This window comes from Chloroflexota bacterium (assembly GCA_009840355.1).
In the GTDB taxonomy this organism is placed as follows: domain Bacteria; phylum Chloroflexota; class Dehalococcoidia; order Lucifugimonadales; family JADFKI01; genus Bin90.
Window position 1 is genome coordinate 57,672 of the sequence record VXNZ01000039.1, and the last position, 41,919, is coordinate 99,590.

Annotated in this window: 41 protein-coding genes (1 of these 41 cut by a window edge); 30 read left to right on the plus strand and 11 right to left on the minus strand. The window is 58.6% G+C overall.

Going from position 1 to position 41,919, the window contains the following annotated elements:
* Positions 1–167, minus strand: partial view of a histidinol-phosphate aminotransferase family protein gene (locus F4X57_10930; protein MYC07663.1) — the 5' end (the start) only. 919 nt of this gene lie to the left of the window's left edge; only the first 167 of its 1,086 coding nucleotides appear in the window; its start codon is at positions 165–167; the stop codon falls past the left edge of the window.
* Between the two features lie 7 nt (positions 168–174).
* Positions 175–939, minus strand: coding sequence for a Uma2 family endonuclease (locus F4X57_10935; GenBank protein MYC07664.1), 765 nt, complete (start codon positions 937–939; stop codon positions 175–177).
* 328 nt (positions 940–1,267) lie between these two features.
* Between F4X57_10935 and sucC the strand changes: the two genes are divergently transcribed.
* From sucC to sucD, 8 genes are all read left to right on the plus strand, one after another.
* Complete coding sequence (sucC, locus tag F4X57_10940) at positions 1,268–2,431, plus strand: ADP-forming succinate--CoA ligase subunit beta (protein MYC07665.1); 1,164 nt, start codon at positions 1,268–1,270, stop codon at positions 2,429–2,431.
* Positions 2,432–2,720: 289 nt separating this feature from the next.
* Positions 2,721–2,915: a hypothetical protein gene (locus F4X57_10945; GenBank protein MYC07666.1), complete on the plus strand. Its 195-nt coding sequence runs from the start codon at positions 2,721–2,723 to the stop codon at positions 2,913–2,915.
* A gap of 39 nt (positions 2,916–2,954) precedes the next feature.
* On the plus strand, positions 2,955–3,242 hold the full coding sequence (locus F4X57_10950) for a hypothetical protein (GenBank protein MYC07667.1): 288 nt from the start codon (positions 2,955–2,957) through the stop codon (positions 3,240–3,242).
* Between the two features lie 18 nt (positions 3,243–3,260).
* Positions 3,261–4,595, plus strand: coding sequence for a hypothetical protein (locus tag F4X57_10955; GenBank protein ID MYC07668.1), 1,335 nt, complete (start codon positions 3,261–3,263; stop codon positions 4,593–4,595).
* Between the two features lie 155 nt (positions 4,596–4,750).
* A complete protein-coding gene (locus F4X57_10960; GenBank protein MYC07669.1) occupies positions 4,751–5,164 on the plus strand; it encodes a VOC family protein in 414 nt (137 codons plus the stop codon).
* A gap of 24 nt (positions 5,165–5,188) precedes the next feature.
* A complete protein-coding gene (locus tag F4X57_10965; protein ID MYC07670.1) occupies positions 5,189–5,464 on the plus strand; it encodes a hypothetical protein in 276 nt (91 codons plus the stop codon).
* A 106-nt stretch (positions 5,465–5,570) separates the two neighbouring features.
* Entirely contained in the window at positions 5,571–5,912 is a 342-nt protein-coding gene (locus tag F4X57_10970) for a hypothetical protein (GenBank protein MYC07671.1), read from the plus strand.
* Positions 5,913–5,916: 4 nt separating this feature from the next.
* Positions 5,917–6,795: a succinate--CoA ligase subunit alpha gene (sucD, locus tag F4X57_10975; protein ID MYC07672.1), complete on the plus strand. Its 879-nt coding sequence runs from the start codon at positions 5,917–5,919 to the stop codon at positions 6,793–6,795.
* A 221-nt stretch (positions 6,796–7,016) separates the two neighbouring features.
* Here sucD and F4X57_10980 read toward each other — a convergent pair whose 3' ends face one another.
* A complete protein-coding gene (locus F4X57_10980) occupies positions 7,017–8,396 on the minus strand; it encodes a pentapeptide repeat-containing protein (protein ID MYC07673.1) in 1,380 nt (459 codons plus the stop codon).
* A 491-nt stretch (positions 8,397–8,887) separates the two neighbouring features.
* On the opposite strand from F4X57_10980, the gene F4X57_10985 reads away from it, so the two are divergent.
* Complete coding sequence (locus F4X57_10985) at positions 8,888–10,108, plus strand: NAD(P)-binding protein (GenBank protein ID MYC07674.1); 1,221 nt, start codon at positions 8,888–8,890, stop codon at positions 10,106–10,108.
* A gap of 36 nt (positions 10,109–10,144) precedes the next feature.
* Here F4X57_10985 and F4X57_10990 read toward each other — a convergent pair whose 3' ends face one another.
* Together F4X57_10990 and F4X57_10995 are read right to left on the minus strand one after the other, a co-directional pair.
* Positions 10,145–10,831 (minus strand): hypothetical protein, encoded by a 687-nt coding sequence (locus F4X57_10990; GenBank protein MYC07675.1) that lies wholly within the window; start codon positions 10,829–10,831, stop codon positions 10,145–10,147.
* 38 nt (positions 10,832–10,869) lie between these two features.
* Positions 10,870–11,550 carry a nucleoside 2-deoxyribosyltransferase gene (locus F4X57_10995; protein MYC07676.1) on the minus strand — a complete coding sequence of 227 codons (681 nt, stop codon included), beginning with the start codon at positions 11,548–11,550 and terminating at the stop codon, positions 10,870–10,872.
* A 152-nt stretch (positions 11,551–11,702) separates the two neighbouring features.
* On the opposite strand from F4X57_10995, the gene F4X57_11000 reads away from it, so the two are divergent.
* The 6 genes from F4X57_11000 (at position 11,703) to F4X57_11025 (ending at position 15,896) form a co-directional block, all read left to right on the plus strand.
* The gene (locus F4X57_11000; GenBank protein ID MYC07677.1) at positions 11,703–12,446 is read left to right on the plus strand and encodes a glucose 1-dehydrogenase; all 744 of its coding nucleotides are present in this window, start codon (positions 11,703–11,705) and stop codon (positions 12,444–12,446) included.
* Positions 12,447–12,511: 65 nt separating this feature from the next.
* Positions 12,512–12,766: a DUF4258 domain-containing protein gene (locus F4X57_11005; GenBank protein MYC07678.1), complete on the plus strand. Its 255-nt coding sequence runs from the start codon at positions 12,512–12,514 to the stop codon at positions 12,764–12,766.
* Between the two features lie 2 nt (positions 12,767–12,768).
* Positions 12,769–12,987 (plus strand): DUF2283 domain-containing protein, encoded by a 219-nt coding sequence (locus tag F4X57_11010; protein ID MYC07679.1) that lies wholly within the window; start codon positions 12,769–12,771, stop codon positions 12,985–12,987.
* A gap of 53 nt (positions 12,988–13,040) precedes the next feature.
* Complete coding sequence (locus F4X57_11015; GenBank protein ID MYC07680.1) at positions 13,041–14,234, plus strand: thiolase family protein; 1,194 nt, start codon at positions 13,041–13,043, stop codon at positions 14,232–14,234.
* A gap of 7 nt (positions 14,235–14,241) precedes the next feature.
* Positions 14,242–15,156, plus strand: coding sequence for a hypothetical protein (locus tag F4X57_11020; protein ID MYC07681.1), 915 nt, complete (start codon positions 14,242–14,244; stop codon positions 15,154–15,156).
* Positions 15,153–15,896, plus strand: coding sequence for a DNA-binding protein (locus F4X57_11025; GenBank protein ID MYC07682.1), 744 nt, complete (start codon positions 15,153–15,155; stop codon positions 15,894–15,896). The genes F4X57_11020 and F4X57_11025 overlap by 4 nt, the downstream gene beginning before the upstream one ends.
* Positions 15,897–16,280: 384 nt before the next feature.
* On the opposite strand, the gene F4X57_11030 is transcribed toward F4X57_11025, so the two are convergent.
* A complete protein-coding gene (locus F4X57_11030; protein MYC07683.1) occupies positions 16,281–17,561 on the minus strand; it encodes a CoA transferase in 1,281 nt (426 codons plus the stop codon).
* Positions 17,562–17,854: 293 nt separating this feature from the next.
* Between F4X57_11030 and F4X57_11035 the strand changes: the two genes are divergently transcribed.
* The 5 genes from F4X57_11035 to F4X57_11055 all read left to right on the plus strand — a co-directional run bounded on the left by F4X57_11035 (position 17,855) and on the right by F4X57_11055 (position 22,646).
* Positions 17,855–18,739, plus strand: coding sequence for a 5,10-methylenetetrahydrofolate reductase (locus F4X57_11035; GenBank protein ID MYC07684.1), 885 nt, complete (start codon positions 17,855–17,857; stop codon positions 18,737–18,739).
* Positions 18,740–18,819: 80 nt separating this feature from the next.
* Positions 18,820–19,209: a holo-[acyl-carrier-protein] synthase gene (gene acpS / locus F4X57_11040; GenBank protein MYC07685.1), complete on the plus strand. Its 390-nt coding sequence runs from the start codon at positions 18,820–18,822 to the stop codon at positions 19,207–19,209.
* A 63-nt stretch (positions 19,210–19,272) separates the two neighbouring features.
* A complete protein-coding gene (locus F4X57_11045; protein MYC07686.1) occupies positions 19,273–20,202 on the plus strand; it encodes a TIGR03564 family F420-dependent LLM class oxidoreductase in 930 nt (309 codons plus the stop codon).
* Positions 20,203–21,924: an NAD(P)H-hydrate dehydratase gene (locus F4X57_11050; protein MYC07687.1), complete on the plus strand. Its 1,722-nt coding sequence runs from the start codon at positions 20,203–20,205 to the stop codon at positions 21,922–21,924.
* Positions 21,924–22,646, plus strand: coding sequence for a ubiquinone/menaquinone biosynthesis methyltransferase (locus tag F4X57_11055; GenBank protein MYC07688.1), 723 nt, complete (start codon positions 21,924–21,926; stop codon positions 22,644–22,646). The genes F4X57_11050 and F4X57_11055 overlap by 1 nt, the downstream gene beginning before the upstream one ends.
* Positions 22,647–23,455: 809 nt before the next feature.
* On the opposite strand, the gene F4X57_11060 is transcribed toward F4X57_11055, so the two are convergent.
* Entirely contained in the window at positions 23,456–24,799 is a 1,344-nt protein-coding gene (locus F4X57_11060) for a trypsin-like serine protease (protein MYC07689.1), read from the minus strand.
* Positions 24,800–24,980: 181 nt separating this feature from the next.
* Here F4X57_11060 and F4X57_11065 point away from each other — a divergent pair, with 181 nt between their 5' ends.
* Entirely contained in the window at positions 24,981–27,605 is a 2,625-nt protein-coding gene (locus F4X57_11065; GenBank protein ID MYC07690.1) for a ComEC/Rec2 family competence protein, read from the plus strand.
* A 52-nt stretch (positions 27,606–27,657) separates the two neighbouring features.
* Here the strand turns inward: F4X57_11065 and F4X57_11070 are convergent, their stop codons facing one another.
* Positions 27,658–28,353 (minus strand): hypothetical protein, encoded by a 696-nt coding sequence (locus F4X57_11070; protein MYC07691.1) that lies wholly within the window; start codon positions 28,351–28,353, stop codon positions 27,658–27,660.
* Positions 28,354–28,832: 479 nt separating this feature from the next.
* On the opposite strand from F4X57_11070, the gene F4X57_11075 reads away from it, so the two are divergent.
* From F4X57_11075 to F4X57_11115, 9 genes are all read left to right on the plus strand, one after another.
* Complete coding sequence (locus F4X57_11075) at positions 28,833–29,966, plus strand: aminotransferase class V-fold PLP-dependent enzyme (GenBank protein MYC07692.1); 1,134 nt, start codon at positions 28,833–28,835, stop codon at positions 29,964–29,966.
* 226 nt (positions 29,967–30,192) lie between these two features.
* Complete coding sequence (locus F4X57_11080; protein MYC07693.1) at positions 30,193–32,295, plus strand: hypothetical protein; 2,103 nt, start codon at positions 30,193–30,195, stop codon at positions 32,293–32,295.
* Positions 32,296–32,514: 219 nt separating this feature from the next.
* The gene (locus F4X57_11085; GenBank protein MYC07694.1) at positions 32,515–33,474 is read left to right on the plus strand and encodes an ABC transporter permease; all 960 of its coding nucleotides are present in this window, start codon (positions 32,515–32,517) and stop codon (positions 33,472–33,474) included.
* A 32-nt stretch (positions 33,475–33,506) separates the two neighbouring features.
* The gene (locus tag F4X57_11090; protein MYC07695.1) at positions 33,507–34,421 is read left to right on the plus strand and encodes an ABC transporter permease; all 915 of its coding nucleotides are present in this window, start codon (positions 33,507–33,509) and stop codon (positions 34,419–34,421) included.
* A gap of 209 nt (positions 34,422–34,630) precedes the next feature.
* On the plus strand, positions 34,631–35,770 hold the full coding sequence (locus F4X57_11095; protein ID MYC07696.1) for a DUF1501 domain-containing protein: 1,140 nt from the start codon (positions 34,631–34,633) through the stop codon (positions 35,768–35,770).
* A 135-nt stretch (positions 35,771–35,905) separates the two neighbouring features.
* Positions 35,906–36,262 carry a hypothetical protein gene (locus F4X57_11100; GenBank protein ID MYC07697.1) on the plus strand — a complete coding sequence of 119 codons (357 nt, stop codon included), beginning with the start codon at positions 35,906–35,908 and terminating at the stop codon, positions 36,260–36,262.
* Positions 36,263–36,272: 10 nt separating this feature from the next.
* Positions 36,273–36,647: a hypothetical protein gene (locus F4X57_11105; protein ID MYC07698.1), complete on the plus strand. Its 375-nt coding sequence runs from the start codon at positions 36,273–36,275 to the stop codon at positions 36,645–36,647.
* A gap of 35 nt (positions 36,648–36,682) precedes the next feature.
* Positions 36,683–38,125 carry a DUF1800 domain-containing protein gene (locus F4X57_11110; protein ID MYC07699.1) on the plus strand — a complete coding sequence of 481 codons (1,443 nt, stop codon included), beginning with the start codon at positions 36,683–36,685 and terminating at the stop codon, positions 38,123–38,125.
* 149 nt (positions 38,126–38,274) lie between these two features.
* Positions 38,275–39,321: a hypothetical protein gene (locus F4X57_11115; GenBank protein MYC07700.1), complete on the plus strand. Its 1,047-nt coding sequence runs from the start codon at positions 38,275–38,277 to the stop codon at positions 39,319–39,321.
* Between the two features lie 205 nt (positions 39,322–39,526).
* Here the strand turns inward: F4X57_11115 and F4X57_11120 are convergent, their stop codons facing one another.
* From F4X57_11120 to F4X57_11130, 3 genes are all read right to left on the minus strand, one after another.
* Complete coding sequence (locus tag F4X57_11120) at positions 39,527–39,742, minus strand: hypothetical protein (protein ID MYC07701.1); 216 nt, start codon at positions 39,740–39,742, stop codon at positions 39,527–39,529.
* Positions 39,743–39,826: 84 nt separating this feature from the next.
* Complete coding sequence (locus F4X57_11125; GenBank protein ID MYC07702.1) at positions 39,827–41,365, minus strand: hypothetical protein; 1,539 nt, start codon at positions 41,363–41,365, stop codon at positions 39,827–39,829.
* 60 nt (positions 41,366–41,425) lie between these two features.
* Positions 41,426–41,809: a hypothetical protein gene (locus tag F4X57_11130; GenBank protein MYC07703.1), complete on the minus strand. Its 384-nt coding sequence runs from the start codon at positions 41,807–41,809 to the stop codon at positions 41,426–41,428.
* Positions 41,810–41,919: the final 110 nt, after the last annotated feature.

The following is a 41,919-nucleotide window of genomic DNA, read 5'->3' on the forward strand; positions in this document are numbered from 1 at the left end:
TCGGTATCAGGATACGCCGCTAAGTTGACTGCGCCTATCGCCTGCGATATGCAAGATGGAGCGCCCAAAGGATTGATGCTGGCGCTGAAGTCGAGCACATCCTCGGGACGCAGTCCAAGAGAGCGCAGTTCGGCGATGTTCGCGCCGCCGTGTATCGGCAGAGTCATAAGCAGCCTATCCTTGCCGCCGCAGACGCTCAATCTCTTCGAGCAACGCACGCTCTCGCGCTTCTGACGCAAGCCGCGCCGTTCGTTCGGCGTCTGCGCGGTCTTCGGCACGGTCGGCTCGATTTTCTGCAAAGTCCGCGCGCTCCTCTGCTGCGACTCGTTTGTCTATCGTGATGCCGGCAATGGGGTCGAGCACGTCGAACTCACTGCCGTCCCAGTGGAAATCGACATTCAGCAACTCGCTGTACGCTGTAACCGAACCGTCAGCGCCGGCGCGAAGCTCGTATGCCTGATATGCGCCGTCCACAAGACGCTCCCCAATGAGCGGAAGCTCGTACAACTCGCCGCCGGTAGGGTCTAACCGCCAGTATTCGGATATTCCCAAGCTCTCGTAACGGCTGCGCTTGTCTCCCATATCGTTCGCCGCAGTGCTCGGAGACGCCACTTCCATCACGAATTCCGGAACTTTGCCGATCTCCCACAGCCAGAAATTGGGCAGCTTCTCGCGTATCTCCTCGGCAGGAACAGCGAACGCGATGAACAAATCCGGCTTGATGCGTCTGTTGCCGTCCGTCCTGTCGTACGAGATGAAAATATCGCCATGAATAAAGACATCCGGCGAGTCTTCGTACTTTTCGCGGAGCAGCTGCCCGATGCGCGCTATTGGGAAGTATTGCAGCATGCCGTCCTCCACCCGCTCCGGCTCTTCGTAGAAGATGTCAGGCAGCGTCCTGTGTTCCCATGCGTTGGTTATTGTTCCGGTAGTTGCCATCTCAACCCTCCGGCGTTGAATTCCACACTACGCATTATACAGCGATGCGAGGCTTTCGGTTTGCCGCATGTCCTATCTGTCAGCGGATTACTTAACACTTCCTGCCTAACACTTACAAGAATGACATAAGACACAACCGGCAATTGCCTGATGCAGGTTTCACGGTGCGGTGGGGCATGGTGATAAACGGCGGGTATATCCGTATAATTGTTAACAGCGAGAGTGGAGTTAGGCTGGAATGGCTTTGTAACCGAATGCGCGAATCCATTCCCTTCAATACCCAATCACCAACAACCGACCCCATGAATAACCGATGTGAGATTGCAATATGAAAATTCATGAGTATCAGGCGAAGCAGATATTGAGCAAGTATGGCGTGCCGGTGCCTGAAGGGAGCGTTGCGTCCACGCCGGAGGAAGCGGCGAATTTGGTCGAAGCGCTCGGCGGCAATGCGGTCGTCAAGGCGCAGGTGCATGCCGGCGGACGCGGTAAGGCGGGCGGCGTCAAGCTAGTCTCGTCGGCCGCTGAGGCGGCTGAGTTCGCGGCGTCCATCCTCGGCACGAATCTGGTTACATTCCAGACGGGACCGGAAGGCGTGCCGGTGCGTCAAGTGCTGGTCGAAGAGACGATAGATGTCGCGGACGAGCTTTATCTGGGCGTGGTAATAGACGGCGCGGCAGAGGGCATCGTCGTCATAGCGAGCGAGGCGGGCGGCATGGAGATAGAAGAGGTCGCAGACGCCACGCCGGAGAAGATCCTGCGTGCGACGATAGACCCCGTGCTTGGGTTTCAGCCATTCCAAGGCAGAAGTCTCGCCTACGGCTTGAATCTCGACGGCTCGCTGGTGCGCCCGGTCGGCACGCTCATCGAAAATCTGTGCCGCGCGTTTCAGGAGAACGACTGCTCGCTGGCGGAAATCAACCCGCTGGTCATTACGACGGACGGTCGCGCGCTCGCCGTTGACGCCAAGCTCAATTTCGACGACGACGCGATGTTCCGCCACAAGGACTTGGACGAGTTCTACGACGCGGAGCAAGAGGACGACGGCGAGGTCGAGGCGCGCAAGTACGACATCAATTATGTGAAGCTGGACGGTAGCGTGGGCTGTATCGTGAACGGCGCCGGTCTTGCGATGGCGACGATGGATGTGGTGCTGTCCGGCGGCGCGAAGCCGGCGAACTTCCTGGACATAGGCGGCGGCGCGGACGAGGACAAGGTCGCGCAGGCGCTCAACATCGTGCTGTCGGATAAATCTGTCGAGCTGGTGCTGGTGAACATATTCGGCGGCATACTGCGCTGCGATGTGGCGGCGCGGGGCTTCCTGCAAGCAGCCGAAGCCGCACCGGACGGCATCCGCCCCATGGTCGTGCGAATGCTAGGCACAAACGCCAACGAAGGCAGACGCATCCTAGCCGAATCCAGCCTAGACGTAACGCTAGTGGACGACCTAAGCGGCGCGGCAGGAGCAATTAGGGCGGCGGTCGGCGCGTAGCTGCGGGGCATGCTGAAAATCCGGAGGTGTTGTGGCACTTTACGAGAGACCCATCATAGGAGAACGCGAGGATTTGCTGAGTGTCTTGCGCGATCTTCGGCCATATTACTTCTCGCTTTTGGTGGTGCAGTTGGCGGTTTGGGGCGTTGTGGTATTCTTATCTGAAAGAAGCGTATGTATCAATGAAGACATTGCCGGCTGCACAGTAACGATAGGACTGAAGATGAGTGGGCTAGTCCCGCTATCGTTGATCACAAGCGTAATCTTAGTAGATGCAGGGAGGTACTTAATGGTACTGTTACGCAATTCCCGGGAAAGACTGATAACGCGAGCTAAAATCGAGGCGAACGCAGAAGGCAAAGCAGAAGGCGCGAACGAAATGCATGCCAAGTGGAGCGCTTGGAATGTGCGGCGCATTGAGCATGAGCGCAGGGGTGAACCCTTTGACGTGCCGCCGCCTTCGCCGGAAGATTGCGACCGATAATATGGTGCTAACAAGCAGTTGCCCAAAAGGAGGCATACCATGGACCTACTCGAAGTTCTTAATCCCATCGGGCAGCAGCGAGGTCTGATAAACTCGCTGACCATCAGCCCACGTCCGGACACGCTGGACAACAAGACCGTCGGGCTGCTCTGGTCCGGCACGCACGGAGGCGACCTCGCGCTCAATCGCGCCGGCGAGATGCTGCAAGAGCGCTTCAGCAATGTCAAGGTCAACTTCTACACGGGCGGCAACTATCCCGCGCCGCCGCCTATCGTGCAGCAAGCCGCCGCGGAGTGCGATGTCGTCATCGGCGCCACAGCCGATTGAGGGACGTGCGCGTCGTGGATGGTCCACGACATGATCGAGATTGAGAAGACGGGCAAACCCGCCATCCCAATCGTATCCGGGCGCTTTGAAGAAGACGCTATCGCAAGTTCGCGCGCGTTCGCAATGCCGGACCTGCAGTTTGTCATCGTGCCGCGCATCTATCGCAACCTCGCGCCAGAGCTGTGCGTCAGCCAGACCGAAGCGGTTATAGACGAAATCGTCGAAGTTCTCACCATCGACAAAGAGCACGGACGCCGCGAGCGCGACACCGCGACCGCCGTCGAACGATTCGAGGGCGAAGACCGCTGGGACGCCATCCTGAAGATGAACGAGCAGTGGCTGATGCGCGACTGGGGCGACGCGATGGTTTTGCATCCTCCCACTGAGGAAGCCGTCGCCGCGCTTGTCGAAGGCACGGGACTCGACCGCTACGACTTGGTGTGCGACATGCCGCCCGGATTCGGGCTGGCGACTGTGGAGAAGATCGCCATCAACGCGGCTATGGCAGGCGCGAAGCCTGAACATATGCCGGTCATCATCGCGGCGGTCAAGGCGCTGTCGGAAGTAGGCGAACACGGCGGCAAATCGCTGCTGATGTCCACCAGCCCGCACGCGCCAATGCTGGTGGTCAACGGGCCCATCGCCAAGGAACTGGGGATTAACCCGCGCTCCGGGCTTGGTCCGGGCCGCGACAACGAGGTGAACATCACCATCGGGCGCGCGTTCTCGCTGTGCCTGCGCAATCTGGGCTACTGGTATCCGGGTCAGATGGACATGGACACCATCGGCACCACGCGCAAGTTCGTGCACTGCATCGCGGAGAACGAAGAGATGAGCCCTTGGCAGCCGTTCCATGTCGATCAGGGCTTCCGCGCGGACGAAAGCGCGGTCAGCGTGTTCATCACGGACGGCGAGCTGGATGTGCAGGACCAGGGTAATACCGACGCCGACGATCTGCTCAAGACCATCGCCTACGGCAGCACATTCGGCACTCGCGGCATGGGCGCGCGCCACACCAACGAGCGCCTGATATTCATGCCGCCGGATGTCGCGCGACCGGTCGGCGGTGAAGGCTTTTCCAAGCAAGAGGCGAAGCAGTTCATTCACTACAACGCGAACATGAGCCTTGGCAAGATGATGCACTACATGCCGATCGACGACGCGCGCGTTGGTCAGCAGTGGCAATGGCTGAAAGACAAGACCGAGCAAGAGCGGCTGGACATCGAAGTGTCGCTGCTGGAGAGCGTTGACCGCTGGTTCATCGTAGTTGTCGGCGCGGACCGCGCCAAGACGCTAGTGATGCCCACCGGCGAAGGCGCATCCACGGTAGGCATTGACCAGTATATGCCGTAAGGAACAACACAGCCGCACATCATTGCCAATCCTTTAGGCGCCAATCCTAATTGTCCCTTCCCCAATCAAGGGGAAGGGACGCTAGCGTTAACGATCAACCACACTACCGGCACACTACCAACACACTACAGGCAATCAACACTATTGGAGGACGGATGCTCAATACTTATTTGAACTTTGACGGCAATTGCCGCGAGGCTTTTGACTTTTATCGCTCTGTGTTTGGCGGCGAGTTTATGATTTTGCAGACTTTTGGGGACGCGCCGGGCGAGTATCAGCCACCTGAGGGCGAGCAGGACAAGGTGATGCATGTCTCGTTTCCGATAGGCGATAATATCCTTATGGGCAGCGATATTCCGTCGAATATGGGAATGACGCTCGTATCGGGCAACAACTTCTCCATCAGCGTCAGCCCGGAGAGCCGCGAGCACGCGGAGTCGTTGTTCAACGCGCTGTCGGACGGCGGCACGGTTACGATGCCGATGCAGGATATGTTCTGGGGCTCGTACTTCGGCTCTTGCGCCGACAAATTCGGCATTAACTGGCAGGTTAATTACGAACAGGGGTAGGAATAATTCCGAAGGGAATGACGCATGTTGAGCAAGAATCTGAAAGAGCAGTCGGACGAAAGCCACTTCAACAGCGCGCGGGAAAGGATACCCTCAGGCGCGCCTATCGAGATAGGCATGAAGAAGTCTCTTGACATTCTCGCAACGGTTCCGCACGAAAGGAATAAACTCACTGATATTCAGAAAAGGGCAGTGCAAAAGTTCTTCAAAACCATTGACGCTGACGCTGAATCAGATAAAGAGCCTGTGGACGCTTCAGTAAATCACGACAAGTATATCTACGGACGCCCAAGAGCATAAAGAAAATGAAGACATGCCGGAAGAAGTCTTCATTGACGCAAGTTTTGGGATAGCACTATCATATTTGAGGGACCGATGGCACCAGAGTGCCAAGCTGCTATGGACTATGGCTGAGGAGAATGATTGGCGACTTGTAACCACCAACTGGACACTCTACGAAGCTTTGACCGCTTTAAGCGGCAGCTTTGGCAGGCATGACCTCGATGCTGCGCTTTATGAAATGGTCATTGACTCTGCTATCTTGGTCTTCGATGCTTCCAGCCTTGAAGAGGAGGCACTTTATGTATTCACGACACATTCCGATAAGCGCTGGAGCGTTGTAGATTGCGCGAATTTCGTTTGTATCAGAGACAGGCAAAGCAAGTACGCTTTCGCCTATGACCAAGACTTTAATCAAGCACAGAATGAGTTCGGTTTCACACGGTTGGGACCACAAATTAGAGGCTGAATCTATGGGAATCCTTGTTGACGAAAATACGCGCCTTCTCGTGCAGGGCATTACCGGCAGAGAGGGCAGTTTCCACGCGCTGCGCTGCCGCGAGTACGGCGCAAACCTTGTCGCCGGTGTAACGCCGGGACGCGGCGGGCAGGTCTTCGACGGCGATGTGCCAGTGTTCAACACCGTGCGGCAGGCGGTGGACGATACGCAGGCAAACTGCGCTCTGATATTCGTGCCGCCCCCGTTCGCAGCGGACGCCATCGTGGAATCGGTGGATGCGGGCATACCCACTATCGCCTGCATCACTGAGGGCATTCCCATTATGGACACCATCGCGGTCAAGCGCTACATCCGCGACAAGCCGGTTCGTCTCATCGGGCCCAACTGCCCGGGAATGATTACGCCCGGCGCGCGCGTGAAGGTCGGCATTATGCCCGGCGACATCCATGCGCCCGGCAGGATTGGCGTCGTATCGCGCAGCGGCACGCTGACCTACGAAGCCGTCAGCCAGCTCACCGCGCTCGGTATCGGGCAGTCGTCGTGTGTGGGCATCGGCGGCGATCCTGTGAACGGCTCGTCGTTTGTGGACATCCTGAAGATGTTCAACGCGGACGACGATACGGACGGCGTGGTGATGATTGGCGAAATCGGCGGCACGCGGGAGCAGGAAGCCGCCGAGTACATCAGCAGCGAGTTCAATAAGCCGATGGCGGCGTTCATCGCGGGACGCAGCGCACCGCCGGGCAAGCGAATGGGACACGCCGGCGCGGTCATAACCGGCAGAGCGGCCCGCGCCGAAGAAAAAGAAAAAGCGCTTGCCGCAGCGGGCGTCGCGATAGTGCCGGGGCCGGGCGAAATTGGGGATACTTTCGCGCAGGTGCTTGGGGCGTAATTCGGGGATAGCGCCGGGTAGAGCGGGCTTTCCCCATCCTACCTACCCTACCCGTCCTGTCTATCGATGTCAGTTTCCGTCTTTCGGATGGGAGGGGCTTTGAACGCCTAACGGCGGTTGAGGGATCGTTGATTGTAACGATGTCTCAACCGCCGTGTTTTTGGCTGTGGGAGCCGCCGCATTGCATATCTACGGCGGCTCGGTTTTGTCTCTATGCTTGGCTATTCAGCCGGCACTAGGCGCTGTTCTCTGTAGCAGTCGTCGTTATTCTCCGTGCCGTCGGGGCAGGTTACATCTTTCCAATCGACGTCGTGGATGCTTTTGGCATCGATCATATTCAGCGCACCTTCGAGATCGCAGTCATCAAATTCCACATCCTCCAGCTCTGCGTCATCGAAATCAGTGCCCTTGAAATCGACATTTACGAACTCTGCATCGGTCAGGTTTGCGCCCCTTAGGTCTGCATCCTCGATTCTTGCCCTTTCGATACTGACATCGGACAGGTCCGCGTCTCTAAAATCCACTTCCTCGAAGTCAACGCCTGAAAGTTCCATATCCGACAGGTCTGCCTTCCTCAGATCGGCACCCTCGAATTCGGTCCTGTTGGTTATAGTAGTCTGATTGAGATCTATACCCCCCATCCTGGCGTTTCTGAGGTCCGTGCCGGTGAAATCAACGCCAGTAACAATGCTGCCCCTAAAGTCGGCGTGCTGCATATCCACATTAATGAAGCTTGAGTGCGACAGATCTGCGTTGAGGAATCCGACTTGCGTGAGCTTGATACCTCGGTCGAAGACTAGGTTCGTCAGCTTTGCTCCACGGAACATGGTCGAGTCGTCTTGCCTATTTCCAGAGCGGAAAATTGTTCCAACAATTGTAGCCTTATCCAGGTTCGCGTCTTTGAGTTCGGAGTGGCGGAAATCCGCTCCGGTAAGGTTCGCGCCGCCGAGATCCGCCTCAATAAGTCTTGCGCGTGTGACTATAGCGTTCGTGAAATTCGCGCCTATAAGGATAGCCTTGGAGAAATCCGCGTCCTCAAGATGAGCGCCGGTGAAATCTACTCCAGTCAAATTAAGCCCATTAAAGTTCCCACCTATGAACTCGCAATTCCGCAGGTCTGAGTGCGCTGCAATTATTGTGCACGGCGGGATGGGAGTCGCGGTCGGCGTGGGCGTCTCCGTGGGGACCGGCGTGGGCGTCTCCGTGGGTTCCGGTGTAGGTGTCGGCTCCGGCGTTGGCGTCTCCGTGGGAACGGGCGTATTCGTGGGAACAGGCGTTGGCGTCTCCGTTGGGACCGGCGTGTTGGTGGGAACGGGCGTCGCCGTCGGCTCCGGCGTCGCGGTCGGTTCCGGTGTTGCCGTCGGCGGGATGGGCGTATTCGTGGGTACGGGAGTCGCTGTCGGCGGCACCGGTGTTGGCGGCAAGGGCGTGCTCGTGGGCGGCACAAATGTTGCCGTGGGCACGGGCGGCGCGGCTGTCGGCACAGTCTGGTTCTGCGCCGTTACCGGCAGCTCTTGTCCTCCCGAGTCGTCGGTGCATGCCACGAGAAACGCCATTGCGCTTACCGCAAGAGCGAGGGCTGCAAATCTTCTGATTGTCATAAGTGCTCCTCAAAGAGGCGTATGTCAAAACAGTATATCAGATATGTATAATACTTTGTTTAGGTTTCCGTTTAATTATGTAAACGGCATCGCATCCAGTCAACGGATTTTAAGGTTACTAAAACCGCAAATCGGCATGGCGCATCCCAAACTATAGTAGGTAGTTCGCCCATGCTGAGCGTCCATCCTGCTAATATATGGCTGGTGAGATAGGCGACAGGTTTGGGCACGATTAGAAAGAGCTCATATCCCGTCCCATCCTGTACATCCTGTTGGATAGAAGGCGATTTCACACATGCAATTTATACCTGTCATTTCGAGCGAAGCGAGAAATCTAATGCCGGAAACAGGTTTACATGCAACGATCCCTGCCTTCGCAGGGACATGCTTCAGATTCCTCACTGCGTTCGGAATGACAAAGGCAGCGCGGAATGACAACATTAGGGATTTGTGAAATCGTCTCGATAAGCGTCAGATAGCGAGGTGAGTCGATGCCTGATATTACGACTGATGCGAATATCACTGTTTATGGCGCGCCGTGGTGTCCGGATTGCACGCGGGCAAAACAGTTTCTCGGCGAGCAGCGCGTGCGGTATAACTGGGTTGACATCGACCGCGATGACGCCGCGCGCGCCTATGTGCAGCAGGTCAACGACGGCAAGCAGATTATCCCGACCATCGTCTTCGAGGACGGATCGCTGCTGGTAGAGCCGTCCAACGCGGAACTCGCCGCCAAGCTTGGCATAGAACCCAAAGCGCGGCGAAATTTCTACGACCTTATCGTCATCGGCGGCGGACCTGCCGGGCTTTCTACCGCGCTGTACGCGGCGCGCGAGGGCATAGACGCGCTTGTCATAGAGCAGAGCGCAATCGGCGGGCAGGCGGGCGTTACGGAGCGCATCGACAACTATCTCGGCTTTCCGGATGGTGTGGAAGGCGCAAGACTCGCGGACGACATGCGCGCGCATGCCGAGCGATTCGGCGCGGAGATGCTGCCGGCGCAGACGGTGCGCGAACTGCGCTCGGATGGCGACTATCGCACCGTCACCACCGAGTCGGGCGACGAATACGGCGCGATGGCGCTGCTACTCGCGGTCGGCACACGCTACCGCAGGCTGAATGTGCCGGGCGAGGAGGACTTTATCGGGGCGGGCATCCACTTCTGCGCCACCTGCGACGGGCCGTTCTACAAGGATTCGGATATGGTCGTCATCGGCGGCGGCAACAGCGCGCTCGAAGAAGGGCTGTTCCTGACGCGATTCGCCGACAAGATTACGCTGCTGGTGCGTGGCGACAGGCTGCGCGCGAGTTCGGTGCTGCAAGAGAAGGCGACGAACCACGCCAAGATGACGATTCGCTACAACACGACCGTGCAGCAGTTCACCGGCGACGGCAGGTTGGACGGCGTTGTCGTCAAGGATGCGATAAGCGGGCAGGCGGAAGAACTGAACCCTGCGGCGGTGTTCGTGTTCATCGGGCTTGACCCGAACACCGGGTTCGTTGCCGATACGGTGGAGCTGGACGAATGGGGCTTCATCCGCACATTCGACAACATGCAGACGAGCGTGCCGGGCATATTCGCTGCCGGCGACGCGCGGGCAGGCAGCACAAAGCAGGTCGCAAGCGCAGTGGGCGAAGGCGCAGCAGCCGCGCTGATGATTCGGCAATATCTGGAGCGGCTGGGCAATAGGCGTGGCGGCAGGGGCGATTAGCAATTCGCCCTCATCCCACCCCGTGCATCCTGTAATTTAGCCCTCGTCCGGCAGCAAACCTAGCGCGATTTTGCGGGACACTACGCGGCGGATGTATTCTGCGTCGGCGGCTAGGGCGGTTAGGCTGCCGCCTGCCATTCGCAGCGCCCAGCGGTATTCACGCTCGGCGCCGGCTCTGCCGCCTTCCATGATAGGCGTCATTGCGCGGGCTTCATCCAGCAGCGTTACGACTTCCGCAGCGATGCGCCGGTGATAGCGCGCGGATACTTCGGCTGCGTCTCCGCCTTGCGCCAGCGCGTCCTGATACCACTGCATGCCGTCGATATGGAGAATGCGGGTGCGCGGGTAGAACGACACCATCAGGTTCCACGGGTCGCCCTTGGCGTCTTGGTCGCCGCCGCCACGGAAGTCGGTGCGCAGTATGACCGCCGGAATGTCCAGCATCTTGGCGTACATGTACTCCGCGACCGCGCCCACAGGTATTTCCGCGCCGTCGAAGTTGAAGAGCGAAAGGTCGCACTCTATCACCGCGCGCAGATCCTGGTCCCTGATTCCCATCGGACCTATGCCTCTCTGCTCCAAGTCCTGCGGCAATATGCAGCGGTAGCGCCCTTGCGAATAGTCGTTGATGTCCGCGGCGAGCAGTGCGTTGCCCACCAGATGCTTGTGGTCGAACAGCTGTCCTGCAAAGTAGATAGTGTATGGTTCAGCGATGTCTGTCATTGGAACTCACTTAATAAGGATGTATTGGGAAGGATAACTCATAGCAGGTTTCGTGATGTTTTGCTGGATACGATGCGGTGGACGGCAGCGCGCAGGGATTCTTCGCCCGCCGCTCGGTCCGCCAGACCACCGCCGGGGAATGTCAGCGCCCAGCGATACAGATGCTCCACGTCGTCGGGCGTGGCGTTGAGCAGCGACGGCGCGGCGCGCGCGGCGTCTAGGGCGTCTATCGCCTTCCGCGCGATGCGGTCGGCGTAGAGAGCCGCCGCCGCCATCGGGTCGTCCGCCTCGCGCCGCGCCTGCTGATACCACGCCATAGCGTTCAGCGAGACATTGCGCGTGCGGGGGTAGAACGATGCCATCAGATTCCACGCGTCGCCATCCGTATCTTGGTCGCCGCCGCCGCGAAAATCGGTGCGCAGTATGACCGCCGGAATGTCGAGCAGCTTGGCGTACACGAACTCGACGACGGTGCCGGAATCCAAATCGGGCCCGTCGAAGTTGAACAACGCGCAATCGCAAGTCGCCACGCCGAGTAAATCTTGGTTGCGGATGTCCACGGCGCGCGAGTCGGTCTGTTCCAAGTCCTGCGGCAATACGCAGCGATACCGCCTGCCCGACAAGCGTTCGATGCGATTGGCAAGCAATGAATTGCCGATGAGATGCTTATGGTCGAACAGCTCGCCGGCGAAGTATATTGTGTACTCTGTGGTGTTCATAGCTATGCCTCCGCGGAGAATTATATCATCCTGTCCTCCGCGCCCCGAATATCCCGCCGTTGACGATGCAACGGGGCGGTGATAGTGTCATTCAATATCCACCTACGGGCACCTATTCCACATACCGGCATCTACCGGAAAGGGAGGACGCTATGAGACTGGCAGGCAAGGTTGCGATTATCAGCGGCGGCGCGCGCGGGATGGGCGCGGCGGAGGCTAGAATGTTCGCGCGTGAGGGCGCCAAGGTTGTCATCGGCGACCTGCTCGAAGAAGACGGGGAGAGCGTGGCGGCGGAAATTGCCGATGCGGGCGGCGAGGCGATGTTCGTCAGCCTCGATGTTACGGACGAGGCGAGCTGGCAACGCGCCGTCGCAGCCGCAGTCGAGCGATTCGGCAAGGTCGATGTGCTGGTGAACAACGCGGGGATTCTGCGATTGGAAGGCTTGCTGGAAACGAGTGAGGCGATATGGGACGAGGTGATGGATATTAACGCCAAGGGCACTTTCCTCGGCACGAAGAGCGTCATCGCGGCGATGCGGCAGGCGGGCGGCGGGTCCATCATCAACATATCGTCGGGCGCGGGCTTGACCGGCGCGCGGCGCAATACGGCGTACAACGCATCCAAGGGCGCGGTTCGCATTTTCACCAAAGCGGCGGCGATACAGTACGCCGGCGAGAACATCCGCGTGAACTCGGTACATCCGGGACCCATCGACACGGATATGCTTGCGACATCGACATCGGTCGAAGGCGGGCGCAGACCGGAGGACATACCGCTCAGGCGTTATGGCAAGCCCGAAGAAGTCGCGTATGGCGTGCTGTATCTGGCGTCTGACGAATCGTCGTTCGTAACGGGCAGCGAAGTGGTGATAGACGGCGGCCGCACGGCGGAGTAGGCGCGCCTACTGCTATGTACCGGGTTTGACAGGATGGGTAGTATGTGGAGTCGAAGGATGGGTAAGTGAAACCACTGTTTTTCAAGAGACATGCCCGTAATCGAATGAGGCAGTACAGGATTACGCGAGATGAAGTAGAATTGATATTAGATACCCCGGACCTGGTTGAACCGGATGACAGAAGACACTTAAACGCCACCAAAGTGCTACCTGACAACAGGGTGATTCGCGTAACTTTTGTCGAAGAAGCAAATCAGATAGTCGTGGTCACCGTTACGCCAAGACGCAGACTTAATCGCGGGCACAGGAATGGAGTATGAGGATGAAGATACAATACGATGACGAAGTTGATGCCCTTTACATCTTGTTGAAGGACTCGCAGCCGGTGGACGCGAGGGATATTGGGGAAGGCGTTGTTGCCGACTTCGATGAGCAAGGGGACATCGTCGGCCTTGAAGTGCTGTACGCAGCGGAAAAGTTGGGGCTGGAATCTATCCTCACGGTAACTATCGACACGATGCTTGTTGACCAGCCTTCTTGATTAGACAAGCGCGATAGAATTGAACGAAACAACGCAAGAGCAGGAGATATGACATGGAACTACAAGATGCGGTAATTGTTAGTGGAGCGCGGACGCCGGTGGGTCGGTTTGGCGGCGCTTTTAAGGATGTGGCGGCGCCGGATCTCGGCGCGGAGGCTATTAAGGCGGCGCTGGAACGCGCGGGCATTCAGCCGGAGCAGGTCGAGGAAGTTGTGCTGGGCAACGCGCTTCAGGCGACCGAAGCCGGGTACGCCGCACGGCTAGCTACGCTGAAGTCGGGCATCCCGCAAGAAACGCCGACCATCGCGGTCAATCGGCAGTGCTCGTCCGGGCTGGAAGCCATCAACATGGCGGCGCAGCTCGTGCGCACCGGCGAGGTGGACATCGCAATCGCGGGCGGCACGGAGAACATGAGCCAGTCGCCGTTCCTGCTCGGCTATGAGGCGCGATTCGACGGCTTGCGGATGGGCGACGCCACGATGCGCGACGGTCTGACGGAAGGGCTAGGCTGCCCGGTTAACCGCTACCACATGGGCGTTACGGCGGAGAATGTCGCGGAACGCTTCGAGGTCAGCCGCGAGGCGCAGGACGAACTGGCACTGATGAGCCACCAGCGCGCCGTCGCCGCAATCGAAGGCGGGCGGTTCAAAGAGCAGCTTATCGATGTCAGCGTGCCGCAGCGCAGGGGCGACCCCGTCGTCGTGTCGCAGGACGAAGGACCGCGCGGCGACACCACGCTAGAGCGGCTGTCCACGCTGCGCCCGGTGTTCAAGCGGGACGGTAGCGTTACGGCGGGCAATGCGAGCAGCATCAACGACGGCGCGGCTGCGGTGGTCATCATGTCGGCGGCGAAGGCTGCGGAACTCGGCATAAAACCCAAGCTGCGCTGGCACACGCGCGGCGTCGCGGGCGTAGAACCGGCGATTATGGGTACGGGACCGGTGCCAGCCGTCCGCAAGGCGCTGGACAAGTCCGGCATGAACATCGAAGACATCGACCTCATCGAACTGAACGAGGCGTTCGCGGCGCAGGCACTCTACTGCATGCGCGAGCTCGACATGGACATTGACAAGACGAATGTAAACGGCAGCGGCATTAGCCTAGGGCACCCGGTCGGCGCGACAGGCGCGATAATGACCGTCAAGCTGATGGAAGAAATCGGCTTGCGCGATCAGGAACTCGGCTTAGTGACGATGTGCGTAGGCGGAGGGCAGGGTGTCGCGACGATATTCGAGCGCGTGGGGTAGGCATTCCATGCCTGACAGCTATCCAATCTTCCATGTGAGTTTAGAACCTAAATTGGATGTTGACCCATTGGGGGACAAGCCTAAATTTTGGTTTCGCTCACCTACATATAATTCCCTATGGATGTTCAAGTACAATACAAGAATCCCTAGGGACTATTGGTCGGAAAAGATAGCTGCGGAAGTTGCGGAACTGATGGGTATATCGCATCCTAGAACTGAATTAGCAGTCGACGGAAATCTGAAGGGAGTGATCAGCGAATCTTTCGTACATGCAACTTCAGACATAACAAGCATCGAGTTTCCTTTAACTCATGGTAATCAGATACTGCAGGCGATCATTCCAGGATACGACACGAAACTAAGGTTCCGCCAGAGGCATCATACGCTAGCAAATATTCTTCTGGCCTTGGAAAGAAATATATCGGGCATGTGCGAATCAGAAGAGGCCAAGCGGAAATTTGCTGGATATCTTCTGTTGGACGCGATAATTGGCAATGTCGATAGACACCATACAAATTGGGGTCTGCAGAGAAGTCGTACGAATAACCAAGGGTTTGTTCACTTCTTGGCACCATCATTCGATCATGCGTCATCACTTGGAAGGGATTTGAACGACGAAGTCCGAGTGAATAGGATAAGGGAAAGAAGAGTGAGGGCGTACGTAAAGAGGGGTCGCGGGAAGATTTACTGGGCAGAAGACGAACACCCGCCTCCAAGTCCCTTAGCGTTGGCAATGAGGGCCCTTTCAGTATTCCCATCTCTCTTTGAAGTGGAGGTGCAACGTCTGGAAAATTTAGACGAAGACTCCCTCCATGAGATCGTTGAACGTGTGCCAGACGATTGGATGAGTCTCGCAGAACGTAAATTTGCGATCGAGATGATGTGCTACAGCCTCTGTCAGTTGCGAAAGGCAATTCAATGAGCACGAAGACACTGTACCTAGCTTGGCAAGACAGAAGAGAGAAGGGTTGGTTTCCAGTGGGCCGACTGGACATAGATGTTGACTCTTCTGATTATTGCTTTGGCTACATTAGAGGTGCTAAGAGAGCCATCGAGGAGGTGGGATTTGCACCCTTACTGGAATTTCCGAATCTGTGCGAGAAATACCGGTCATCGGACTTATTTCCTATATTCAAGAACAGGGTAATGTCATCGAAGAGACCAGACTTCATAGACTATGTACGTAGTCTAGACTTACCCGTTACCGCTGATCCCATCCAGATTCTATCCGTCAGCGGGGGGCGTCGTGTGACAGACTCGTACGAGATTTTTCCTAAGATAGACAAGGCACCTGATGGCAGCTTCACTTGCCGATTCTTTTTGCACGGATGGCGCTATATCAATTCGGCGGCGCAAAATAGGATAGGAAGCCTCAAGCAGGATGAGAATTTGTACGTAACACTTGAATTAACTAATCCCGCAACTGGGCTAGCAGTGCAGATTCAGACTGAGAACTATCATATGATTGGATGGGCGCCACGTTATCTCGTACATGACCTAGCTTCGGCAATGGCAGAATCGCCAACGAAATATGAGGCGCACGTTGTACGAGTTAATCCACAGGGCGCGCCCATTAACAATCGAGTCCTTATCGAAATGAACGGCTGCTGGAATAGGCACGAACCTATGTCTGGAGACGACTTCAAGCCAATTGTATTTTGATCGAGCGTCTTCCGTCCTGACTCGCCATCTCATTTCCTACGGGAATTATGAACGACAGTAATTATATCGCAAGTAAGGAAATTTCTATTGAGTGTGCGTTCCCACGGGTTTCTTCTAGGCGCGATAGTCGGTGTGATGATTTTCTTGGGAGAGTTGAGTATTTTTTTTGCGGGAAGATTACTTCCGTTTGAGGACTTCATCACGAGGTTTTTCTTCATGCTGGGGACAGGTATTACGGCTATCTTCATCGCTCGGCACAAGGGCAGGCGAGTCTGGATATGGGTGCCTATTAGTTTCTTCTTCACTTTCATTGGATTAGGCGTGCTGATCCTCACGAGGAGTGTTATAGAGCGGGATGGTCACTTTCGTTCATAATTCGCTATCCTACCGATCCTGTGCATCGATGTTTGGTATTGTACCGCTTACACCCTCCGCTTCCAATTCGGCAATCGCGTTCGGCTGCATGCCAAGCAGGTCGCCGAAGATTTGGGCGTTGTGTTCGCCTAGGCGTGGGGCGTGCCAACGGACGCCGGGCGGCGTGGTGGACATCTTCCACGCCGCGCCGGGCATGAAGTATGGCCCGCACGAAGGATGTTCCACGAACTCCAGCAGTTCACGCTCCTGATAGTGCGGGTCGTTGAATATCATCTCGCCCGTCATAACGGGAGCGGCAGATACGCCGGCGTCCTGCAATATTCGCGTCGCATCGGTGGCAGACTTGTCGCGCGTCCACTCGGATAGCAGCGCGTCAAGAGCGTCGTGGTTGCGTCGGCGTGACAGCACATCGGCGTAATCCGGATGCTCCGCCAACTGCGGTTTGCCCATCGCGGCGCACAATCTCGCCCATTCAGCGTCATCCGCTATCGCGACGGTTACCCATGCGTCCTCGCCGTCGCAGGGGTATGCGCCGTGCGGTGCGTAAACGGGATGGCGGTTGCCGCGATTTTCCGCGCGCCGCCCGGTCATTTGGTAGCCGAGCAGATGCTCGCCGATGGTCATTATCGCTGATTCCAACTGCGACACATCTATGAAGCAGCCTTCGCCGGTGCGCCGCCGCCGCCACAGCGCGGACAGCACCGCGCCTGCCGCATGCGCGCCGCTTATCGGGTCGCCGAAGTTCACGCCGGACTTCACGGGCGCATCTTCGCCGCGATAGCCGTTCATGGACGCGATGCCGCCGAGCTGCTCTTGCCCGATGCCGTACTGTATGAAGTCCTTCCAGGGACCCACGCTGCCGAACGCGGGCATAGACACCATGATGATGTCCGGACGAATCGTGCGCATCACTTCGTAGCCAAGCCCGCGCCGTTCCATCAGCCCCGCGCGGAAGTTTTCGATGACCACATCGCTGATGCTCACCAGCTCCTCGATGATCGCCTTGCCCTTCGGGTGGCGCATCTCGGCGGTGATGCCGTATTTGCTCATGTGCAGCGTGTTGAACCAGCCGCTGCGATTCCACGGGTCATCGCCGCGCTCGCCGTCCGGCAGATTGCCCGAGCCGACAATCATGCGGTGCGGGTCCCATGCGCGAATCGCCTCGACCTTGATGACCTCCGCGCCCATGTCCGCGAGCAGCTTGGTGGCGTGCGGTCCCGCCCAAATCCGTGAGAAGTCCAGAATGCGCACGCCCGCGAGCGCGCCCTTCACCGCCTGCGAATCATTCATGTGTGTCCTGCCCTTTCATGCGGAATACCCACATGTTAACCTAAACTTCCGTATCTTACATCGCGCTGACTTACATGGATGCACAGGCTAGGTTGTGTGGACATTTGCATCATTTCCGTGAAAACGGGAATCCAGAGCCGTAAGATGGAGCCGAATTCGTGCCAATAATGCTACCTGCAAACCACTGGATTCCTGCTTCAGCAGGAATGACGAATGAAAAATGCAGGAATGACGGGCTGAAAATCAAAAATGTCCACAGAGCCTAAACGGAATAAACAGGATGGGATTTTGACATGGCTAATTCGCTGGCAGAATTGCTGCAATCGGGGCGGTTCGCAATTACGACGGAGTTGAACCCGCCGAAGGGGACGAATGTCGCGCCAATGCTGGAGCGCGCGGAGTCGCTGCGCGGCGCAGTGGACGCGTTCAACCTGACGGATTCGCACACGGCGCGGATGAGCATGTCGCCTATCGCGGCGGCTCGACTGCTGCTTGACAGAGGGCTTGAGCCGATATTGCAGATGACCTGCCGCGACCGCAATCGCATCGCGCTGCAGGCGGACACGCTCGCGGCGGCGGCTCTTGGCGTGAGCAATATCGTTACGATGACCGGCGACCATCCGGGCGGCGGCGACCATCCGGACGCCAAGCCTGTGTTCGACATAGACTCCACTGCCCTGCTGCGAACGCTCGCGGAGCTGCGCGACGGCAGGGATATGTCCGGAGCGGACCTGCGCGGCTCGCCGGACCTGTTCGTTGGCGCGGTGGTGAACCCGGGCGCGGACGACCTCGACCGCGAAATCGGGCGTATGCAAGAGAAGATTTCGGCAGGCGCGGCGTTCTTTCAGACGCAAGCGGTGTATGACGCGGGCGATTTTGATCGGTTCATGCGGCGAGTAGAAGGCTACGGCGTACCGATTATCGCGGGCTGCATTATGCTGAAGTCGGGCAATATGGCGCGGAACTTCAACGCGAATGTGCCGGGGATAAGCGTGCCGGACGCCATCATCGACAGGATGGACAGCGCCGCCGAGTCCGCAAATGCGCGCCGCATTGAGAGCGCCGACATCACGGCGGAAATCATCCGCGACATTCGCCCGATGTGTCAGGGCGCGCACATTATGGCAATCGGCTGGGAAGCGCTGATACCATCGGTCATAGAAAACTCACATCGATAGACAGGATGGTCAGGATATACGATATACATCAGGCAAGAACCTGACACCTGACCGCTGATACCTGATACCTGATACCTACTATGCTCGTTACAGGCGTTGACATAATTGAAATAGTGCGCGTGAAACGCGTGTACGCACAGTACGGCGACCGCTTTTTGCGGCGGATATACACGGACACGGAGACGGCGTATTGCCGTGGGCGAGCGCCGCAGTTGGCGAGCCGGTTCGCCGCGAAGGAAGCGGTGATGAAGCTACTGGGCACGGGCGTGCGCGGCGTCCATTGGCGAGACATCGAGGTAGTGCGCGGTCGCGGGCAAGCGCCGCACATAAAATTGCATGGTACGGCGAAGGCGCGCGCAGAGCGTATAGGACTGACGGACATCGCCTTGTCCCTGTCGCACTCCCGTGAGTTCGCGGTGGCATCCGTCGTCGGCGACAGTAAGCGCGGCAACCTCGTGCCGCGCCGCTGAGACGGGGAAAGTTTACAGGATATACATGATAGATTGGATTAAAATGGATTGGAGAGAAAATACATGAAAATTGGACTGTTTTTCGGAGCGGCGGAGACGGACGATGTCAGGCTGGAAAATGTCGTGGCGCAGGGCGTGCAGGCGGAGGCCGACGGTTTCGACAGCTTCTGGATGCCGCATATACATCGGCGCGGCAGCGACACCCTCACCGCGCTCGCCTTCGTGGGCGCGCAGACGAAACGCATCGCGCTGGGAACGGGCGTCGTCCCGCTCTTCGCGCTGCACCCGATGATGCTCGCGCAGCAGGCTATCACCACCCAGATAGCCGCAAAAGGACGCCTGACCCTCGGCATAGGCCCCTCGCACAAGCCCGCAATCGAAGACCAACTAGGGCTGTCCTTCGCCCGCCCCGCGCAGCGCGTCGAAGAGTATCTCGCCGTGCTGCGACCTCTCATCGACGAGGGCGAGGTTGACTTCGACGGCGATTTCTACAATGTGCATGCCGCGCTCGAAATCCCGGACAGGCTGCCCGTGTCGGTGATGGTAGCCGCCCTCGCGCCGCGAATGCTGCGTCTTGCGGGCGGCGTGGCGGACGGCACGGTGACATGGATGGCAGGCCTGAGCGCGATACAATCCCATGTCGTGCCGCGCGTCAATGCGGCGGCGGCCCAAGCCGGCAAATCGGACGCGCGAATTTGCGTGGGCTTGCCCGTCGCCGTCACCGATGACGAAATGGCGGGAAGGGCGAAAGCGGCGGAGATATTCGAGCGATACGGCACACTGACGAACTACCGCCGCATCCTAGACGTCGGCGGCGAGGAAGGACCGTCCGGCGTCGCCGTCATTGGCGACGAAGCCGAAGTCGAGCGGCAGATACGGGCATTCGCCGACGCCGGCGCGACCGAGTTCATCGCCAATGTATTCCCGGTGGGGGACGATGCCGATGCTTCAACTGCGAGGACGCGGGCGTTGCTGAAGTCGCTGGTGGGGTAGATGAAAATCGTAACCGCCGATGAGATGCGGCGCATCGAAGACCGATCGGAAGCTGCCGGCGTTAGCAAGGACTCGCTTATGGAGCGCGCCGGGCTGGAGTCGGCGCGGACTGTTCGGCGGTTGCGGGCGCCTTTGGTCGGCGTGCCGATTGTTGTGCTGGTTGGTCCTGGCAACAATGGCGGCGACGGGCTTGTGGTGGCGCGGCATTTGCACCGATGGGGCGCGAAGGTCTGCGTGTATATCTGCCGCGATAGGCGCGCGCCTGATCCTAAGTTGGACATCGTGAACTCGCTTGGGTTTCCTGTGATTGCGGCGTCCGATGGCGACGGCTTGGCGCAATTGCGGCTGCTGCTGGACACGGCGCATGTGGTCGTGGACGCGGTACTGGGAATCGGACGCATCCGGCCGCTCGAAGGCACGGTGCGCGACATTCTGCTGCTGCTTGCCGAAGTCAAAGCGCGCCGTCCTGATATGACGACCATCGCGATAGATGTGCCGAGCGGCATGGACGCGGACAGCGGCGGCGGCGATCCCGCATGCCCCGCCGTGGACATCACGCTGGCGATGGGATACCCGAAAGTCGGGCATTACGCCTACGACGCGGCAGCTCTGGTCGGCACGCTCGATGTGGTGGAAATCGGGCTGCCCGCCGGCTTGGACTACGATGTGCCGCTGTCGCTGATGACCGCCGATAATATGCGCCCGCTGCTGCCATCACGCCCGACAGACGCGCACAAGGGCAGCTTCGGCAAGACGATGGTCGTCGCAGGGTCGCAGAATTACATCGGCGCGGCGTACCTCGCGGGCAGCGCGGCGACACGCACGGGCAGCGGGTTGGTTACCATCGCCCTGCCCGCGTCCATACAGACTTCGGTGGCGGGCAGGGCTATCGAACCGACATACTTGCCGCTTGCCGAATCGTCACCGGGCGTGGTGTCGCCGTTTGCAGCGGCGGCGGTGGTCTCGGAGTTGCCCGGATACAGCAGCATGCTATTGGGATGCGGTTTGGGACAGGCGGCGAATATGCAGCGATTCATCGCTGCCGTGCTGTCTCCCTACGAGACTGAATATACTCGGCAATTCATGGATGCTATGGGAATCACCGCCGACGCGCTGCCGCCTATGGTCATCGACGCCGACGGGTTGAATACGCTGGCGAGAATGCCGCGATGGTGGGAGCGCTTCCCGCAGCGGGCGATATTGACGCCGCATCCGGGCGAGATGGCACGACTGACGGGCACCGGCACAGCGCAGGTACAATCGGACCGCATCGGCATCGCCGTGGAATCTGCCACGCTGTGGAACAAAATTGTCGTGCTGAAGGGCGCACACACGGTCGCAGCGTTCCCGGACGGAACCGCTATGCTGTCGCCGTTCGCCAACGCAGGACTCGCCACCGCGGGAACGGGCGATGTGCTTGCGGGCAGCATCGCGGGGTTGATGTCGCAGGGCGTATCGTCGGAAGATGCGGCGGTTCTGGGCGTGTATCTGCACGGACTTGCCGGCGAAAGAGTGCGCGACCGGCTGGGCGACACAGGCATGGTTGCGAGTGACCTGCTGCCCGAACTGCCGCTCGCAATCAAGGCGCTGCGCGAAGGCGGCGTAGTGGGCGAAGGCGATGAATCGCAAGAAGTCCGTGCATCGCAGGCAAGTCTGCCGGTATCAACAAGCATCTCTTTGAGTGGGTCAGCGGACGTGGCGGCGGATGAGGAGCGCGGCTAGTGGCTAGGCTGCGCGGCGAGGAGCGGTCGAGATATGTGAGCCGAATGTTCGGGAGAATATCGCGGCGGTACGATCTGCTGAACACCGTGATGACGGGCGGGATGCATTACGCTTGGCGACGGCTTGCGGCGAATATCGCGTGCGGCTCAGGGCTGGATGGTATGGCGCTCGATGTGGCTTGCGGCACGGGCGATTTCGCGTTTGACTTGGCGCGAAAACCGAGCATCGAGCATGTAGTCGGGCTGGACTTCACGCCGGAGATGCTCGCGCTCGCTAAGGTGAAGGCGCGGCGGCAAGGGCTGGACGCGGACACGACCTTCACTGTCGGCGACGCTCACGCTCTGCCGTTCGCGGACGACTGCTTCGTGTGCGTAACGGTGGGCTTCGGCGTGCGTAACTTCATCGATGTTCCGCGCGCGATATGCGAGATGGCGCGGGTGGTGCAGCCCGGCGGCCGCGTGGTAGTGCTGGAAATCGTGCGTATGGAAGGCAAGGGCTTGCGAAGTCGCGCGCTGCCGTGGTGCTTCCGCAAGGTCGCGCCGATATTGGGCGCGGCGCTGGCAGGCGACAGCGAGGCGTACTCGTACCTGCCCGAATCCGTAGGCGAGTTTCTGAGCGCGCGGCAATTGGCGGAGACGATGGCGAGCGCCGGATTGCGCAACGTGCAGCGGCGCAGCCTCTCGCTGGGCATGGTGGCAGTGGTTGCGGGCGAAGTGGAGTGAAAAGAAATGGGGTAAAAAGAAAGGCTGCTCCGATTCCTCAGAACAGCCCTTTGCGTGTAGTCTAGCCCAAACGGACTTACTAACGCCCTAACGCATATTTATGCTACCACAGCGCATTGATCTGTCAATAGAACCCCCGACACACGCTGCGTTAGGGCGCTACTCTATCCATATGAGTTACGGGGGCTGGCAGAATATAACAGAGGGTCCCACACTTACGCAATTTTCTAACGCCAAAAGGAACAAGATGCTTACATAAAAAGCGCAGCAAGCAAAGGGAAGAATCAACGATTCTCAAAATGTACAGCATTAGATAGCCGCATTCGATTTTTGAGAGAGGCCGAATCGAATGCCACGATCATTCTTGGGTGTGCCGTTGATGCCAGATGGAACCTAGGACACAATGATTCCGTTTGGTTTTGGATAGAAGAAGACGCTGACAGAGATACATTTATGGGTTGTGTACGCATTAGATGAGAAAGGCAAAAGAACTCGACAATGAATGACGAACAACTGAAAAGAAACCTGCAATCCGTAGGCAAAGAGGTCTTCGTTACATATTACCGCGAATTTGCTGACTCATCCATCGACGCCGCAGCCATTCTCAAGCGAGATAGATGCTATACGGATAAATCGTGCAAGAGCCGCACAAGCCATGCTCGCGGCATCATCAACGCAGGACGAGCTAAGGACGCCTTGACAATCATAAGTCAGTCTCCCCGTGTGTCGCCCCAAGCGGTTTCCAGAGCCGAAAGGCTGCTCGAATCTAGGTTCTGAATTGCGGCAAGTCCCGTTATAGTCTGGGAACTCTAAAGCGACGGCCGTTCTATCAGCGTTACGCCTGTTACTTGGGTTTCGTTTTCGTGGATGTATTCGACTTGGACTTCCTGGCCTATGTCGAATGTCCAGAGAAGGGTTAGGAATGCTGCCATGTCGGGCGTGGGGATGTCGTTGAGTTTGGTTATCACATCGCCCACGCGGATACCCGCTTCGTATGCCGGTCCGTCGAGCGTCATTCGCGTTACGATTATGCCTTCGTCCACGTTGAGCCCAAGCTGATTCGCGCGCGCCGGCGTTACATCCGCGCCTGTAAGTCCGATAAGCGGCCTGACCACGCGACCATGCTCGATTAGGCTGTTGATGATGGGCTGCGCGGCTGTCGAGCTTATTGCGAAGCCGATGCCCTGCGCGCGCCTGATTATCGCCGTGTTGATGCCGATGACTTCGCCCTGCAAGTTGATGAGCGGACCGCCGCTGTTGCCGTCGTTGATGGCGGCGTCCGTCTGAATTAGGTCGTACAGGTCGCCGCGCTCCGTGCTGAGCGTGCGACCGCGCGCGCTGACGATGCCGAGCGTAACCGTCGGACCGCCCTTGAGCGCGAGTGCGTTGCCGAGCGCGACCACCCAATCCCCCACATCGAGCGCGTCGGAGTCGCCCATCTTTATGGTGGCGAGGTTGTTGTCGTCAATCTTCAGCACCGCGAGGTCGGTGATTATGTCGTAACCGACCACATCCGCGTCGTATGTGTTGCCGTTGGCGAGCGTAACTTGAATGTCGTTCGCGCCTTGTATCACATGGAAGTTCGTTACGATGTAGCCGTCCGGGCGAATGACGGCGCCCGTGCCTGCGCCTTCGTCGGTGAAGTCGAAGAACATCCCACGGCTGACAGACTCGACGGATATGGACACGACAGCAGGTTCGATTTCGTCCACGAGCGACGCTATCGATGGTAATGCCGTGAGCGCGCCTACGGGGGGCGGCGCAGGCGATATGGATTGCGCGATGAACGAGGTGTTCGGTATGCCGGACGGCAGGTGCAGTGCGTTCAGATCTCCGGCATTGGCGGCAGGCGCGCTGGGATTCGTAATATAGCCGTTCTGCGCGGCGGCGGATTGCGGCATTTCCGACACAGGCGTGGCTGCCTGCACCGGCTCGCCGGAGAATGTGGAAAGATCCGGCGGCGAATCGTCGGCCGCGCTCTGACCACACGCCAGCGCGGAGATGGCGAGAGTCAGTGCCAGTGCAGCTGCGAGCGCGATGCGTGAGGTCCTCATACATCCATGATAGCCAAGCGCGAAATATCGGTCAATCGGGAACTGACATGGATGAGACGATTTCACAAATCCCTGAATTTGCATAAGTCCCGAAGTCAATCTCTAACCGTCATTCCCGCGAAGACGGGAATCCAGCGTTCAAAGGTGTGGATTCCTGCTTTCGCAGGAATGACGAATATGCTGGCTAGGCGAATCTGCATTTGTGAAATCGTCTCGACATGGATATACAGGATAAGATGATGGATAGGCATCCTGTATATCCATGTTAGTTTAGGGCTTGATGAAACTTCTTTGTGCGGCGATTGCGTTTGTGGGTGGTACGCTGGTTGGCGCGCCGCCGGAGGCGCTGGCGTTGTTCGCGGCGGCGGGGATAGTTGGCGCAGTGTTGCTTGCACGGCTGCGCGTGTCGGTGCTGCCTGCGGTGATGGTGCTCGCGTTTGCGCTTGGCGGGGCGCGCGTGGCTGTGGGCGATGATGCGCCTTTGACCGCATACGCCGGACCGCGTGTTCAGCAGGTTGAAGGTATTGTCGTCAGCGATGTGGATGGGTATGGCGATTTCTCGCGATTCCGGCTGCGCGTGGAGCGTGTACATGCGGATGGCGCGGACGGTGGGAATGGCGCGAATTCGGTGAACTCCGCAAATTGGACGGACGCGATCGGCACGCTGCTAGTATCGGCGCGCGCGGATGCGGAAATCGCCAAGCAGCGGAATGCGCCTTACTTCCGATACGGTGATCGCCTGCTCCTGCGCGGGCGTATCAGCGAGCCGCCGCAGCTGGACGATTTCGACTACGCGGCATATCTGGCGCGGCAGGGCATATCGGAGGTGATGGACGCTCGCAGCGTAACGATCATTGGCACAGGCGAGGGCAGCGCGTTCTACCGCTCGCTGTACGATGTGCGGCGACGGCTCGCGCAGTCCATCGCGGCGGTGGTGCCGGAGCCTCAGGCGGCGTTGAGCCAGGCTACGCTGCTTGGACTGCGGCGCAGCATGCCGTCCGACCTGACGGAAGCTTTCCGGCGCAGCGGCTCGGCGCACCTGCTGGCAATATCAGGGATGCATGTCGGCATATTGCTCAGTGTCAGCCTATCCGCAGGCGCGGCGATATTCGGCAAGAAGTGGCATCTGCACCTCATCGCGCCGCTGCTGGTTATATGGCTGTACGGATTGCTCGCGGGGATGTCGCCATCCGCGACTAGGGCGTGCATTATGGGCAGCGTGTATCTGGCGGCGCTGGCGTTCGGCAGACAGCGCGGGGCGCTCGCGCCGATAGGCTTTGCAGCCGCGCTGATGGTCGCCGTGTCGCCAAGCGTGCTGTACAGCATATCCTTCCAGCTCAGCTTCGCGGCGATAGCGGGTATCGCAGCATTCTCCGGCGCGCTCGGCGAGGCGATATGGTCACAGATGGCACGATTGACGGCACGACTGCCCGGCAGATTGCTGCACTGGCGATCGCCGTTGCGCGCGCCGGTCGTCGCACTCACGGACTTACTTGGCGCGTCTATCGCGGCGACAATCGCATCGTTGCCGCTCATTGCGCTGCACTTTGAGCGCGTGTCCACGATGGGCATACCGGCGTCCGTGCTGACGCTGCCCGCGCTGCCGTTGCTCATTATGAGCAGCGCAGGCGCGGCAATCACCGGGCTGGCGAGCACAACGCTCGCAATGTCATTCGGCTGGCTCGCCTGGGGCGCCGGAGCATACCTGTCGGGCGTAGTGACGATGCTGTCCGGATTGCCGGGCGTTTCGGTTGAGATTGGCAATGTGCCGGCGTGGGCGGTTGCCGTGTACTACGGCGCGTTGGCGCTGGCGTATGGTGTGTTTGCGATGTTCCCCTGGCAGGCGCGGTCGCTATGGCAGCGGATGAACGGCGTGCAAACGACCGGCGGAAACGACGCGGCGGCGTCAGAAAATGGCAATCGTGATGCGGCGGCACGGACGACGGGCGAACACGGCTCTGCGAAGGAGGCGGTGAGCCAGGACGAATCATCCGGCGTCTCATCTCCGAGGGCAGGAGGCAGCGCGCGCAAGTTCGCGCACATCGCTGTGTGGCTGCTTGTGCCTGCCGCGTTTGTTGCGTCGCTGGCGTGGTCGCAGGCGCTTTCGCGGGACGATTTGCTGCGCGTGGCGTTCTTGGATGTGGGGCAAGGCGATGCTATCTTCATCGAGACGCCGCGCGGCAGGCAGGTATTGGTTGACGGCGGCACGGACGGGCTGGTGCTGGCACGGCTGCTAGGCGAGCGCATGCGATTCAATGACAAGCATTTGGATATGGTAGTCGCGACGCATCCGCACACCGACCACATCGGCGGCTTGACGCTTGCGCTCGAACGATACGATGTCGGCGCGATTTTGGAACGGCGCATCGAATACGAAAGCGCGGCGTATGAGGCGTGGTCGCGTGCCGTCTCAGACGAACAATCGCAGGGCGCGACGGTGGTGCAAGCGCGCGCCGGACAGGTCATCGCGCTGGATGAGAATACACGCCTAGAAGTGATATGGCCCATGGACGAACTTCTGCACGGCACCACATCGGACGCGGACAACGCATCGGTGGCGTTGCGGCTGGTGCATGGCGATGTGAGCGTGCTGCTAACCGGCGACATATTCGCAGAGGCGGAGCGCGCGCTGTTGGCAAGCGGCGCAGCATTGGACAGCGACGCGCTGAAAGTGCCGCATCACGGCAGCGACAGCAGCAGCACGCCAGAGTTTTTGAGCGCGGTCAGCCCTGCTGTCGCAGTCGTCTCTGTGGGCGCGGACAATCGCTTCGGGCACCCGGACGCGAGCGTAGTGGAGCGCCTGCGCGAGTTCGTGGGAGAAGACGGCTTATACCTGACAGTAGAGCAGGGGACGATGGAGCTGATTTCGGACGGAACAAGGCTTTGGGTGAAGGCGGAGCGATGAGCGCCGATACCCAGCGGATACGCGCAGGCAGCTTGCCGCGCGGCATTGCGCGCTATTGCCGTTCGGATGCGCCGGAGGCAGGCATTCCTGCACCGTATCTCTTGACGAAATGCTTTTCCACTTGCCCGGTAGCAAGCATCGCGCCTATCGCCAAAAGCCAGATGAAGAACAGACTGCCGATGATGGGATGCGCCACTGTTGCCGAGTCCAGCCAGATAAATTGCATGGCAAAGCCCAAGAGCGCCGACCCTGGCGCAATCTTTCGGAGCGTTCCGCCCACCCCCCACTGGAAGCGCGCGGCTATCATCAGAGCTAATCCGGCGGCGCTGAAGCCGACTTTACCAATTATCCAGCGCAGGTTGTCCGCCGCAGCAATTCCCGCAACGCTGCCGGTGCCTGCGGCGTCAGCTTGGATAACGATGAGGAGCGCGCATGCGCCCGATACCGCAGTGCAGGCGCCTGAGCCAACGAACAGGTATGGGACCCAGGACGTCGCCCAGCGGTCGCGGATGATCCATGTCCGAAGCAAGAACCAGCCTCCTAGAATCAAGGTTACGCCTGATAGCAGTCGGCTCACGCCGAACAATCCGTACATCTCCCGATTCTCGGATATAGCCAACAGCGACTCCGCAAGCGTCTGCTGGTCAGCGTCGGAAGCGACGCGGGCATATACCATGACCGCCGTGACCAACGCGGTCAACAGCAGAAAGGCACCGCCCAAACGGGCGGATCGGTCAGTTGAACCCATATCACCAGCCACTGCAACTCCTTTCAAAGCATTGAGAGTATTGTCATTGGGACTACTATGATTACTGAGGCGTGCCCACAAGAATGCTTGCAGGCTCACCGGACACGCCGCACAGATTGTCGGCGGTTCAAGCGATACACGCATATAAGCACGCGGAGCGCACTAATACTATCATTCATCTTAACATTCTTGTCAATCTATATGTCTGCTATTTATGAATATACATTTACTTAAATGCATAGTATTGCATATCGTAAGTCAGGCATCCTGTACAAGCGGAGTAGGCGGCGTTGAACGCGCCCGCTCTGCAGAAGATTGACGCAGAAACATTCCCACTATCGGCGCCAATACCCCCGTTCATCCAAGTCCGCTGCTAGGTGATATAATCTTCCTTTAGATGGATGGTTGATAGATAATTGAACTCCCTTCCCCATCGAAGGACGAAAGTTTGGATGCATACACCCAATCGGAGGTGAGACATGGCATGGAGTGGCGATCCTGAAGGCATCTACGGCGCGCTTGGCGTGAAGCGCGTCATCTCGGCGTCGGGCAGCACGACTGCGTACGGCGGCAGCAAGACGCGCACCGAGATTTTGGACGCGATGAACAAGGCGTCGAATATGATGGTCAGCTTGGATGACTTGAACCGCGCGGCGAGCCGTATCATCGCGGACGCCACGGGCGCGGAGGCGGGCTTCGTGTCGAGCGGCGCAGCGGGCGGTCTCGTGCTGCAAGCCGCAGCCGTCATCGCCGGATCCGACCCCGCCAAGATGGACCGGCTGCCCGATTCGAGCGGCATGAAGAACGAGATAATCATCCACAAGAGCCACCGCTTTCCCTACGACCAGTGCTACACATCGGTCGGCGCGAAGTTCGTGGAAATCGGCGACGGCAGACGATGCCAGCCCTGGCAGCTGGAGGCGGCGTTCACCGAGAATACGGCGGCGGTCGCATACCTGTTCTCGCCGTTCATCACGCGCCGCGCCATACCGTTCCCCGAAGTGTGCGAGATAGCGCACCGGCACGGCGTACCCGTCATCGTGGACGCCGCCTCGATGCTGCCACCGCGCGCCAATCTGCGCCGCTTCAGCGCAGAAGGCGCGGACATGGTGATATACAGCGGCGGCAAGGGCGTGCGCGGGCCGCAGGGGACAGGCATACTTTGCGGACGCGAAGACCTGATAGACGCGGCATTCGCCAACGCCGCGCCGCACCAATTCATCGGACGCGGGATGAAGGTTGCCAAGGAAGAGATTGTCGGGCTGCTGCGTGCGATTCAGATATTCGTGGACGAAGACGAAGACGCGGAGATGGCGCGGTACAAAGGCATGACGCAGCAGGTCGTGGACGCGCTGTCCGAAGTGCCGGGCTTGCGCGTATCGCTGGAGCACGACGAGCATAACTACCTGATCCCGCACGCCGTAATGCGCTTTGGGCGCGAGTGGCGGGGACCGGGACGCAACGAAATCTATGCCGCAATGGTCGCCGGCGATCCGCCCATCTACCTGCACGACATCTTCGACCCGGACGAGCTAGCCGTTGACCCGTTCAATCTGGACGACGACGAGCTGGAGATTGTGATACACAGGCTGAGCGAGGTGTTGCTGGGGTGATCGTGTCGCGGTGCCGGTAAGGCACAGAAGTTATGAGAACAGGGTTGTGCTTCAATGGGCGCAGCCCTGTTTTCATTGTGGAGCAGCGCATTTGCCGGGCCAGTCATTCGCCGTTGACATAATGAGTATTTAGTGGTTTAATCCTGCCATCCTTAACAACCCACCGCTATCAACTCCCAAGAAGCCTACCGTCAGATTCTACTTAGTTCGCGCTTGAGAGGTGAGCATGATTTGCCGATTGTTTAGTGTCAAAGCGTCGTTGTTGGTATTTGTAATCGCCGCGTTCGCTATGGTATTAATCGCTTGTGGCAGCGAGCCTGCCGCTCCGGCCCCCGCGCCGGCACCAGCACAGCCGGCAATCGATGCCGATGCGCTCAGCAAGCTCGTGCAGGACGCCGTGCAACAGGCCGTTCCTGAGCAGGAGGCAGGCCCGGCGCCTGTGTCCGCCCAGGAAATACAGAGCATGGTGGAGGCTGCGGTTTCTGCCGCCGCTCCGGAGGGGGCGAGTGCTGAGGACATCGCGGCTATGGTGGAGCAAGCTGTCGCTGCTTCGGCGCAACCCGGCGTGTCGAAAGAGGATGTCGAGGGCCTTATCACTAAGGCAGTGAACGACGCTGCTGCCCAGCAGTCTGCCGGAGTTTCGGCTACGGAAGTGCAGCAGATCGTGTCTGCGGCGGTGGCTGCCATCCCAACGCAGATTCCGGTGCAGCAGGTCGTCCTACAGCCGGTCGCCGCAGCAGCGGAAGAGCTTGAAGAAAGCAAGGTCGGCATCTTCAATCGCCCGTCGGAGGCAGAGCCCAAGCGGGGCGGAATCGTCAGAACGGGCTGGCCGATCGCGGTACAGCATTTCGATCTTCACCAGGGCGCCATAGCCTACGGTGGCATGACGATGATGTACAACAATCTCGTTTACTGGAACGCCGCTGACGGCGAACGCACCATAATCCCCGACCTCGCCGAATCGTGGGACATTTCTCCCGACGGACTCACCTGGACATTCCCTCTACGGGAAGGTGTGAAGTGGCACGACGGCATGGACTTCACTTCGGCGGATGTGGAAGCGACTTTTGATCGAATCTTCAACCCGCCGGAGGGCGTGATTACAGGCCAGATGACTGACCTCTTCGAGCCGATTGAAAGCGTTGAGGCCACGGACGCATATGAAGTTCAGATCAAGCTGAAACGAGCGACGCCGTGGTTCTTGGAGCTGATAGCGGCGGACCCGCTGTTTGGGCCTGCAGTAATCTACCCGAAGCATGTCATAGACGCTGAAGGAGGAGATCTGCGCCGTGAGCTCTCCGTCGGCACGGGGCCGTTTACGGTGAAGGAAAGGCAGCCCGGCGAGACCTGGGAGCTCGAAGCGAACCCGAATTACTGGGACCCCGAACTACCGTACGTTGACGGCGTGAAGCAGTTCCACATACCGGCATGGCCGGACAGGGGTACTGCGGTGCTTACCGGGCAGACCGACTTCGCGTGGAACGGAAGCGTGGAGACCTGGCAGGAGGCTGCCAGGCAACCCAACAAGTTCCAGGTCGGGCTGCCCTCAAGCACGGCTATCTGGACGGTGTTCATCAACAATGAATCGCCGCCGTTTGACGATACTCGCGTGAGAAAGGCGATACACCTTGCAGTGGACAAATGGGAGATGAGCGAGGTAATCACCTCGGTCGTGATTCCCTTCCCGGTCAGCCACTGGCAGGCGCCGACAAGCCCATACGCCTGGCCCGAGGAGAGATGGTCGCAGTTGCCCGGATACAAGAGAGACAATACGGAAGATGTCGCTGCCGCCCAGGCGCTATTGGCCGAAGCGGGCTATCCTGACGGATTTGAAATACAGAATATCATCGTCAGCAACCCAGCGCCTTACACAGAAGTGGTCGGCCCGGCATTCCTCGCGCAATTGAAGGAAACTTTGAACATCACCGCGAAAGACTTCAATGTCATTGAAAGGGCGCTCGAAGGTGACACGTTGGCCTCGGGCGACTGGGACCTGTTCATCGGGCCGAGCGGCTGGGGCAACCCGACGACAGACCCTACCACGATGTGGGTGCCCTATGTCACTTGCGACGGGGCCAGGAACTTTATGAACTACTGCAATCCTGAGTTGGATCCCATTCTGGACCAGTTGATGGTGGAGCTCGACCAAGCCAAGAGGCAGGAACTCGCAGACCAAGTTGTGACCATGCTCGATGAAGACCCGCCAACCTGGATGGTTGGAACGGCGACAGGAATCCCGATGGGATGGAACTATGTAAAGGGATTGTCCATACCGACAAGGGTAAATGGAGGCTGGAAGCGGTTCGAGACCGTCTGGCTGGACAGGTAGACAAGATAATTCGAAAAATCAGCTACTGAATTCGCGCGTGTAGCTAATACTAATGTGAAGAGGTTTCATAGCTAAGGCCATATTCCATGGCTTACATTGAGGCCTCTTCATTCTTTCACATAATACGAACCAAGAAACCAAGCGCTTAAATTCACGGCAATTTGCCCGAGAGCCACCAACAACAGACCGCAAATCAGACGCCACAGGGCAAACTTCAATATGCGCGTTTACATACTTCGCAGGCTCCTGTTGATTATCCCCACCATTTTCGGTGTGACGGTTCTCATCTTCATAGCCATGCGAGTTATCCCGGGGGACCCCCTGAAGAGCATCGCCGGCGAGGGGGAGATATATGTACTCACAGACGAGGAGCTTGCCGCGGTCAGAGCCTCACTAGGTCTTGATAGACCGCTGTACATCCAGTACCTAAGCTGGATGGCGGATGTGGCCAAGGGGGACCTGGGGTTTTCGTTCTGGCGCGACAACGAGCCCATCCGCGACATAATCTTGAGGCGTGGACCTCTTACCGCCCAGATCGCAATCATGGCGATGATAGTGGCTTGGCTGATCGGATTGCCAGTCGGGATAATATCAGCCATGCGGAGAAACTCCATGCTGGACTATGTTCTCCGCTTCATCGTTACGGTTTTTATTGCCGTGCCCAATTTCTGGCTGGCCTTGACCTTTATATTATTCACCGTGCTTGTGTTCGAGTGGCGTCCTCCGCTCGATGTTCACTACTTATGGACTAACCCTTCGATGAACCTTCAGATGACTGCCGGTCCCGCGGTCGCACTTGGGATTGGCCTAGGGGCGATAACTGCGCGGATGAGCCGGGCAACTTTCCTGGAGGTGCTGAGGGAGGACTATGTTCGCACGGCGCACGCAAAGGGGCTAAGCGAGTGGGTGGTAGTGCTCCGGCACGTGCTACGAAACGCGTTTCTACCTGTGATAACGCTGTCCGGACTTCAGCTGGCTGCACTTCTGGGCGGAACTGTCGCGGTGGAGCGCGCCTTTAGCGTTCCGGGACTGGGTTTCACGCTCGTGTTCTCGATTATCCAACGAGACTGGATGATGATCCAGAATCTTGTACTCATCTTTGGAATGGCGACGATTACGGTAAACTTTGTGATAGACCTGCTGTACGGCTGGCTGGACCCCCGGATCAGGTTCAACTGATCGGCGGAACTTGTGCTACGGAGAAATGTGCTTTGAGAGAGATGGAGTCCGCCACCGCCACACCCGCCGGTAGCCGTGGGCTGATCGCCGTTGTAATGGCGCCGGTAGGCTCAGCGATACGATTCGCTCGTTCGTCTGTCTTAGGCGCTGTCGCGCTGGTAATCCTGATTGCGGTAATCCTGACTGCGGTCTTCGCGGATCTGCTTGCGCCTCACGACCCGTTGCAGGCATTCTTCACCGAACTCAGGAAGCCTCCTTCCACTACTTACCCATTGGGCACTGATTACATTGGCAGAGATGTCCTGAGCAGAATCATCTTTGGAAGCCGCGTCACACTAATTGTCGCATTTGTGTCTATCGGCATTGGAAGTGGCTTGGGAATCATCTGGGGCATAGTGACCGGTTATTTCGGTGGCAAGTTCGATCTCATAACCCAGCGCTTCCTTGATGTGCTGATGTCGTTCCCCACAGTGATACTCGCGCTCCTGCTGTTGGCGGCCCTGGGAGCGGGCATTCTAACAGTAATCATAGCGATAGCCGTAGTGAGCATTCCTAACTCAACGAGAATTACCCGTTCGGTAGCTCTCACGGTCAGCGAGATGGCTTATGTGGAGGCGGCACGTGCCGTAGGCGCATCACCGAAGCGGATTATGATGTTGCATATAGCTCCGCAGTGCTGGGCAGCAGCCCTGGTGATCGCAAGCGCCGGTCTTGGGGTTGCGATATTCGCAGAAGCCGCTCTCAGTTTCCTGGGCCTGGGGATACCACCGCCAACGCCTACTTGGGGAAACATGCTCGGTGGCTTACTCAGCAACCTGTTCAAACCTCCTTGGTGGCTGGTCATTTTCCCTGGAATCGCCATCACGATCACGATACTGGCATTCAACCTGCTTGGGGATGCTTTGAGGGACTATTTAGATCCCAGGCTGCGGGGAAAGCTGCAGTAAGACGTCGATTCTGGCGCGTTTCTATGCCATTTGTCCTTTTCATGGTCTTGACCATTTTCCTAGAAAAGCGCACAATTACAGGACATCATGTAGAAGTGCGCCTGTTTGCCTGATACACTAGGCATTCAAGCCGATTTACCGCGTAATTGACCACCTGAGAACAAGTGACGAATCAGCACGCGACAAGCGTTAGGAGAGGAGCAAAGGCAATGGGTTCCAACGGCAGCAACGGACATAGCAAATCACTGGTGTTTGTGCAGCTCACAGGGGGTAATGACGCGCTGAATACTGTCCTACCCATCAACGATGAGCATTATTACAATTTCCGCCCGGCAGTACAGTTCCAGCCGGAAGACCTGCTGAAACTGGACGGCAATATCGGGCTGAATCCGAATATGACCGCCATGAAGCGGCTGTGGGACGAGGGCAAGGTCGCCATTATCAACGGCATCGGCTACCCGAACCCGAACCGCTCGCACTTCCGCTCGATGGACATCTGGCACACGGCGGAGCCGACGAAGGTCGCCACTGAAGGCTGGCTCGGTCAGCTCACGCGCGACCTAGACCCTAAGGGCGAGAATGTTCTGACATCGGTCAACTTCGGCCGCGGTCTGCCGCGCGCGCTGTCGGCGCAGGGCGTGCCGGTCGCGTCTGTCGGCGATCTTGCGACTTATGGCTTGTATCCGGACATCCATGATGAATCTATACGCAACCAGACGCTGGATATGTTCTCGCAGATGTACGGCGGCGCGGGCAAGGACGCGGTGAAGGAGTTCATCCAGCAGACGGGCAGAGGCGTGATGCAGGGCGCGGACATACTCGGCACGGCGCCGCGCAACTATTCGTCGAGCGTCGAGTACGCGAATACTTCCATCGGTCAGAGCCTTAAGGACGCGGCGCAGGTGATGTTCGCGGACATCGGCACGCGCATCTACTACACCGGGCAGGGCAGCTACGACACGCACGCGGGCGAGGTGCCGATGCACGCCAAGCTCATCGGCGAGATGTCTAACGCAGTCGGCGACTTCTGGGACGATGTGGAAGAGCACGGCTATGAGAACGACACGGCAGTCGTGATATTCTCCGAGTTCGGCAGGCGCATCAAGGACAACGGCTCCGGCACCGACCACGGCTCCGGAGGCGTGGCGTTCGTCATCGGCGGCGGAGTGAAGGGCGGCATGTACGGCGACTTCCCATCGCTCGCGCCCGAAGACCAGCTCGAAGGCGACATGCACTACAACAACGACTTCCGCAGCGCGTACACCGACCTGCTGGAGGATTGGATGGGCGTGGATGCCCATCCAATCACGAACGGAACTTTCGAGAAATTGGGGCTTATCAAGAAGTAGTCGCTTCAAGGCGCAATCTCCGGCAAGCGCCATTCGCGCAGCCGGGGGTTGCCGCCAACGCACCCAAAGCACTAGCAGAAGCGCAAATCGATGACTCTTGCGGAGCCGGATAACTATATCGCAGTCAATAGTCGCATGCTAGAGCAAGCGAATGGGCAGGCCGCCTGGGGGACTTTCCGCAGGCGGCCAAAAGGGCTGGGCACCGCCGCACATTACATGAAGGCAGTCGCCAAGCACTGCGGTTGGCAAAACGGTTCGCACCGCGATTTCTTTACCATCAAAGACAGATTAGCGAACGAAACAAACGACCCCGGCATGATAAGCCTTCTGTTCCGCGAGGCGAACGCTTTGCATCAGAACTTCTATGAGCCGCTCTATCTTCCAAGCGACGTTAGAGGCGGCATAGATTCTGCCAAAGAGTTTATTGGTTTGCTGGAAGAGGCGGCGGTATTGCGCGAGCCGCCTACTGATACTCTGAACGGGACAGGGTAGGACGAAATCAATGGGAACATTTAGGTACCCTGTGGAAATAGGCAACCCGTCGGGTACGTATTATGAGTTTGTGAATCCGATGGTGGATACTGGCGCAACTTACAGCTTTATGCCCGCATCTATGCTTGAGCGGCTTGAAGTGGAGCCTATGGAGAAGGTGAAGTTCACATTGGCAGGCGGAGGCCGACTAGATCTGGATATTGGACAGACTTGGATACGAGCGCGAGGGAAGCAAGTCATTACGATTGTAGTGTTTGGCAACGACGATTCGATGCCGTTGCTTGGCGCATACGCGCTGGAAGGGCTACGTTTAGCAGTTGATCCATTCAACAGAAGCCTTGTGCCAAGCGAAGCTTTCCTGCTCTATTGCACACACTCGGGATAAAAGAAACCAACAATACTCCCTGCTTGGAGGCGAACATGACCACAGCAACGAAATCGGATGTCGGACTTGTCAAGCACCTGCTGCGGCGCGCGTCTTTTGGCGCGACTCCGGCAGAACTCGACCACTTTGAGGCACTCGGCTACGAAGACGCCATCGAAGAACTCCTGCATCCTGACGATCCGCAGCACATGCCGGACGACATCATCAAGCGCTATCACACTGATATGCACGAGCTGCGCTACGGCAATTCCGCCTCTGCGTACTGGCTCTACCGAATGGTTACCACGAAGGCGCCAATGGAAGAGAAAATCGCGCTCTTCTGGCACGGCGTGTTCGCCACCGGCTACGCCAAGACTAATCAGGCGCGCTCGCTGCTGAACCAAATCGACATGTTCCGCAGGCTTGGGCTTGGCAAGCTCGACGACTTGCTCATTGACCTCGCCAAAGACCCGTCGATGATTATCTGGCTGGACAATCAAGAGAACCACGACGGCGCCATCAACGAAAACTGGGGCAGAGAACTACTCGAACTGTTCAGTATGGGCATCGGGAACTACACCGAAGACGACATCAAAGAGGCGTCGCGCGCGTTCACCGGCTGGACGCTGGGCAACGCCGAATACATGGCGGTGCGCGCGTCTAAGGACTCCATCTGGCCATACGGCAGAATCGCGTGGCACTTCAACTTCCGCGACAGCGACCACGACGATGGGCAGAAGAACTTCCTGGGCGAGACGGGCGATTTCAACGGCGACGACATTGTGCGCATCATTTGCAAGCAGCCGGCGACGGCGCGCTTCATCGCGCGCCACCTGTACGACTTCTTCGTGGCGGACGAAGAGCCGGTGCCGCAGTGGCCCTACACCGCGCCGCGCGATCCGGACGCCATCGACATCCTGTCGCAGGCGTACTTCGATGGCGACCACGAGATTCGCCACATGCTGCGTGTGCTCTTCAACTCCGACTTCTTCAAAGAGGCTCAGTACGCGCGCGTAAAATGCCCGGCGGAACTGGTCGCAGGCACGATGAGGCTGAGCGGTAGCGTTACGCAGCCCGACATGGGCATCATCCCTACGTCAGACCTGACCGGCTTCATGGGGCAGACGCTGCTCAACCCGCCGTCGGTCGAGGGCTGGCACGAGGGTACGGAGTGGATTAACAGCGGCGCGTTGGTCGAGCGTGTCAACTTCGCCGCGAAGGAAATCAGCGACATCACCGCGCCCGGCGTGCGGCTTATCCTGGACAGGCTGGCAGAGCAGAACGGCGGCGAGTACACGCCGTCGGAGCTTGTGGGCGCATGCCTGGACATTATGGGCACGCCGGAGATGGACATCGAGATGCGCGCCGCGCTCACAGCGCATGTGGGCATCAAGGGCGATGTGTCGCTCGCCAGCCACCGGCAGGGCGACGAAGCCGAACAGCGCGTCGGCGAACTGCTCGGGCTAATCGCATCGACAACCGAGTATCAGCTAGTATAAGTAACCTGCGCGGATGCACTGCGCCGGGAATTAACATCGATGTACGGGATGGGCAGGATGTGACAACATGAGCGTCCTGCCGTCCTCGTTACATAGTTACACGACTGAACTACACGACCGACAACAGCCAGACACAGAGGGCATAACGAATGACCACTACCGCCGCACAGACGCTGAAGATCGATTATGTGAAGACGATAGGCATCGTGAACAACGCGCCGGTGGGGCGTGGCTTCGCCAATCCGATTGACCTCGCGTTACATGCGGACGGGCGCATCTTCGTGCTGAACCGCGGCGCGCCTGTGTTCACGCGCATCGGCGTTACGAACATGGACGACGACTATCTGTACGAGTTCTCCTCGCACGGCGATGGCGAAGGGCAATTGCGGCTCGCGGCTGGCATAACGCTCAGCAACGACGGCAGCCAAGTCTATGTCACGGACGAGTACAACCACCGCGTCAGCATCTTTGGCGCGGACTTCGACAATGATAAAGACACTGCCAACAGCACTTTCATAAAGGCATTCGGCGCGAAAGGCTCAGGTCCGGGGGAGTTTGACGGACCGACCGGGATCGTAGTCGATGCCGACGACAACCTGTACATCACCGACCAGAATAACCACCGCGTGCAGAAGGTTACGCCGGATGGTCGCCATCTGCTTTCGTTTGGCAGTGAGGGCAACGGCGACGGCGAGTTCAACATGCCGTGGGGTATCAGCCTTGCGCCGGATGGCAGCGTATTCGTCGCAGACTGGCGCAACGACCGCATTCAGAAGTTCAGCGCGGACGGCGAGTTCATCGCGAAGTACGGCGAATCAGGCGATGGCGATGGGCAGTTCAGCCGACCGTCGGGCGTTGCGATTGACGCGGACGGCAACATCTATGTAACCGACTGGGGCAACGAGCGTGTGCAGGCACTCACGGCGGATGGCAGCCACCTGCGCACGATGCGCGGCGAGGCGACGCTGTCCAAGTGGGCGCTCGACTTCCTGGCAGCGAACCCGGACGAGGTGGAGACGCGCAAGATTTCCAACCTGACGCCGGAGTTGCCACCGCACCTGGACACGCCGCACCTCATCTCGTCGCAGATTGAACCGTACTTCTGGGGGCCTTCATCGGTCAACTTCGACGCCGACGGGAGAATGTTCATCACCGAATCGTCTCGCCACCGCATACAGGTCTATCAGCTAGGGTAGATTTGGGATAGCGCGAAATACAGGGGCTTTCAGTTATAACCTTCGTATCCTTGTCATTTAGAGCGGAGCGAGGAATCTAGCATCCTTCACAGCAGCCGGGTTTGTCTTAAGACAGAGTTTTAGATTCTTCACTACGCTGCGCTTCGTTCAGGATCACAACCGATAGGCCCTGGCGCGACATAGGGTGAAATAGCGCGGCACTCTGCTAATCGTCTTCATGTCCGGTTACGCGATACAGCTCCTTGCTCAGATCGGTCGCGGATTCGCGGTCGCTCCGGTCTAGCATGCGCAGCGTGGCACGTGCCATCAGGTGCATGGTCTTCTCCAAGCGCACCAGCATGCGCTCCAAGCGGAACATAAACCACAGCAACAATATGCCCGCCAGTCCTATATTGATGAACTGAATCAGGTCGGTTCCCATTTCCACCTCCTCTTCACATATATCCTATCCGTCCTGTATATCGATGTTAGTTCCTGTCGTGTTACCCATGCCATAGGGCTGCGATTACGCCTGCCGCAATAGCAGCGTGCGTTCCATTCGCTTGCCGGCTTGTGCCACATCCAGCGTGCTGCCTTCAATGTAAAAATCGCTGTCCACGCCCATTGCTTCGTATTGCAGCGTGATGCGGTCGGATAGGCGTAATTGCAAGGTGAGCAGCGTGTTCAGGGCTGAGCCGTTGGGCAGCGTAACCCTAATCGCGGCGCGTGGCTTGGAACGCCGCGCCAACCGCAAGTCCAGCGTAGCCTGCGCCCGATGCGCCTCGCGTATCCAGCGCGCGTCTATGCTCCGAATGCGCTGTCCATATGACGCTTGGCTGCTCGTATTCCCCGAACTCACCAGCACGGGCGCATCGAAGGCGAGCGCGTTCACGGTGCGCATGCCCAGCCGTGTCAGATAGCCCGCCGTGCTGCCGAACCTGACGCGAATTAGCGTGCCTTTGCCGTTGTAAAGCCGCGTCGCCGGGTATGTAACAATCAGCTCATCCGTGATGTCCGCGCCGCCGCCGTCAGCCTGCGTGTTCGCCGTGTAGTCGGTGTTCTTCTTCGGCGTAAGCTGCCCGCCGACGACATCGTAGTCCTTGCTTTCGGCTAAAAACTCGCGAGTCTCGCCGGCGCTGAAGTACGGCTTTTCGACGAGCGTCCAAGCGGTGCGATGCCCGTCATTCGTGGCATCGCGGATTCGCATGAAGAGCTTGTTTTCTATGTTGCCCACGCCATCGCTCCAGCGCAATGACGAGAAGTATGCGCCTGCGCTGTCGTCAGAATCGCTAGTCGCTTGCAATGTTGCCCTCACCTTCGTGTGCGGCGCGGACGCGCGGTGAGTGCGGCTTTCCAGACGCCAGAATCCGCGACCGTCCACATATACGAAGCCGTCTTCTTCGTCTTGCAGGCGGCGAATTTCGTCTGATGCCTGTTCGTCCCAGAGCGCGGGACTCCACAGCTGCGGCACGAGAACGGCACCCGTATCGAGCATGCGCGCCGCGGATTCAGCGCCGGCGTAGTCGAGGATGTCGCCCAGGATTTCGTCCGATGTCTGTGGAAACGACGATGTGGCGTACATATACAGCGTTACATTTTCGAGTCGGCGCATCTCGTCATAGGCGCGGATGTGGCACTGCTTTGCGTTGGGTTGCGGCTCGATGCTGTGCAAGTCGCCGTAGAAAAGCGATGCCCAGCCGCCGAACTGTCGCCATGTATGGTCTGCCGCGCCGTCGCAGTACAAGCCGTGCCGCGTTGCGCCCGTGTTGAAATCGCTGCTCGCGGTGATGAGATGCTCCCGTCCAACGAACACGCGGATGGATTCGCCGTGTAATTCGGCTTGGATGAAGTGCGTATCTGCCGCGTTCCATTCTAGGGCAGCCTGCGCCAGCAGCGAATCTGTCCCGTCTTCGACCTTGCGCAATTGCACTGAGCTGCCGTTGACGCTGATGTACAGGAAGTTGTCGGCGTCCGAGTAGCGCAGCGTCAGCCCGCCGTGTTGTGTGGCATTGCTGCCTCGCGTGAAATCGCAGCCCAGCGACGCATCGGCAAGCGCGAAGTCCATAGTCGAGATGCGCTTGCCGGTGCGAGCGCCGTTGGTCTTCGCTCCGCCGCCATCCGCGATTCAAAAGTCGCTGCTTGGCGATGACCACACATACGATTCGCCGTAGTCCGGCGCGTGGTTGTCTAATATCGTGTCAGCAACACCGGCGAACATATCGCAGGGGAACGCGGCACGCAGCCATACCTTGCGTCCCGGTTCGAGATTGCCGGACAAATCGGATTTGCCGTTAGGCGGGCTGTACTTGTGGTCGGCATTCGCCAGCCGTATATCCAGCCGCGCCGCGTCGATATATTCGCTGCCCAGATCGCGCAAATGCCGTAGGGAAAAGCCCAAAGTCGCCGCGGTAATGTCGTCATCGTCGCCCGAGAACTTGCCTTCGCCGCCCCAATCCACCATCAACTTCCACTTCGCCTCGCTCACGCGCCGCCTCCCAGTAGTGTCCATCACAAGCCCGCACACGCCCGCCCATCCCGTATATCCCGTATACCCATGTAAGATAAGGGAATTATACGGAAAGGTTGACAAGTCAAGCCGCCACTGGTAGATTGGGTATG

What these genes read in the sequence shown, in the direction of transcription:
- F4X57_11000 (MYC07677.1), top strand. Translation starts at nt 11,703, where the DNA reads ATGAGACTGGCAGGCAAGGTTGCGATTATCAGCGGCGGCGCGCGCGGG.
- F4X57_10950 (MYC07667.1), top strand. Translation starts at nt 2,955, where the DNA reads ATGGACCTACTCGAAGTTCTTAATCCCATCGGGCAGCAGCGAGGTCTG.
- F4X57_10945 (MYC07666.1), top strand. Translation starts at nt 2,721, where the DNA reads ATGGTACTGTTACGCAATTCCCGGGAAAGACTGATAACGCGAGCTAAA.
- F4X57_11095 (MYC07696.1), top strand. Translation starts at nt 34,631, where the DNA reads ATGGGTTCCAACGGCAGCAACGGACATAGCAAATCACTGGTGTTTGTG.
- acpS (MYC07685.1), top strand. Translation starts at nt 18,820, where the DNA reads ATGCTCGTTACAGGCGTTGACATAATTGAAATAGTGCGCGTGAAACGC.
- F4X57_11125 (MYC07702.1), bottom strand. Translation starts at nt 41,365, where the DNA reads ATGGACTTCGCGCTTGCCGATGCGTCGCTGGGCTGCGATTTCACGCGA.
- F4X57_11085 (MYC07694.1), top strand. Translation starts at nt 32,515, where the DNA reads ATGCGCGTTTACATACTTCGCAGGCTCCTGTTGATTATCCCCACCATT.
- sucC (MYC07665.1), top strand. Translation starts at nt 1,268, where the DNA reads ATGAAAATTCATGAGTATCAGGCGAAGCAGATATTGAGCAAGTATGGC.
- sucD (MYC07672.1), top strand. Translation starts at nt 5,917, where the DNA reads ATGGGAATCCTTGTTGACGAAAATACGCGCCTTCTCGTGCAGGGCATT.
- F4X57_10985 (MYC07674.1), top strand. Translation starts at nt 8,888, where the DNA reads ATGCCTGATATTACGACTGATGCGAATATCACTGTTTATGGCGCGCCG.
- F4X57_11115 (MYC07700.1), top strand. Translation starts at nt 38,275, where the DNA reads ATGACCACTACCGCCGCACAGACGCTGAAGATCGATTATGTGAAGACG.
- F4X57_10970 (MYC07671.1), top strand. Translation starts at nt 5,571, where the DNA reads ATGGCTGAGGAGAATGATTGGCGACTTGTAACCACCAACTGGACACTC.
- F4X57_10965 (MYC07670.1), top strand. Translation starts at nt 5,189, where the DNA reads ATGTTGAGCAAGAATCTGAAAGAGCAGTCGGACGAAAGCCACTTCAAC.
- F4X57_11035 (MYC07684.1), top strand. Translation starts at nt 17,855, where the DNA reads ATGGCTAATTCGCTGGCAGAATTGCTGCAATCGGGGCGGTTCGCAATT.
- F4X57_11010 (MYC07679.1), top strand. Translation starts at nt 12,769, where the DNA reads ATGAAGATACAATACGATGACGAAGTTGATGCCCTTTACATCTTGTTG.
- F4X57_11100 (MYC07697.1), top strand. Translation starts at nt 35,906, where the DNA reads ATGCTAGAGCAAGCGAATGGGCAGGCCGCCTGGGGGACTTTCCGCAGG.
- F4X57_11075 (MYC07692.1), top strand. Translation starts at nt 28,833, where the DNA reads ATGGCATGGAGTGGCGATCCTGAAGGCATCTACGGCGCGCTTGGCGTG.
- F4X57_11045 (MYC07686.1), top strand. Translation starts at nt 19,273, where the DNA reads ATGAAAATTGGACTGTTTTTCGGAGCGGCGGAGACGGACGATGTCAGG.
- F4X57_11130 (MYC07703.1), bottom strand. Translation starts at nt 41,809, where the DNA reads ATGGACACTACTGGGAGGCGGCGCGTGAGCGAGGCGAAGTGGAAGTTG.
- F4X57_10980 (MYC07673.1), bottom strand. Translation starts at nt 8,396, where the DNA reads ATGACAATCAGAAGATTTGCAGCCCTCGCTCTTGCGGTAAGCGCAATG.
- F4X57_10995 (MYC07676.1), bottom strand. Translation starts at nt 11,550, where the DNA reads ATGAACACCACAGAGTACACAATATACTTCGCCGGCGAGCTGTTCGAC.
- F4X57_11070 (MYC07691.1), bottom strand. Translation starts at nt 28,353, where the DNA reads ATGGGTTCAACTGACCGATCCGCCCGTTTGGGCGGTGCCTTTCTGCTG.
- F4X57_11050 (MYC07687.1), top strand. Translation starts at nt 20,203, where the DNA reads ATGAAAATCGTAACCGCCGATGAGATGCGGCGCATCGAAGACCGATCG.
- F4X57_11105 (MYC07698.1), top strand. Translation starts at nt 36,273, where the DNA reads ATGGGAACATTTAGGTACCCTGTGGAAATAGGCAACCCGTCGGGTACG.
- F4X57_11030 (MYC07683.1), bottom strand. Translation starts at nt 17,561, where the DNA reads ATGAATGATTCGCAGGCGGTGAAGGGCGCGCTCGCGGGCGTGCGCATT.
- F4X57_10990 (MYC07675.1), bottom strand. Translation starts at nt 10,831, where the DNA reads ATGACAGACATCGCTGAACCATACACTATCTACTTTGCAGGACAGCTG.
- F4X57_10960 (MYC07669.1), top strand. Translation starts at nt 4,751, where the DNA reads ATGCTCAATACTTATTTGAACTTTGACGGCAATTGCCGCGAGGCTTTT.
- F4X57_11065 (MYC07690.1), top strand. Translation starts at nt 24,981, where the DNA reads ATGAAACTTCTTTGTGCGGCGATTGCGTTTGTGGGTGGTACGCTGGTT.
- F4X57_10935 (MYC07664.1), bottom strand. Translation starts at nt 939, where the DNA reads ATGGCAACTACCGGAACAATAACCAACGCATGGGAACACAGGACGCTG.
- F4X57_11110 (MYC07699.1), top strand. Translation starts at nt 36,683, where the DNA reads ATGACCACAGCAACGAAATCGGATGTCGGACTTGTCAAGCACCTGCTG.
- F4X57_11015 (MYC07680.1), top strand. Translation starts at nt 13,041, where the DNA reads ATGGAACTACAAGATGCGGTAATTGTTAGTGGAGCGCGGACGCCGGTG.
- F4X57_11120 (MYC07701.1), bottom strand. Translation starts at nt 39,742, where the DNA reads ATGGGAACCGACCTGATTCAGTTCATCAATATAGGACTGGCGGGCATA.
- F4X57_11080 (MYC07693.1), top strand. Translation starts at nt 30,193, where the DNA reads ATGATTTGCCGATTGTTTAGTGTCAAAGCGTCGTTGTTGGTATTTGTA.
- F4X57_11020 (MYC07681.1), top strand. Translation starts at nt 14,242, where the DNA reads ATGCCTGACAGCTATCCAATCTTCCATGTGAGTTTAGAACCTAAATTG.
- F4X57_11025 (MYC07682.1), top strand. Translation starts at nt 15,153, where the DNA reads ATGAGCACGAAGACACTGTACCTAGCTTGGCAAGACAGAAGAGAGAAG.
- F4X57_10955 (MYC07668.1), top strand. Translation starts at nt 3,261, where the DNA reads ATGGTCCACGACATGATCGAGATTGAGAAGACGGGCAAACCCGCCATC.